The sequence below is a fragment of the Streptomyces sp. NPDC127117 genome, from assembly GCF_042677325.1.
In the GTDB taxonomy this organism is placed as follows: domain Bacteria; phylum Actinomycetota; class Actinomycetes; order Streptomycetales; family Streptomycetaceae; genus Streptomyces.
Genome location: NZ_JBHXTM010000001.1, coordinates 56376 through 112493, shown reverse-complemented (window position 1 = coordinate 112493; position 56118 = coordinate 56376). Strand labels below are relative to the sequence as shown.

Annotated in this window: 52 protein-coding genes and 1 pseudogene (2 of these 53 running past the window's edge); 29 read left to right on the top strand and 24 right to left on the bottom strand. The window is 68.0% G+C overall.

The window, feature by feature from the left end:
• Both ACFVH0_RS00565 and ACFVH0_RS00560 read right to left on the bottom strand, forming a co-directional pair.
• Nucleotides 1–1237 carry the 5' portion of a hypothetical protein gene (locus ACFVH0_RS00565; RefSeq protein ID WP_385817237.1) on the bottom strand. It extends 47 nt beyond the left edge of the window, so the window shows 1237 of its 1284 coding nt (coding positions 1–1237); its start codon is at nt 1235–1237; the stop codon falls past the left edge of the window.
• Between the two features lie 17 nt (nt 1238–1254).
• Entirely contained in the window at nt 1255–2151 is an 897-nt protein-coding gene (locus tag ACFVH0_RS00560) for an aminoglycoside phosphotransferase family protein (protein ID WP_385817236.1), read from the bottom strand.
• 241 nt (nt 2152–2392) lie between these two features.
• Between ACFVH0_RS00560 and ACFVH0_RS00555 the strand changes: the two genes are divergently transcribed.
• Together ACFVH0_RS00555 and ACFVH0_RS00550 are read left to right on the top strand one after the other, a co-directional pair.
• The gene (locus ACFVH0_RS00555) at nt 2393–2929 is read left to right on the top strand and encodes a transposase (RefSeq protein WP_385817235.1); all 537 of its coding nucleotides are present in this window, start codon (nt 2393–2395) and stop codon (nt 2927–2929) included.
• 263 nt (nt 2930–3192) lie between these two features.
• Nucleotides 3193–3645: a hypothetical protein gene (locus ACFVH0_RS00550; protein ID WP_385817234.1), complete on the top strand. Its 453-nt coding sequence runs from the start codon at nt 3193–3195 to the stop codon at nt 3643–3645.
• Here the strand turns inward: ACFVH0_RS00550 and ACFVH0_RS00545 are convergent.
• Complete coding sequence (locus ACFVH0_RS00545; protein ID WP_385817233.1) at nt 3587–4171, bottom strand: GNAT family N-acetyltransferase; 585 nt, start codon at nt 4169–4171, stop codon at nt 3587–3589. The genes ACFVH0_RS00550 and ACFVH0_RS00545 overlap by 59 nt on opposite strands.
• A 364-nt stretch (nt 4172–4535) precedes the next feature.
• On the opposite strand from ACFVH0_RS00545, the gene ACFVH0_RS00540 reads away from it, so the two are divergent.
• Genes ACFVH0_RS00540 through ACFVH0_RS00525 form a run of 4 tightly spaced genes read left to right on the top strand, consistent with a single transcriptional unit; the run spans nt 4536 to nt 9472 of the window.
• Nucleotides 4536–5051, top strand: a complete 516-nt coding sequence (locus ACFVH0_RS00540) for a hypothetical protein (RefSeq protein WP_385817232.1) — start codon at nt 4536–4538, stop codon at nt 5049–5051.
• Nucleotides 5006–5503, top strand: coding sequence for a hypothetical protein (locus ACFVH0_RS00535; RefSeq protein WP_385817231.1), 498 nt, complete (start codon nt 5006–5008; stop codon nt 5501–5503). The genes ACFVH0_RS00540 and ACFVH0_RS00535 overlap by 46 nt, the downstream gene beginning before the upstream one ends.
• 16 nt (nt 5504–5519) lie before the next feature.
• Entirely contained in the window at nt 5520–7631 is a 2112-nt protein-coding gene (locus ACFVH0_RS00530; protein ID WP_385817230.1) for a flavin monoamine oxidase family protein, read from the top strand.
• Complete coding sequence (locus tag ACFVH0_RS00525) at nt 7628–9472, top strand: alpha-keto acid decarboxylase family protein (protein WP_385817229.1); 1845 nt, start codon at nt 7628–7630, stop codon at nt 9470–9472. The genes ACFVH0_RS00530 and ACFVH0_RS00525 overlap by 4 nt, the downstream gene beginning before the upstream one ends.
• 326 nt (nt 9473–9798) lie before the next feature.
• On the opposite strand, the gene ACFVH0_RS00520 is transcribed toward ACFVH0_RS00525, so the two are convergent.
• Nucleotides 9799–10302, bottom strand: a complete 504-nt coding sequence (locus ACFVH0_RS00520; RefSeq protein WP_385817228.1) for an NUDIX hydrolase — start codon at nt 10300–10302, stop codon at nt 9799–9801.
• Nucleotides 10303–10927: 625 nt separating this feature from the next.
• Here ACFVH0_RS00520 and ACFVH0_RS00515 point away from each other — a divergent pair.
• From ACFVH0_RS00515 to ACFVH0_RS00505, 3 genes are all read left to right on the top strand, one after another.
• Nucleotides 10928–12223 (top strand): acyl-CoA dehydrogenase family protein, encoded by a 1296-nt coding sequence (locus ACFVH0_RS00515; RefSeq protein WP_385817227.1) that lies wholly within the window; start codon nt 10928–10930, stop codon nt 12221–12223.
• A gap of 74 nt (nt 12224–12297) precedes the next feature.
• Entirely contained in the window at nt 12298–13515 is a 1218-nt protein-coding gene (locus tag ACFVH0_RS00510; protein WP_385817226.1) for a CaiB/BaiF CoA transferase family protein, read from the top strand.
• A gap of 52 nt (nt 13516–13567) precedes the next feature.
• Nucleotides 13568–14347: a crotonase/enoyl-CoA hydratase family protein gene (locus ACFVH0_RS00505; protein WP_385817225.1), complete on the top strand. Its 780-nt coding sequence runs from the start codon at nt 13568–13570 to the stop codon at nt 14345–14347.
• Between the two features lie 49 nt (nt 14348–14396).
• Here ACFVH0_RS00505 and ACFVH0_RS00500 read toward each other — a convergent pair whose 3' ends face one another.
• On the bottom strand, nt 14397–15623 hold the full coding sequence (locus ACFVH0_RS00500) for an IS256 family transposase (protein WP_385817223.1): 1227 nt from the start codon (nt 15621–15623) through the stop codon (nt 14397–14399).
• Nucleotides 15624–16425: 802 nt separating this feature from the next.
• On the opposite strand from ACFVH0_RS00500, the gene ACFVH0_RS00495 reads away from it, so the two are divergent.
• Nucleotides 16426–16887, top strand: coding sequence for a cupin domain-containing protein (locus tag ACFVH0_RS00495; RefSeq protein WP_385817222.1), 462 nt, complete (start codon nt 16426–16428; stop codon nt 16885–16887).
• 36 nt (nt 16888–16923) lie between these two features.
• A complete protein-coding gene (locus ACFVH0_RS00490; protein ID WP_385817493.1) occupies nt 16924–17208 on the top strand; it encodes a zinc ribbon domain-containing protein in 285 nt (94 codons plus the stop codon).
• On the opposite strand, the gene ACFVH0_RS00485 is transcribed toward ACFVH0_RS00490, so the two are convergent.
• Nucleotides 17186–18112 carry an oxidoreductase gene (locus tag ACFVH0_RS00485; protein WP_385817221.1) on the bottom strand — a complete coding sequence of 309 codons (927 nt, stop codon included), beginning with the start codon at nt 18110–18112 and terminating at the stop codon, nt 17186–17188. The genes ACFVH0_RS00490 and ACFVH0_RS00485 overlap by 23 nt on opposite strands.
• Nucleotides 18113–18246: 134 nt before the next feature.
• Here ACFVH0_RS00485 and ACFVH0_RS00480 point away from each other — a divergent pair, with 134 nt between their 5' ends.
• Entirely contained in the window at nt 18247–19161 is a 915-nt protein-coding gene (locus ACFVH0_RS00480; protein ID WP_385817220.1) for a helix-turn-helix transcriptional regulator, read from the top strand.
• Nucleotides 19162–20124: 963 nt separating this feature from the next.
• Here ACFVH0_RS00480 and ACFVH0_RS00475 read toward each other — a convergent pair.
• The 7 genes from ACFVH0_RS00475 to ACFVH0_RS00445 form a co-directional block, all read right to left on the bottom strand.
• Nucleotides 20125–20709: a hypothetical protein gene (locus ACFVH0_RS00475; protein WP_385817219.1), complete on the bottom strand. Its 585-nt coding sequence runs from the start codon at nt 20707–20709 to the stop codon at nt 20125–20127.
• Nucleotides 20710–21073: 364 nt separating this feature from the next.
• Nucleotides 21074–22309: a cytochrome P450 gene (locus ACFVH0_RS00470; protein ID WP_385817218.1), complete on the bottom strand. Its 1236-nt coding sequence runs from the start codon at nt 22307–22309 to the stop codon at nt 21074–21076.
• A 788-nt stretch (nt 22310–23097) separates the two neighbouring features.
• Nucleotides 23098–23655: a hypothetical protein gene (locus ACFVH0_RS00465; protein ID WP_385817217.1), complete on the bottom strand. Its 558-nt coding sequence runs from the start codon at nt 23653–23655 to the stop codon at nt 23098–23100.
• 528 nt (nt 23656–24183) lie between these two features.
• Complete coding sequence (locus tag ACFVH0_RS00460; protein ID WP_385817216.1) at nt 24184–24447, bottom strand: hypothetical protein; 264 nt, start codon at nt 24445–24447, stop codon at nt 24184–24186.
• A 717-nt stretch (nt 24448–25164) separates the two neighbouring features.
• On the bottom strand, nt 25165–26700 hold the full coding sequence (locus ACFVH0_RS00455) for a bifunctional phosphatase PAP2/diacylglycerol kinase family protein (RefSeq protein WP_385817215.1): 1536 nt from the start codon (nt 26698–26700) through the stop codon (nt 25165–25167).
• A gap of 192 nt (nt 26701–26892) precedes the next feature.
• On the bottom strand, nt 26893–27159 hold the full coding sequence (locus tag ACFVH0_RS00450) for a helicase associated domain-containing protein (protein WP_385817492.1): 267 nt from the start codon (nt 27157–27159) through the stop codon (nt 26893–26895).
• Between the two features lie 351 nt (nt 27160–27510).
• Nucleotides 27511–28122 (bottom strand): L,D-transpeptidase, encoded by a 612-nt coding sequence (locus tag ACFVH0_RS00445; RefSeq protein WP_385817214.1) that lies wholly within the window; start codon nt 28120–28122, stop codon nt 27511–27513.
• A gap of 198 nt (nt 28123–28320) precedes the next feature.
• On the opposite strand from ACFVH0_RS00445, the gene ACFVH0_RS00440 reads away from it, so the two are divergent.
• On the top strand, nt 28321–29463 hold the full coding sequence (locus tag ACFVH0_RS00440; RefSeq protein WP_385817213.1) for a hypothetical protein: 1143 nt from the start codon (nt 28321–28323) through the stop codon (nt 29461–29463).
• A 635-nt stretch (nt 29464–30098) separates the two neighbouring features.
• Nucleotides 30099–30794 (top strand): MerR family transcriptional regulator, encoded by a 696-nt coding sequence (locus ACFVH0_RS00435; protein WP_385817491.1) that lies wholly within the window; start codon nt 30099–30101, stop codon nt 30792–30794.
• A 9-nt stretch (nt 30795–30803) separates the two neighbouring features.
• Here ACFVH0_RS00435 and ACFVH0_RS00430 read toward each other — a convergent pair.
• The 4 genes and pseudogenes from ACFVH0_RS00430 to ACFVH0_RS00415 form a co-directional block, all read right to left on the bottom strand.
• Nucleotides 30804–31028 (bottom strand): annotated as a pseudogene (locus ACFVH0_RS00430) (transposase); the annotation flags it as partial.
• A 98-nt stretch (nt 31029–31126) separates the two neighbouring features.
• Nucleotides 31127–31477, bottom strand: coding sequence for a hypothetical protein (locus tag ACFVH0_RS00425; RefSeq protein ID WP_385817212.1), 351 nt, complete (start codon nt 31475–31477; stop codon nt 31127–31129).
• A gap of 140 nt (nt 31478–31617) precedes the next feature.
• Entirely contained in the window at nt 31618–33420 is a 1803-nt protein-coding gene (locus ACFVH0_RS00420; protein WP_385817211.1) for a caspase domain-containing protein, read from the bottom strand.
• A complete protein-coding gene (locus tag ACFVH0_RS00415; RefSeq protein ID WP_385817210.1) occupies nt 33413–33832 on the bottom strand; it encodes a hypothetical protein in 420 nt (139 codons plus the stop codon). The genes ACFVH0_RS00420 and ACFVH0_RS00415 overlap by 8 nt, the downstream gene beginning before the upstream one ends.
• 900 nt (nt 33833–34732) lie before the next feature.
• Here ACFVH0_RS00415 and ACFVH0_RS00410 point away from each other — a divergent pair.
• From ACFVH0_RS00410 to ACFVH0_RS00390, 5 genes are all read left to right on the top strand, one after another.
• On the top strand, nt 34733–34876 hold the full coding sequence (locus ACFVH0_RS00410) for a hypothetical protein (RefSeq protein ID WP_385817208.1): 144 nt from the start codon (nt 34733–34735) through the stop codon (nt 34874–34876).
• A 167-nt stretch (nt 34877–35043) separates the two neighbouring features.
• Nucleotides 35044–35490, top strand: coding sequence for a hypothetical protein (locus ACFVH0_RS00405; RefSeq protein ID WP_385817207.1), 447 nt, complete (start codon nt 35044–35046; stop codon nt 35488–35490).
• Between the two features lie 331 nt (nt 35491–35821).
• Nucleotides 35822–37087, top strand: coding sequence for an ABC transporter substrate-binding protein (locus ACFVH0_RS00400; RefSeq protein ID WP_385817206.1), 1266 nt, complete (start codon nt 35822–35824; stop codon nt 37085–37087).
• A gap of 32 nt (nt 37088–37119) precedes the next feature.
• Nucleotides 37120–38034: a carbohydrate ABC transporter permease gene (locus ACFVH0_RS00395; protein ID WP_385817490.1), complete on the top strand. Its 915-nt coding sequence runs from the start codon at nt 37120–37122 to the stop codon at nt 38032–38034.
• A gap of 3 nt (nt 38035–38037) precedes the next feature.
• The gene (locus ACFVH0_RS00390; protein WP_385817205.1) at nt 38038–38913 is read left to right on the top strand and encodes a carbohydrate ABC transporter permease; all 876 of its coding nucleotides are present in this window, start codon (nt 38038–38040) and stop codon (nt 38911–38913) included.
• 44 nt (nt 38914–38957) lie between these two features.
• Here the strand turns inward: ACFVH0_RS00390 and ACFVH0_RS00385 are convergent, their stop codons facing one another.
• Entirely contained in the window at nt 38958–39149 is a 192-nt protein-coding gene (locus tag ACFVH0_RS00385) for a hypothetical protein (protein ID WP_266816956.1), read from the bottom strand.
• A 181-nt stretch (nt 39150–39330) separates the two neighbouring features.
• Between ACFVH0_RS00385 and ACFVH0_RS00380 the strand changes: the two genes are divergently transcribed.
• A complete protein-coding gene (locus tag ACFVH0_RS00380) occupies nt 39331–40464 on the top strand; it encodes a glutathione-independent formaldehyde dehydrogenase (RefSeq protein WP_385817204.1) in 1134 nt (377 codons plus the stop codon).
• A gap of 214 nt (nt 40465–40678) precedes the next feature.
• Here ACFVH0_RS00380 and ACFVH0_RS00375 read toward each other — a convergent pair whose 3' ends face one another.
• Nucleotides 40679–41143: an integrase core domain-containing protein gene (locus ACFVH0_RS00375; RefSeq protein ID WP_385817203.1), complete on the bottom strand. Its 465-nt coding sequence runs from the start codon at nt 41141–41143 to the stop codon at nt 40679–40681.
• A 268-nt stretch (nt 41144–41411) separates the two neighbouring features.
• On the opposite strand from ACFVH0_RS00375, the gene ACFVH0_RS00370 reads away from it, so the two are divergent.
• Nucleotides 41412–41612, top strand: coding sequence for a hypothetical protein (locus ACFVH0_RS00370; RefSeq protein ID WP_385817202.1), 201 nt, complete (start codon nt 41412–41414; stop codon nt 41610–41612).
• Between the two features lie 317 nt (nt 41613–41929).
• Here the strand turns inward: ACFVH0_RS00370 and ACFVH0_RS00365 are convergent, their stop codons facing one another.
• From ACFVH0_RS00365 to ACFVH0_RS00355, 3 genes are all read right to left on the bottom strand, one after another.
• Nucleotides 41930–42241, bottom strand: a complete 312-nt coding sequence (locus ACFVH0_RS00365; RefSeq protein ID WP_385817201.1) for a hypothetical protein — start codon at nt 42239–42241, stop codon at nt 41930–41932.
• Nucleotides 42242–42672: 431 nt separating this feature from the next.
• A complete protein-coding gene (locus ACFVH0_RS00360) occupies nt 42673–43296 on the bottom strand; it encodes a TetR family transcriptional regulator (protein ID WP_385817200.1) in 624 nt (207 codons plus the stop codon).
• 52 nt (nt 43297–43348) lie between these two features.
• On the bottom strand, nt 43349–44857 hold the full coding sequence (locus ACFVH0_RS00355; protein ID WP_385817199.1) for an MFS transporter: 1509 nt from the start codon (nt 44855–44857) through the stop codon (nt 43349–43351).
• 553 nt (nt 44858–45410) lie between these two features.
• Between ACFVH0_RS00355 and ACFVH0_RS00350 the strand changes: the two genes are divergently transcribed.
• The 7 genes from ACFVH0_RS00350 to ACFVH0_RS00320 all read left to right on the top strand — a co-directional run bounded on the left by ACFVH0_RS00350 (nt 45411) and on the right by ACFVH0_RS00320 (nt 52324).
• A complete protein-coding gene (locus ACFVH0_RS00350; protein WP_385817198.1) occupies nt 45411–46595 on the top strand; it encodes an FAD-dependent oxidoreductase in 1185 nt (394 codons plus the stop codon).
• Nucleotides 46596–46717: 122 nt separating this feature from the next.
• On the top strand, nt 46718–47554 hold the full coding sequence (locus tag ACFVH0_RS00345) for an alpha/beta fold hydrolase (RefSeq protein WP_385817197.1): 837 nt from the start codon (nt 46718–46720) through the stop codon (nt 47552–47554).
• 10 nt (nt 47555–47564) lie between these two features.
• Nucleotides 47565–48458 carry an alpha/beta hydrolase gene (locus tag ACFVH0_RS00340; RefSeq protein ID WP_385817196.1) on the top strand — a complete coding sequence of 298 codons (894 nt, stop codon included), beginning with the start codon at nt 47565–47567 and terminating at the stop codon, nt 48456–48458.
• Between the two features lie 79 nt (nt 48459–48537).
• Nucleotides 48538–49755 (top strand): nitrate/nitrite transporter, encoded by a 1218-nt coding sequence (locus tag ACFVH0_RS00335; RefSeq protein ID WP_385817195.1) that lies wholly within the window; start codon nt 48538–48540, stop codon nt 49753–49755.
• Between the two features lie 27 nt (nt 49756–49782).
• Nucleotides 49783–50973 (top strand): cytochrome P450, encoded by a 1191-nt coding sequence (locus ACFVH0_RS00330; protein WP_385817194.1) that lies wholly within the window; start codon nt 49783–49785, stop codon nt 50971–50973.
• Nucleotides 50974–51017: 44 nt separating this feature from the next.
• Complete coding sequence (locus ACFVH0_RS00325) at nt 51018–51215, top strand: ferredoxin (RefSeq protein WP_385817193.1); 198 nt, start codon at nt 51018–51020, stop codon at nt 51213–51215.
• On the top strand, nt 51212–52324 hold the full coding sequence (locus ACFVH0_RS00320; RefSeq protein ID WP_385817192.1) for an NAD(P)/FAD-dependent oxidoreductase: 1113 nt from the start codon (nt 51212–51214) through the stop codon (nt 52322–52324). Before ACFVH0_RS00325 ends, ACFVH0_RS00320 begins: the two co-directional genes overlap by 4 nt.
• A 60-nt stretch (nt 52325–52384) precedes the next feature.
• On the opposite strand, the gene ACFVH0_RS00315 is transcribed toward ACFVH0_RS00320, so the two are convergent.
• Complete coding sequence (locus ACFVH0_RS00315) at nt 52385–53830, bottom strand: amidohydrolase family protein (protein WP_385817191.1); 1446 nt, start codon at nt 53828–53830, stop codon at nt 52385–52387.
• A gap of 54 nt (nt 53831–53884) precedes the next feature.
• Nucleotides 53885–55330 carry an amidohydrolase family protein gene (locus tag ACFVH0_RS00310; RefSeq protein WP_385817190.1) on the bottom strand — a complete coding sequence of 482 codons (1446 nt, stop codon included), beginning with the start codon at nt 55328–55330 and terminating at the stop codon, nt 53885–53887.
• A gap of 152 nt (nt 55331–55482) precedes the next feature.
• Here ACFVH0_RS00310 and ACFVH0_RS00305 point away from each other — a divergent pair, with 152 nt between their 5' ends.
• A protein-coding gene (locus ACFVH0_RS00305; protein ID WP_385817189.1) for a LysR substrate-binding domain-containing protein crosses the window boundary here: on the top strand, nt 55483–56118 show its 5' portion. Its footprint extends 333 nt past the window's final position; only the first 636 of its 969 coding nucleotides appear in the window; its start codon is at nt 55483–55485; the stop codon falls past the right edge of the window.

Below are 56118 nucleotides of genomic sequence, written 5' to 3'. Positions count from 1 at the left end.
CGCGGACGTGCACCTGACGCTGAACGTCGACGAGTTCGACGCAGTCGCCCACCGTGATATCGCTGATCAGTCCGCCCCAGCAGGCCAGCAGGGTCGCGATCCGCGTCACGGCGGTCTGGCATCCTTGCGGCCGCAGGCGTGTGTCACAGGACAACGAGTGGCCGTACTCGCGCAGCCACCGCCACAGCGGCTGTCTCCGACCGGTCGGCACCTTCCGGTATACCTCCTGCTGACAGAGCCTCAGCCACACGAAGGCGTCTGCCGACGTCGGCATCTGCTGCATCGCCCGCGAGCCCTTGCGCACCACGCTGATCAACTGCCGGCCTGGATCGACGTCACATTGGCGAATGCCGATCAGCTCCGAAGCCCGCACTCCAGTGGAGATCCAGAACGCGACCAGGGCCCGATCGCGGTTTGAGGGCGGTGTCGCGAAGAGTTCGTTGAACCACTTGTCCGGAATCGAACGCGGGATCCGCTGTGGAAGGCTCGGTCGGTAGCGGACCACCCGCTCGGGCTTCCAGCTGTCCATCGGGTTGTGGTGAGCATGAGCTCGACCGGAACGGCGTGACAGATCCAGCGGGAACGGGTTGAGCAGCGTTCCTGCACCGGCATCGCGATGGACGTCGTAGAACCGGCGCAAGTCCGTCTCGCTGTGAGCAATGGTGGTCGCAGCGTACCCAGGCCCGGTCGACGGCTTCCCCGTCACCGGGTTCGGAGCACCGGCGACCCGCGCCGATCGCTTGCCCGAGGCCTGGACCCTCCTAGGTTTGACGGTCAGCTGAATCCAGCGACCGAAGTCCCTGGCCTCCACCCGGGTCGCACGTTCCCAGGGAATTCGCACTGCCTCCAGGAACCGCCACCACCGCAGCAAGTCCATCCCGTATGAGCGGACCGTCGACGCCGTCTGCTCTCTGAACTGCGGGATCTCCGCGCTTGATTCAGCCAACGGTGCGTCAGATGCTCGCTCCTCAGACCTGACCCTGCCGAACGGGCACGGCTTGCCGAGATCCGTGACAACTTGATCGCCCGAATCGCCGAAACCGAGACGGAAGGCTGGCTCGGCGAGGTCGAAGGTCTCCAGGTCAGCCTGGCCGGCGCCGATGAGAAGCCTCGTCAGCTTGATCGGAGCCACGGGCAGCATACGGCTGTGGACCTTGGCATCCCCCCACCACGCGTGGGTGATCGATGAACCCACGAAGGTGGCTGCCGCACGGCCCTCAAACGGGATCGAGAACAAGTTCAAGGAAGTGTGCACTAAACGCCCTTCAGAACACGATCAAGTGCTGCTCGGCCTGCAGGTCCCCATTTCGGCTTGCCGCCGGGAAGGCCCCGGTCTCCGTTCTGCCCCATGAGCATCAGGAAGAGGCACTTCATAGCGGCCAGCCCGCGGGCGCGCCGGATCGCCGCCTCGTCTGCATGCTCGTACATGTCGAAGAACCGTGAGGCCGTGCCCGCAGGTAGCAGCACCCATGCGGCGGCGAGGTCCCACGCCGGATCGCCGGCGAACACGCAACCGAAGTCGACGATGCCCGAGAGCGTTCCGTCCGAGACGACGACGTTTGCGGGATGAAGGTCGCCGTGCACCCACACCGGCGGGCCCTCCCATGCGGGGGCCGCGACGGCGTCGTCCCAGACGGCCCGGACGTCGGCAGCGATGTCGTCGGGGGCAACGGCCTGGAGGAAGTTCTCGAAGGCGTCCGTGCAGTTTCTGGGATGGGCACCGCGGTCCGTAGAAATTGGCGCCTCGGCGGGCGCCTCCACATGGAGCGCCCGGAGGAAGGCCGCCAGCGTGTCGGCCGCGTGGGCGCCGCGGCTGATCGAGCCGTGGTCCAGCGGCTCGCCGGGAACCCACGTCATCACGGTCCAGTGCTTGGGGAAGCGCTCGGACGGTTCGCCGAGCCGCACCGGGGTCGGCACCGGGAGCGGCAGGCGCGGGGCCAGCACAGGTAGCCACCGCCGCTCGTTGAGCTGGAGCTCCGGGGTGGGGTCCATGCGCTGCATGCGCACGGCCAACTCGTCCCCGAGGCGCCACATCTGGTTGCCCCAGCCGCCCGCCACCTCACGGATGGCCAGCCCCGCAAGGTCTGGATGTTGCTCCTGCAGCAGGTGGCGCACCAGGTCTGCGGTGATCTCGATCTCGGTATCGGTCATGCGAACTCACAGTACCGAGGCGGCAGGCGCCGCGGCTCTCGCTTTAGGATCATCTCGCTGTGATTCGTCTGGCATCATCAGTTCGACCCCAGAGGGTGTTATGTCCATTTCTGGGTGATCTGGTGTCACCTGTTCGTGGGTGCGGAGTCGTTCGGGCTGGCTCGCATATCGTGTGCACGATGGGGTCGGGGCATGGAACGGATGCCGTACTCATCGGACCCTGTCCGACGGACGGTGGGTCTTGATCGAACCGCTGATCACAGCCTGGATGCAGGAGCGGGTGTCGTGCTCGGCGACCGGAGACCCGGGCTCCTGCGATCTGCGCGAGATCGTGAACGCGCTGCTGTACAAGAACCGGACGGGCCGCCAGTGGAGGCTCCTGCCGCACGGGTTCCCGGCGTGGTCGGCGGTGTTCTACTGCTTCACCCTGTGGCGTCAAGACAGTGTTGGCCGGCGGATCCAGGAGATCCTGCGCTGGCAGGTGCGGGAGCGGGCCTGGCGATCGGAGGACCTGTCCCTCGTGATCAGCGACACCCGGTCCGTCCGCGTCGTGGCGGGGAGTGCCGAAGGGGACGGCAGGACTGGATGCGAACAAGAAGACGCCCGGCAGGAAGCGGGGGCTCGCCGTCGACGTGCTGGGCCTGATCATCGGTGTGGAGGTCCTGGCCGCCGGTGCCACGACAACGAGGCCGGCATCGCCCTGCTGGACCAAGCGGCCGAACGGTGCGGGACGCACCTGGAGAAGGTCCTGGTCGACCAGGGCTTCAGGACGCTGTGATCATCCATGGGCGGGTGAAGGACATCACCGTCGAGTGGTCCGGCACAACACCGACGACCAGGGCCGGGCTTCGTTCTGCAACCGAAGCGGTGGGTGGTCGAGCAGGTCAACGGCATCCTCATGCACCACCGGCGCCTCGCCCGCGACTACGACTGCCGGCCCGACAAGGCAGCCGCCCGTGTCTACTGGGCCTAGACCGCGGGCATACTCCGTCGCCTCGGCACCCCCAGCCTCGCCCGGCGCGACGACGTCGAGCTGGCTGCGTGAACGTCACCGAACTTCTGCGGCTGTTGCAGGCCGAACACGACGAGACCGCCGCACGCGCCGACAGCCTGCGCGAACAGATCGGCCAACTCGCCAGTGTCCTGGCCGAGGTGGAGGCCCGCCTCGCCGAGATCGCCACCTCCGACAAGGTCATCGACGGCCTCGCCCCGCCCGAACCCACACAAGCCCCCGCAGGGCCCACCACCGTCGGTCAGCGCGTCGTGACCGCCTTCGACGAGCATCCCGGGCGGATCTTCCGGGTTCGTGACCTGCACGAACCACCCGGGCTGCCCGTCGGCGAGCCCTCTGTCGACGTCACCCGCTTCCGCCTGGGACGACTCGTCCGTCAGGCACTCCTCGACCAACCCGGACACCGCCGGTACCGGAAAAGGACTAGCGCCGCACTTCGGAGGCCGGAATCGGCACAGCCGACGGCCGCCACTCTCGCCTGATCAGCCCGAACACCCACGAGTCGGATACGTCGCCGTTCACGACGCAGTCTTCCCGCAACGTCCCTTCACGCACGAATCCGATCTTCTCCAGGACCCGGGCGGACGCCACGTTGCGCGTATCGGTCTCAGCCTGAACCCGATTCAGGTCCAGTGCGTCGAATGCCCACTGCAGCACGGCGTGCGCGGTCTCCGTCGCGAAGCCGTGGCCCCACATCGCATCGTCGAGGCAGTAGCCCAACGACGCGCTGCGGTACTCCGGGTTCCATCCGGTCAGACCGCACCAGCCGACGAAGGCTCCGTCAGAAGCACGGTCGATGGCCACCCGCGCCCCGGTGCCTTCGTCCGCCATCTTCCGGCACATCGCGATGAAGCGCTCGGCGCGGGCCTGTTCGTGCCACGGCGGGGAGTCCCAATAGCGCATCACGTGGGTGCTGCTGTGCAGCGCGAAGAGGGAGCCCGCGTCGGCGTCGGTGAAGGGGCGCAGTCGCAGGCGAGCGGTGTGCAGTGTGGGGGTGGCCAAAGTCATGCGCACCATCTTGTGTCCTCATGGGCAGGCGGAACACCGAATATCCGAAGTCACCGCCGTCCTCGCGGGGAAGGACTCGCGCCTCGAACCCCGCGAGTAGGTGCCCAGGCGGCCGGCTGTGGCGGCTCGCGACGCCCCCGCAGGTCGCGGCCTCAGCCGGGTACCGGTCCCCGTCCGCGCCTGCGCGGGGCACTCCGCCCGGCGACGCCCGTGACCGCCTGGGGAATGGCCTCCGCTTGACAGAGCTCAGGGCGACGGCATAGTTACTTACAGTGCCGGTAGGTTACGTTGTGTGATCAATGGTGATCGTGTCGTCCCCCTACGAATCTGCCGCCGTCCTCCATTCCATGCGGGGAGCCCCACCGTGACCACGACCCCCACCCGGCCCACCGCCGTCCCGTCCATCGAGCAGCTGCCCCGGCCGGAACTGCGCGGGTCCATCGACATCCAGGGCAACAACCTGGCCGCGTTCAACAAGGACTTCATGGACTTCCACTACCTGCGCTTCCCGGACGCCGCCCAGGGCCGCGGCTGGCTCTCCGCGTTCCTCGACACCGTTGCCGCAACCAACGAGACGGAAGACTTCAACGAGCAGTTCTCGCAGGCCAGCCGGGGCTTCGGTTGCGACCCGTCGATCACCACCGTCCGCTGCGGGGTCTCCCTCACCTTCGAGGGTCTCGTGACGATCGCCAACAAACTCGATCGGATCAAGAAGGACCTCAGCACCTTCACGTCGATCTGCGCGGCGCGGCCGCACGGGCCAAGGACCTCGGGGACACGGGCGAGAGCGACCCCAAGACCTGGTTGTTCGGGGCCGGCACCGGCGACAAGGCCGTGCACTCGGCCCTCATCGTCGCTGCGGACACCGAGGCGCTGCTGAAGGAGAAGCTGAAGAACCGCGACATGGTCGAACAGACCGGCCGGATCACGCGCGTCCATGTGGACGAAGGCCGCAGCCTTAAGGGCGATCTGAAAGGTCACGAGCACTTCGGCTACAAGGACGGCATCTCCCAGCCCGGCGTCAAGGACTTCCACCGCGAGGACGCCGGCCGCGAGGGCTTCCGCGACAACCATGCCGGGACCGAGCTGATCGAACCCGGCGATTTCGTCTTCGGCCACAAGAGCGAACAGGTGGTCACCAACGGCCTCGACAAGGCCACCGGCCTCGCCGGCAAGGCCTCGATCGAGCTCGCGGAGCGGCACCTACGGCACGGTCGACATGAAGCGCTTCGTGCGCACCGCGGGCGCGCTCTACGCCTTCCCCCCTCGATCAGCACGCAGCGGCTGCTCGCCGGGGGCGAGGACCTTCCCAACGAGCCAATCGGCTCCTGAGCGGCGAGGAGAAACCATGAACGAGAGACCCACCGACGAGGGCACGGCCAACGACCGCGCCCGCCGGCAGACCTGCCGGCAGCTGGCCCGCGAGTTGCTGCTGGTCGGTCCGGACGACAAGGACCTGAAGCTGCGCTACCTCGACACTCTGATCAAGGAGGGCATCCCGGAGACCGACGAGCCCAAGGACGTGCTGATCGTCGGCGCCGGGATCGCCGGTCTCGTTGCCGGGAAGCTACTCAAGGACGCCGGGCACAACGTCACCATCCTGGAGGCCAACGCCAACCGGGTCGGCGGGCGGATCAAGACCTTCCGCTCCACCGATGACGAGCAGGACGGCCCGTTCTACGACCCGGTGCAGTACGGGGAGGCCGGAGCGATGCGGCTGCCCAGCTTCCACCCGCTGACCCTGGCCCTGGTCGACAGACTCGGCCTGAAACGGCAGCTGTTCTGCAACGTCGACGTCGATCCCGACACCGGCAACCAGAACACGCCCGTCCCACCGGTGGTCTACGAGTCCTTCGAGGACGGCAAGGTCTGGAAGTACGGCGAGGACAGCCCGGACTTCCGCGAGCCGGTCAAGCGCTTCAACAGCTGGATCCGCACCAACCGGATCCAGGCCCGCCGCAGCGAGTACGCCGCCGACCCGAGCAGCGTCAACGAGGGCTTCCACCTCACCGGCGACGAGGTGCGGATCACAGCCGGCGAGATGGTCAATCAGGCGCTGGAGCCGGTCCGCGACTACTACTCGTACATCGAGAACGGAAAGCGGGTGCGCAAGCCGTTCGCCGAGTGGCTGGACGGCTGGGCCCGGGTGATCCGCGACTTCGACGGCTACTCGATGGGCCGCTTCCTGCGCGAGTACGCGGGTTTCAGCGACGAGGCCATCGAGGCGATCGGCACGATCGAGAACATGACCTCGCGGCTGCACCTGTCTTTCTTCCACACCTTCCTGGGCCGCAGCGACATCAACCCGGACGCCACCTACTGGGAGATCGAGGGCGGTAGCTGGCAGCTGCCCTACGCCCTCGCCGATGAGCTCCAGGACGAACTCGAAATGGGCGAGCGGATGATCCGGATGGAGTACTGGGATCCACGCCGCGAGGGCGGGGCCGGCCAAGACGTCGGGCCGAACGGCCCCCAGGTCGCCGTCCACACCGTGCCCGAGGGCGACCCAGAGGCCGAACCCACGGTCTGGAAGGGCGACTTCGCGATCGTCACCGTCCCGTTCTCCGCGCTGCGGTTCGTCCAGGTCTCACCCCCGTACTCGTACAAGAAGCGCCGGGCGATCATCGAGACACACTACGACCAGGCCACCAAGGTGCTGCTGGAGTTTTCCCGCCGGTGGTGGGAGTTCACCGAGGCGGACTGGAAGGACGAGCTCGACTCCATCGAGCCCGGCCTGTACGAGTACTACCAGCGGGCCGGCGAGGAGGACGCCGAGGCGGCCGTGCTGGCCGCGCACAACGGGCACCGGCCACCGCCCAATCTACCGAGGGTGCTGCTCGGCGCCCACCGGAGCGTGGACTCCAGCCGGATCAGCCAGGAGCAGCTGGAAGTCTTCCGGCACACCCCGCTGCGCCGGGCGAGCGTGCGCCCCGCCACCAACTGTTTCGGCGGCGGATCGACCACCGACAACCCGAACCGCTTCATGTACTACCCCTCGCATCCGGTGCCCGACAGCGACGGCGGCGGCGTGGTACTGGCCAGCTACAGCTGGTCGGATGACGCGGTGCGCTGGGACTCGATGGCCGACGCCGAGCGATACGTGTACGCGCTGCGCAACCTCCAGTCGGTGCACGGCCGACGGATCGAGGTGTTCTACACCGGCTACGGTCAGACCCAGAGCTGGCTGCGCGACCCGTACGCCTTCGGCGAAGCGGCGGTGTACACCCCGCACCAGATGACCAGCTTCCACCTCGACGTGGTCAAGCCGGAGGGCCCGGTGCACTTCGCCGGCGAGCACGTCTCGCTCAAGCACGCCTGGATCGAGGGCGCGGTGGAGACCGCCGTCCGCGCGGCGATCGCCGTGCACGAGGCGCCCACACCACCATCCCGCGCCAAACCGGAGATCTGTCCAGAGGTGTGGGCCGGACGCGCACGCAGGGCGGAGGTGCTGAGCGGATGAGCGGCAACAGCGAATGGACGGTGGGCCGTTACCTGGCCACGAGACTTGAGCAGTTGGGCATCCGGCATCTGTTCGGGGTGCCGGGTGACCACCTCGGCCCGTTCCTGACGATCATGCACGCCACCACCGGGGTGCGCTGGGTCGGCACCCCGACCGAGATCGGTGGCGGCTACGCCGCCGACGCCTACGCCCGGGTGCGGGCCGCTGACGCCGACCTCGCCAAGGGCGAGCAGGGCATCGCCGCAGTCGCGGTCACCTACGGCGTGGGCGCGTTCAGCCTGCTCAACCCGATCGGCGGCGCCTACGTCGAGTACGTGCCGGTGATCGCGATCAACGCGGCGCCGTCGTACGAGCAGTGGCTCAACTACCAGGCGGTCGGTCTGCTCACCTCGCACATGAGCCAGCGCCGGGAGAGCAATCTGGAGGTCTACCGGCAGGTCACGGTGGACGCGCAGGTGATCTCCAACCCCGGGCTCGCGCCCTCGCAGATCGACAGCGCGATCATCGCCGGCCTGACCGAGCGCAGGCCGGTCTACCTGGAGGTGATGGACGACCTCTGGAGTGCCCCGTGTGCCGAGCCTCAGGGCGAACTCCGTGGTCAGGAAAGGCCGTTCACCAAGAAGAACGAAGAAATGCTCGCCAAGGCGGTGGAGGCCTCGGTGAAGCTGGTCGAAAGGCTCGGCACGCCGGTGCTGTGGGCGGGCGAGGAGATCGAGCGCAACCGGCTGGAGCGGGAGCTGGTCTCACTGGTGCAGCTGACCGGCATCCCGTTCTGCACCACCGTCGGCGCGAAGTCCGTGGTCTCCGAGAACACCCCGGGCTTCACAGGCGTCTACAACGGCAAGGCGAGCCTGCCGGAGGTACGCAAGGCCTTCAAGGCCGCCGGTTGCCGGATCGGCCTGGGCACCTGGTCGACGTCGAAGAACCTCGGCGGCGAGAAGTCGATCGGCGACGACTGGATCGTGGCCGCCCACGAGGGCGTAAGCGTCGGCGCGCAGCACTTCCCGGACGTCCAGCTGGCGCGGTTCGTCCCGGCGCTGCGGGACGCGCTGGTCGTCGCTTTCGGCAAGCGGGCGTTCGAAACCGACCTCTTCGCGCTGGCACACGCCAAGGACCGGCAGGTCCCGGCGAACACGAGCGCCTTCCTGACCGGCCTGAGCGGCACGGACTACCCCGAGGAGCTCACGTACGACGGGTTCTTCCAGCACATGAACGCCTTCCTGCTGAGCCAAGCGCAGGGTGACGGCCCGGAAGCCACCTCGCCGTTCACGGTGGTCTCGGACGCGGCATTCGCACTGCTGGGCTCGATGAATCTACAGATGGCGGAGCGGGCGAGCTTCGTGGCGCAGAACAGCTGGCTGTCCATCGGCTACTCGGTCGGCGCGGCCACCGGGGTGGCGCTCGCCCGCCAGCAGCCGCTCAAGCGGCCGCTGGTGTTCGTCGGGGACGGATCGTTCCAGGAGACCTGCCAGGAGCTGTCCACACACGTGCGCCACCACCTGCGGCCGGTGGTCTTCGTCCTGGACAACGAGGGCTTCTACGGTATCGAGCAGATGCTGGTCAGCCCCTGCTACTACAAGGAGAAGCCGTCCGACGGGGCCGACTTCTACAACGTGCTGCACCCGTGGCAGTACGAGAAGCTGGCGGAGGTCTTCGGCTCGGAGAAGGACCGGATGCACGGGCGGGAGCTCACCACCCACACCGAGCTGGAGTCACTGCTGCTCGACATCGCCGATCCGGGCAGTGACATCAACCACGCCCCGATCCTGGTACGGGTCCGGCTCAACCGGCACGACTACCCGCGGGCACTCCAGTACAAGATCGATGAAAAGTGCACATAGCCGCCGTACGGCTCACCGGCCGCGGTCCAAGGATCGGGGCCGGTGAGCGCTGCGTCCGTGCTCAGCGAACCGAAGGTCCGCAGATCCTCGCGCAGGACCGGCACCGCCCGCCGGCTTCACGACGAACCACTCGTGGCACGGCCCGAGTTCGCCAGGGCGAACCTCCCCGAGTGGCTCGACGCCGTCCGCCAAGACGACCTGCCCGGCCTCCGCGCTCTCGCTGCGGGCCACGATCGCGACGTTGCCGTCGCAGACCTGACCCTGCCCTGGAGTATCGGTAATCCAGCTGCAGATCGTGATCTTCATGTGGTGGGCACTGTCCGGAATCACCAGCGGGCGACGAGCGTCTCCTCTTTACCCCGGTTGCGATACAGCGAGGTGGTCCCCGGCGCGATGGCACCGGTCGGACAGCCGACGATGGGTTCCCGCTGTGTTGCGCTGCCCAGTTCGCCGAGCAGCTTCAGGGCGTCGGGCAGGGGGAAGAAGGCGGTTTGTTCGATGTCGTCGTCCTGCGGCATGAGGTCTCCCGCCCATTCGTCGATCTCGAAGGCGGTGGCCAGTGCCGAAGGGCGCCGCCCGGAGTCGATGCGCATGAGGAGCGCGGTCCGCACCGGGTCGCCCACCAGTAGCCCGGTCTCCTCCCGCAGCTCACGGCGGAGAGCTTCGTGCATGAGCTCGCCGTCCTCGGCCACGCCACCGGGGAGGGACCAGAGCATCCCGCCGTCAGTGCCGGGACTCTCTCGCACGAGCAGGATCTCGTTGCCTCGGCGGATGAGGCCGATGACCAGCTGCACCCGGGGTTCGGGGGCCTTCGAATGCTCTGCTGTCATGCCGCAGACCGTACGCGACGGCCAGTTCGCCGGCAGCGCGGTGCCGGTGCGGAGAAGGGTGCGGCCACCGTGGATCATCGTGAGTTGTGTGGACTTATGAAGAGGCGGTGGTCGCGGGGCGCAGCATGGATCCCGGCCGTTGGCCGGAGGCATTCAGCCCCTCTTCGCGAACCGCTCCCTGGCCCGGCGCACGCGACGGTCCATGCCGTCACCACTTGACGCGACGGCACCGTGACAGGTTGCTGACCACCCAGGGCGGAGAACAGCTGTCCGCCGCTACACCACACCAGGGGACATGACCGGTGCCCGAGGCGGCACCTTCCAGCGGATGACGTGGAGCGAGCGGCGGCGGAAGTCTCGGTGTGCGTATCCCGGGCTGTTGGGACGCGCAGGGTGCCGCCTGCCTGGATGGGGGGGAGATCCCAGCCCGTCGAGACGCTACCAGGGGGTCTGCGGCGGAAGGTCGGCCCGTGCATAGCAGGGTAAAACTGGTTATGAGTGCCAATTCTCATCTAATGTTGTGTTCTACGCCGTGTGATGCCCGTTGTTGCCGCCGGCTCCTCACCTTGTCTGCATGGAAGCGATCAGACGTAATCCGATCCCCTCAGACCGGAAGGAACGCAGCATGAGTGCGACACAAAGCACACCACAAGACATGGGCCAGGGCGTCCTGGGTGCAGTGGGCCCGGCCGGGAACGGACAGGTGGTGCAGCCGCCGGTACTGGGCGGCCCCGAGGATTCCGACTACTACCTGCTGGGGGATCTCCTCACGGAGGAGCAGCAGCAACTCCGGCGCAAGGTCCGGGAGTTCATGGACCGGGAGGTCATCCCGGTCATCAACCCCTACTGGGAGCGCGCCGAGTTTCCGCATGAGCTGGTGCCCAAGCTGGCGGAGCTGGGCATTGCCGGATTCCAGATCCCCGGCTATGGCTGCCCGGGGATGAGCAATGTGACGGCCGGGATCGTGATCATGGAGTTGGCCCGCGGCGACCTGAGCATGTCCACGTTCATGGGCGTCCACTCGGCCCTTGCCATGAGCTCCATCGCCCTGCTGGGCTCGGAGGAGCAGAAGCAGCGGTTCCTGCCCCCGATGGCGCGGATGGAGAAGATCGGCGCCTTCGGCCTGACCGAGCCCGCGCACGGCACGGACGTGGTCAAGCTCCAGACGGAAGCCCGCCGGGACGGTGACTCGTACGTGCTGAACGGGTACAAGCGGTGGATCGGTAATGCCACCTTCGCCGACTATGTCATCATCTGGGCCCGTGGTGAGGACGGGCACGTCGGCGGCTATGTGGTCGAGAAGGACACACCCGGTTTCGACGCCCGGGCCATCAAGGGCAAAACGGCTCTGCGCTGCGTGCAGAACGCCCAGATCTCCCTGAAGGACGTCCGGGTGCCGACCGAGAACAAGCTGGCGGGCGGCAAGACGTTCCGTGACACCGAGGAGGTCCTGCTGGCCTCGCGGTACTGCGTGGCCTGGGAGTCGGTCGGCGCGGCCATCGCGGGCTACGAGAACGCCCTGGCGTACGCCAAGGAGCGCAAGCAGTTCGGGATGCCGCTGGCTGCCTTCCAGCTCATCCAGTACCGGCTGGCGCGAATGCTGGCGGACATCACCAACATGGTGTGCATGCAGTTCCGGCTCGCCCAGTTGATGGACGAGGGCAAGTACTCGATGCCGCGGGTGGCCCTGGCCAAGATGCACTACACCGAGCGGGCAAGGGCCATCCTCTCCGACGCCCGCGACATGCTCGGCGGCAACGGGATCATCCTCGACTACCACGTGGCCCGGCACCTGTGCGACATCGAGGCCATCGACACCTACGAGGGCACCGACACCGTACAGGCACTGATCGTCGGCCGTGACATCACCGGCTACAACGCCTTTGCGCCGGTGGCACCGAGCCCGGGCCCGCGTCACTGACCCTCCGGTCGGCGCGCCGGCGCCCCGGCCGGCCACCGCCGCCGCGTGCGGGCCCTGCCGAGAAAGGATCTGTCATGGCGGACACGCCCCTGCTGGAAGGACTCCACGTCGTGGATCTCGCCAGCTTCATCGCCGGCCCCGCCGCGGCCACGATGCTCGGCGACTTCGGCGCCGACGTCGTCAAGGTGGAACCACCCCGCACCGGCGACTCCTATCGTGCGCTCGGCGGCGTCCCGCCCAACCCCGTCGTCGATGGGGTCAACTACCCCTGGCAGCTCGACAACCGGAACAAGCGCAGCATCGCTCTCAACCTCAAGTCGCCCGGCGCCAGAGCCGTACTGGAGCGACTGGTGAAGTGGGCCGACGTGCTCGTGACCAACTTCCCGCCCCGCACCCGGACCAAGCTGGGACTGGACTACGACGGCCTGGCCCCCCTCAACCCCCGGCTGGTCTACGCCGACGTCACCGGCTTCGGCGAGGAGGGTCCGGACGCGCACCTGCCCGGGTTTGACGCGACCGCCTACTGGGCGCGCAGCGGCCTGATGGACTACACGCGCCAGCGCGACGGGGCACCTTCGATGCCAGTGTTCGGCTCGGGCGACCACCCCACTGCCGTCTCCCTGTACGCGGGCATCATGACCGCCCTGTACCGACGGGAGAAGACCGGCGAGGGCGCCCGCGTCACGGCGTCGCTGATCGCCGAGGGCGCGTGGGCGGCGAGCATGTGGCTGCAGGCCGCACTCGTCGGGGGCAAGGCCCCCCGGCCCGCAGACCGGACCGACCCACCGAACGCACTCGCCAGTGCCTACCGCACGGCGGACAACCGCTGGCTTCTGCTGGCTTTTGCCAACGAGGACAAGCAGGTCCCCCTGTTCCTCCGGGCCATCGGCCACCCCGAGGCGGCACAGAACCCGGACTACGCCGACACTCCGAGCCGCCGCGTCCACGCCGCCGAGATCGCCGCCCTGCTCGACAAGACCTTCGCGACCCGGCCCCTCGCCGAATGGCGCGAACTGCTCGACGCCGCCGACGTCACCTACGGAGTCGCCCAGACGATCGACGAGTTCGCCCGTGATCCCCAGCTCGCGGCCAACGGGATCGTCGTCCCCATCGAGGACGGCAGCACCGAGCCGCACCTGACGATCGACAGCCCCGTGCGGCTGGACCAGGAGCGGAAGGTCCCGCCACACCCCGCTCCCGACTTGGGTGAACACACCGATGCGGTGCTGCGCGTCCTGGGATACGACGACTCCGAGATCGCGGAACTGCGCGGGGCGGAGGTGGTCGGCTGAGGGCACGTCCGCCCAGGCACGACGCAGAGGGAGGGAGAAGGGAACTACCACCATGACCGAGGCCACCGACACCCCAGTGGTGCGCACCGAGGAACGCGACGGCGTCTTCGTGATCACCATCGACCGGCCCCAGGCCCGCAACGCCATCGACGGTGCCACAGCGCGTGCGTTGGCTTCCGCGATCGATGAGCTCGAGGCGCGCGACGACCTGTTGGCCGGCATCCTGACCGGAGCGAACGGCGTCTTCAGTGCCGGCATGGACCTCAAGGCCTTCGCGAGAGGCGACACCCCCGTCATCGAAGGACGAGGTTTCGGAGGCATCACCCGCACCGAAATCAAGACCCCGCTCATCGCCGCCGTCGAGGGCTACGCACTGGGCGGCGGCACCGAAATGGCCCTCGCCTGCGACATGATTGTCGCCGCGCAGGACGCCACCTTCGGCCAGACCGAGGTCCACTACGGCATCGTGCCGCCCGAAGGCGGAATGGTACGCCTGCCCGAACGCATCCCCCGCAACATTGCCCTGGAGCTGCTGCTCACCGGCGACCCGCTGCCCGCCCAACGCGCCGAACGGCTCGGCCTCGTCAACCACCTCACCGAGCCCGGTGAGGCGCTCACCCAGGCCCTGGAGCTCGCCAACCGCGTCGCGCACAACGCCCCACTCGCCATCACGGCCGTCAAACGCGTCGTCAACGAACGGACCTCCTTCCGCGACACGGACGCTCTGCGCGATCAGGATCAGTTCGTCACCCCTGTGCTCGCCTCCCTGGACGCGAAGGAAGGCGCCCGCGCCTTCGCGGAGAAACGCTCACCCCACTGGCAGGGCCGCTGACACATCCCCCGGCCCCGGCGGATTCCGGTCGACCGTCGCGGAGATCCTGTCACCACCGGACGAGTTCATCCTCTTCTGCGGTATGCCGATCGGGTTCGGGGACGACACGGTGGGTTACGCCCGTGCGGGCCGGGTTCCGCTCGACGAGATGGTCACGTTCGTCGAGGGGCGGATTCACGACTGCGTCGCGATCACGCGGTGCGCGAGTGACGGACCGTAATGTAGTTGCCCGTGGAGTCGATGCCGAGGTTCTCGCCGCCTGGACCGCCAGCGCTCTGTGCCCTCGGCCCTGAGACAGACCGCGCCGTCGGGTGTGGGCAGGACGAAGCTGTCGGGGGTCGGCACCGGGCCGGGATCGCGGTCCACGCGGCCGACCTCCCCTTGGCCGACGAAGACGTCCTTCCAGGCGCCCTCCAGGCCCTGCTGGTTGCCGGCTGCCGAGGCCTCGACGATGCGGTCCCAGCGGCGGACATGAGGAGTCGTAGAACGCGAGCAGTTCGTCCCGGTCCTCGGTGATCTTCACGACGGCCTTCGGGAACTCTGCCCCGCAGGTCTTCGCGAACTCCTCGATCGCCTCCTCGGCGTGGGTGTGGTCCTCGGCGTCGTAGATCTCCTGCATCGCCTTCGTCGCGCCGGGCTGCACGGACTTGGGCAGGCAGTTGGCGACGTTGCGGGCATTGTGAACCCAGCACCAATGCGGCCTGGCCGCCGGGAACACCTCGGCGAGCGCCCGCCAAAGGCCCATGGCACCGTCGCCGATGACCAGCTCGGGGTCACGCATGCCGCGTCGGCGACAGTCGCACAGCAGGTCGGCCCACGACCCGGTGGCCTCGCCCAGGCTCTCGGCCAGGGCGATCAGCTTCTTCGTGCCGTCCTGACGGACCCCGAGCAGGACCAGGACGCACGAGTGGGCCCGGCCGGGCCGGACCTTCGGGCGCGCGCCGTCCGCCCACACGTAGACGAAGTCGCGGTCGGACAGGTCCCGGTTCTGGAAGGCGGCGTGGTCGTCGCTCCGCTGCTTGGTCAGCCGTGTCACGGTCGCGGCCGACAGGCCGGCCGTGCCGCCCGGAAACTGCTCCAGCGCCGGGACGAAGTCGCCGGAAGACAGGCCGTGCAGGTAGCGCAGCGGCAGCACTTCGGAGATCTTCGGGGACTTGCGGCACCACGCCGGAAGGATCTTCGAGGAGAACCGCTTGCGTTCGCCGGTCTCGTCGTCGACGCGGCGGTCGTTGATCCGCGGGGCCTTGACCTCGATCGGTCCGGCAGCGGTGACCACGGTCCTTGCCTTGCCTGTGGTGGCCGTTGCGGACCACGAGACGTCGGCCGTACTCGTCGGTCTCAGCCGACAACTCGGCTATGTACTGGTCGACTTCCGCTTCCAGCGCGGCGGCCGGCATCCGGCGGGTGCCTTCCCGCACGATCTCGTCGATCGGGGAGCCGGACCGCATGGAGCCGTCGTCGGTGACTACGCTGAGCACGGGCATACCTTCCCGGCCCGCGCTGCAACGCGGACCTACTCGGAGACCTCAAGGACCATTCGGGAAGGTACGTCTTCTGCACGCCCTTCCGGAACCAATCCACAAGTCCTGAGCATTGCTTCCTCCGCGGCCGTTCACGCCGCTTCACTCAACGGCCTTTCGCTCAGCAGACACCCTTCTCCCCACGGACGCGCTCGTTCCCGCCGCCGGCCCAGCCAATCAGGCCGGCCTTCCCGGAAAGGGCACCGGCCGGTCAGTGTTCAGGGGCCGCGAAGCCCACGTGGCGGCCTTCGGCCACGAGTACGAAGTGGGGCCAGCCCTCCGACCCGTCGGAGGGCCGGCCCTGTGCGTATGACGCTCCTCGCCAGTCGTCTTCCACTCATGCGAAAGGCCTGCCCGGACGGCCTGCCGGTGACACCCTTCCGGCGCGTGGCTGGATGTCCTGCGTCATCGCATGCTGAGCGTGTGCCATCGAAGTCCGATCGGATTCCCATGCGCCGGCAGCATTGACTTTGCCGGAACAGCAAGAGTAATTGCCCGTACCGGTAAGGGAGTTGCAGTCTGGTTCGGTCAAGGCAATCGAAACCGAAAGGCTGCACAATGGCGATTCATGAGGGCACCGGGCCCGTATCGGACCCTGGTGACCATGCTCCGATCAACAACCGTGTCCGCCACGTTGCATCCGGCGAACTGGACGGTTACGCCGCTATCAGCGGAGGCACGGTCGGCTCGAAGAAGCTCTGGATGGGGCTGGTGGAGAACCCGCCGCTGAGCTCGACGGACAACCATCATCACGGCGATTCGGAGGCCGGCATCTACGTGGTCAGCGGCCACCCCGTGTTCGTCTACCACGACGGCGCACAGGAGGTACGGCTCGCCGCCGGCCCGGGCGATTTCTTCCTCGTCCCCCCGTTCGTCCCGCACCGAGAGGAGAACCCCGACCCGAACGAGCCCGCAGTCGTCGTGATCGCTCGGACCACCCAAGAGCCGGTCAAGGTCTCCGTGCCCGAGCTGTATCAGCTCAAAGAGACAGACACGCAGCCGAGCCGGTCAACGCCGTAGCGATCGAATCGGCGAGAACAGCCTTGGCCGGCAAGGATCAAGCCCCGACCGGACGGGACACCCGCCGTTTCGAGTGATCGAGGGGGACGCACCCGCGGGTGTGGTGGTGCTGTACCGGCCCACGGACAAAATGACCCGCCTCCTCCCGGTAGGTGGCAGGTACCTGACGCCAAGAGCCGCCGCACCCGTTCACTGTTCACCTGCACCCACTGCGGGCACACCAACCACGCTGACACCGGTGCCGCCGTCAACATCATGAGCCGGGCGACAGCCGCCTTCTCCGGTGAACGGCGGGCCATCAGAGGTAGGCGACCCCGGTGAGCTGTTCGGCCTCTGTCCAGAGTCGATGGCCTGTCTCGGGGTGGGTGGCTTCGGCACCGGGCTGGACTTCCTTCACGTCCCGGCCGCGCATCTCTTTGAGGCCGGAGGGGCCGAAGAATTGACCGCCGCGCACCTCGGGCGCAGTGGCGGCATAGAGCTGGGGCAGTGCTCCCTGCTCGCTGGGGGCCTGGAGGACCCACAGGATGGCCTGGGCCATGAGTTGCTGGAACAGGCTGCGTTCCCGCAGGGCGCGGGGGTTGAGATTGCTGCGGCTCATTCCGGGGTGGGCGAGGACGCTGCGTACGGGCGACCCGGTATCGCGCAGTCGGCGGTCGAGTTCGAGGCCGAAGACGGTCGAGGCAAGTTTGGACCGGTTGTAGGCATGATTTGCGTCGTAGGCGTGGTGCGACATGAGGTCGTCGAAGTCGAGGTGGGCCTTCTTGTGGGTGATCGAGCTGATGTTGATCACCCTCGGGGCGTCGGCGTGGCCGAGCGGGTCGAGCAGCAGGCCGGTGAGGGCGAAGTGGCCGAGCATGTTCGTGCCCATGTGGAGTTCGAAGCCGTCAGCCGTGGTGCGGGCGGCTCCGAGGTTCAGCACGCCGGCGTTATTGATCAGCAGGTCGATCGCCGGGTGTTCAGCGGTCAGCTCCTTGGCGAACGCCTGGACCGACGCGAGTGAGGCGAGGTCCAGGTGACGCACCTCCAGGTCGGCCCCGGTCACCGCGGTGCGGATTCGAGCTCGGGCTCGCTCACCGGCCGTGGTGTCGCGTACGGCTAGTACGACCTTGGCCCTGTGCCGGGCGAGTTGCGTCGCCGTGACCAGACCGAGGCCTGAGTTGGCCCCGGTCACGACCGCGACTCTGCCGTGCTGGTCGGGGATCTGTCGGGTGTTCCACACGGCCATGGCGGTGCTCCTGCGGTGTTTCGGGGATGGTCCGCCAACAACGGTAGGAGCGGATGGAAGCGGTTCCGTCGTACTCGTTTGCCTGGGAATGGCAGACCTACCTTGGCGGGCCGGCACGTGTGCACACTTGCACCATGGCAACCGATCATCTCTACGCACGCGAGTTGGGTGACTTTCTGCGCGCCCGGCGTGCCCGGCTGCGTCCGCAGGACGTCGGCCTGGAGCCAGGAGGCCGACGGAAGGTGACCGGCCTTCGCCGCGAGGAGATCGCCCTGCTGGCCGGGCTCAGCGCGGACTATTACCAGCGGATGGAACAGGGCCGCGACGTCCGGCCCTCCGACGACGCCCTCGATGCACTGGCCACCGCCCTGCGCCTGGACGGTGACGAGCGCCGGCACCTCTTCGATCTGGCCCGCGCTGCCCGGCGTCCCGAGCACGCCCGCCCACGCCGGACAGCGGAACGCGTACCGAAGAGCACCCGGCGTCTGCTGCACGTCATGGGCACGCCCGGGCTGGTGCTCGGTCGGCACCTCGACGTACTGGCCTGGAATTCGCTTGCCGAGGCGTTGCTGGGCGATCCCGCCGATCGGCCCCCGGCGGATCGGAACATGGTCTCGGTCCTGTTCCGGGAACCCGAGGCCCGGAACCTCTGCCAGGGCTGGGAGAGTATGGCCCGCCAGTTCGTCGGCATGCTGCGCGCCGCCGTTGCGGACGACCCGGATCATCCTCGTGCCACGGCGCTCGTCGGCGAGCTCAGCATCCACAGTGCCGACTTCCGGCGGCTGTGGGCCCGGCATGACGTTCGCGAGAACGTCTATGGGGCCACGTTGTTCCAGCACCCCGAGGTCGGCGGGATTACCCTCGACTGGGACACCTACCCTCTGCCCGGCAACCCCGGTCCGGTGCTCCTGGTCTTCACCGCTGAGCCCGGCACTGCGGACGCCGAACGCCTCCAGCTCCTCGCATCTCTGCGGGCGACCCGCGACCGCGGCAGCGAAACAGCCGCCCGGCGCCCGTCCGCCGAACGCAATCGCCCGCGCCCTGCATAAAAATGGGCTCACAGCCGGCCGACCAGTCGCTGGGCCAGAGTGAAATCCTCCGGGAACAGAGCATGATCAAGGCACCGCTGATTCGGTTCCCACAACCACATGCGGCCCTCGGGAGTGCTGAAGCCGAAGAATGACCAGATGGCACATCCCATGTCAGCAGCGGAACCACCGGCGCCGAATGACAGGCACGGTGGGACCTCCAGTTGGTCGGGGCTGATGAACCCTCATAACCGCAGATCAGGCCATCTCCTGGCATCGGGGCATGTGTGCTGGTCGTGGCCCGCAGTGGCAGATGAGCTCACCGCCGGCACCAGGGCAGGCCTTGGCCTCATCGCAGCTGCGCCCGGGGCCGGACCGGTCACGTATGCAGAAGCTCACCGGGCGGTGAAGCACCGCGGCTCGTACGGTGGGACATGAGTGCCCTGACAAGACGTTGCTCCTGGGGCGGCCCAGCTCACCCCGTACGTTCCGCGGGGCCACCCCATCCGTCAGGTCGGAGCGTCCTGACACGACCGCCGGCCAGCTTGGCAGCGGCGGCGCCCGCGAGTGCGGCGAGGACCATCCACGGGATCTTGTTCGGGCTGACGTTGGAACCCGCGGGCCTTGAACTCCACGTCGGGCTGCGGCGCTTCTTCTCTCTTACCGGACTGGTGACGGGGCTGTCATGCGCTTGCTCATGGTGCTGCTCCTGCGCTCGTGCCGCACGGGTTTCGTGCGGCACGTGGCGGCACTCTGGAGCAGAGGAGGGTAAGCCGCACAACTCGGACATGACCCTCAGCTGTTCCAGATCGTGCAAGCGCCTATCACGTGAGGGGGCCAGCGTATGCCCCGAATGTCAGGCCAAGTGGACGCGGGGAGTGACAGGCCCTCAAGTACCGGGGACCTATTTTCGGTCGGTGCGGTCCACGGAGCAGGGCCTTTGCCGGGTGGCCGGGTCACGGCAACGAGACGCGGCCACCCGACTTAGTTGAAGATGTCCAGGAGGTCCAGCCAGGAGCCGTCGTCGGCAGGGCGGAGCCGCATCGGGTGCGGATCCGGGTAGGTCTCCACTGCGGCCCTCGCGCGGACGATGTCCGGCCCGCCGCACGCCGCGACCGCGAAGGCGCCGAAAACCTCGGCGAACGCAGCCGGGTCGCGGAACTCCACACCGAACGCCCGGCCGTCCCGCAGCGGAACCCACACCACGCGATTGAACCGCGGCCATTCCAGCACCGACTGGTCGTCCGCGGTCGACCGCCCCTCCAACCACAGCCGCGCCACGTGCAGCAGGTTCACCCTCTCCATCGGAAGCCGCTTGCGCCGCACCCGCAGTTCACGCGTCGTCAGCGCGACCTGCTGGTCCCTATTCGAGTACCAGACGACGCCGATCCCGAATGGCACCCACAGCAGGATCCCGATCATCGGCCAGACCAGAGCGTCGCCCCACGACCGGAGCAGTCCGCCGTCCAGCAGGTACAGGACTCCGAAGACCAGAACCCACTTCGCCGTCATCCGCCAGAACCCGCTGCCCTGCCGGTACAGGACCCGCCGCTTCCCTGTCATCGCCATGCCCGCACGCTATCCCCCGCCCCGCAGCTCACCGTAGGCGCCCTCGGCGCTGCCGGGGGCGGGTGGCGTCACCGTCGCCACCCGCCGACACGCCGCGCCCTGGTTCGTGGGCGCGCTGATGTCACCTGCCACGGCGGCGGCCGGTAGTGGGCACGCGGCGTCTCGGCCCCGAAGTCCTGCCCCGGATACCAGGAGCCGCATCTCCCCGAACCGCTGCGCGTTTAACCGGCGTCCGAGGTCTCGGCCCTGGACGATGACGTCGCCCGTGGCCGTGGGGGAGTGTTCCGCCGGCCTGGACGTGGTTCCGGACGGGGCGGTGGCAGCGCTGCCGGCCTGCCGCAGAATGCGGGCGGCGGGAGCGTGCTCATCGTGTGTCTCCCTGGGGTAGGGGCTCCAGGACGACGTCCAGGCGAGTGGTGGTGTTGGAGATGAAGCTGGGCAACGGGGTGCGGTTGTCGCTGTCGGCGAGACGTGCGTGGGGGTAGCGGTCGAAGAGCCTGGCCAAGGCGATTTCGCCCTCGGCGCGCGCCAGGGGTGCCCCGAGGCACAGGTGGGCGCCGTGTCCGAAGGCGAGATGTTCCTTCTTCACGCGCAGCAGGAGGAACTGGCCGGCGTCCGGCCCGTACTCTGCGGGGTGTCGGCCGGCCGCGCTGTAGCAGGCGAGGATCGGGTCACCGGTGGTGATGACGGTGCCGTCGGGGAGAGTGATGTCCTCGGTGGGGTAGCGCATCGGCAGGTTCGCGATGGGAGCGTCGCGGCGGAGTGTTTCTTCGACGACATCGTTCCAGGTGGCGCGGCCCGCGCGGATGTGGCCGAGTTCGTCGGGGTGGGTGAGGAGGTTGCGGCCCGCGTTCGTGATGAGCCCGACAGTGGTCTCGAATCCGGCGGTGATCATCAGCAGGAGTGTGTCGACGAGTTCCTGTTCGCTCAGTGTCCCGTTCTCGTCGCCCCGTGCGGCAACGAGGGCACTGGTCAGATCGTTGCCGGGGTTCTCGCGCTTGAGTGCCACGAGATCGCGCAGCAGCGTGTAGAGCTCTGCCTGGCCGGCCTCCTGTTCCTCCCAGCTGTGCGAGGTCGAGAAGATCACGTCGGCGAGGTGCCGGACCCGGTCGTGTTCCTCTTCGGGCAGTCCCATGAGCCGGCAGATGAAAATGATGGGCAGGCGGCGGGCATAGGTGGCGACCAGGTCGACGGGCTCACCGAGGGCGTGCGTGGCGTCGATGCCATCGAGGAGCTGATCGGCGATCGACTCGATGACGGGGATCATGTCGCGCGTGCGGCGGGCGGTGAATGCCGTCTGGGCGAGCTTGCGCAGACGGCGGTGGTCCGTCCCGTGCGCCGTGAACATGTTCTGCACACTGACCCACAGAGCCAGGGGCCACGTGGCCTTCACGCTCTCGAAGGCGGGCCAGTGGGCCCGCGCGTTCTTTGAGACCCGCGGGTCGGTGAGCAACTGCCGCAGCCACTCCGGGTCGGTGACGGCCCAGGCCTCGACGCCGAGAACGTCGACGCGGGTGATCGGGCCGCGGTCCCTGAGCGCTGCGTCCTCGCCAGTACGGTCGGGCGCCTGCGGGTTCAGTGCGAAAACGCTGCTGTCCATGTGGGTTTCCTCCATGCGTGCTCAGTTGGGCAGAGGGGGGGTGGGTGTGAAGGACACGGGCAAGGAAGACAGTGCCCGGTGGAAGGGGCCGGGACGCCACGCACCTGGGTTCGGCCGGATGACGATCTGCAGTCCGGCATCGCCTCCATGACCGCATCGAGGGCGGCCTGCGCGATGACCACGGACAGGTTTGCTGCGGGGCTCGTCCGACGAGCGGTGGGCTTTGGCCGATCCCGTGACGGCTGTCCGAGGTCCTAGCCCTGGACGACAACGTCGCCCGCAGCCTCCGGGAGCGCGCCACCGGCCTGTACGTAGTTGTGGACGAGGCGGAAGCAGCGCTGCCACCCGGCGGTCCCATGCCGGGCACCAGCCCGGGTCGATCGCGTCCAGCCCGTCCCGCCGCGCTTCGGTCATCACCCCGGTCGCCGAGGGAACGGGATGGTCGGCCGCACGCAGCTCCTTCGGGCATCCCCTTGCTTAACAGCCCTCGCAGATCAAGAACCGATCCGCAACCCAGTGCCGGCCGCGGTGGGTGCCCACCGACGACGAGATGCGCCGGGCCGTCGGACAACCAGGTACACACCCATGACTCAGAGACGAGATCCTTCACGTGGCGGCCGACCAGCGCGAATATCTTGGTTCACCGGAATGGGAGGTTGACGACTACGCCACGTTCCACTTTTCCTGTCTCCATGGCGGAAGCGACACCGAGCGTTCTCGACATATTGACGTCGTCGATGGGAGCACTCCCCGTATTCGACATCGCGCACTTCCTGCCGTGCGGGCGTTCATCGGTGCTGGACCGCAGGCGGACGATCCGCGAGGTATTGCAGCCCTTGCTTGAGCACGGCGAGGGCGCCGGGTTCCAGGTGACGAGACCGGAGCGGATCCGTCTCGCCCCGAAGCAGGCAGTAACAGGCCAAGGCGTAGCCGAACTGACGCTCAGTAAGGTAGCCGAGGTGGTGAGTGGGATCGAGGGCAGTTCCAGTGAGCTCCCGCTCGGTGAGGTCCCCCAGCGGCAGGGCTGAGAACCGCTGTGCCGACTTGGTGAAGCGGTAGGCGGCATTGGCGGTGAAGACACCCATGCCGAGGAAGACCGTCACCAGGTCGGTCAGCCTCTCGTGGTCAACCTCGATGCCTTGGATGCGGTCCTCACCGAGCAGACGGACGTGCCCGAGCTCGTGGGCGATGATGGCCGCGAGTACAGCTGGCTTTTCGGCCTCGCGGAGGTCAAACTCGATTACCGCATGGCCATCGACCTTGTGGTACCTGCCGACCGTCCGATGCCTGCCATGGTTGCTCCGCAGGGCGCGGGATTCCTCTTCGGGGCTCTCGAAGTACTCCACGCTGACCGCACCTGGGCCAACCCCATCACTGAGCCGACGTGCCCGACCAGCTCTCCGACCTGGGCCGGGGTGCCGACGAAGTCCGGAGGGAAGAAGTCCAAGGCCGGAAGCGCTGTCTCGCGCTTCACCACCTCAAGCCCGAACTCCTTTACGCACCACCTCATCCATTTCTCGACCCACTCCTGGTCCTTGGGCGGTACCGGGCACTGACCGAGCTGTTCGGAGCGGGCCCAGGGCTTCATGCTCGTGGTCTTCACAGCACCGATTCGTGGGCGACGCTGCCGCCATTTGCGCCATGCCCGTGCCCATCGTGCTGGTGTCATGCTCGTCCTCCCCAAGCGCCCCCGCTCCTTGGGCGCTCCAGAACACGAACTCCAGGGGCCTGGACTGTTGTTCATCGAGAGAAGCGGCTGTGGTCGCTGAGTGCCACTGAGCCGCCGACAGTGGGCACGAAGTCGTGGGCGCTATGTGCTCACGAAGTGCGGCTGGAGTGATACAGCGTGTTGCAGAAGGTCGCGTCCGGGCAGGTCAGGAACGCTTCGGGGGCGAGCTGTCCGCCGCCGCGACTATGGACAGCGTTTCGGCCTTGGACGGCGGTGGCCTGTTGATCAGCCGGGCTGCCCGTATTCGCAGGGACCACGGGGAGTGGACCAGGGCGCGTGCGTGTAGTGGCACATCCGACGACGCCACCAGCAGCCCCGCCCACAGCGCGTGGAGCGCGACGGGAAGGACCTCGATCGGATCACCGACCGCTGCCATCCCCTCGACAAGCGGCTGAGGCTGCGCGAACACGTCAACCACCCTCTCCAGCAGAGATCCGATCGCCCTTGGTTGCGAGGGTTCCGGTAATCGGCCGGCCACTTCAGGTTCCCCGCCAGCGTCTTCTTCAGCGGGCAAGACGCCGATAGACGAACCCCACTGCAATCACGCCTCCGCCACCGCCCATGCGGCCTCCAACGCCCGTTCACTGCCGGCTTCCGGGTGGCTGGGGCAGTCGGTCAGCCACCCAGTGCCATCCACGCACCGGGCGAAGAGCTGTGGCACCCACGACCGCACCCGCCCCGGCTATGACGCCACAGCACCTGTACCGGCCGTCCTGCCATGCCGCCACCCCAGGGTCGCGGTCGAGCACCATCAGCTGCGTAAGCATCACGTTCGACCCTGCGGACACGTGCCACCCGGTGGGGGCCGACCATCACAATCCCGGCCCCCACCGACGGCCCGGCACGACCGGGAACGCCGAGACCGGCTCCAGTTCTTCGAACGCGACCGCGACAGCCGCGTCCACCCACCGCTGCTGCATCACCTGCTCCAAAGGATCGAGAGGGACCACCTCGAACCCGGTCCCGATACGCACGTCCACCTGCCCGGGCCGACGACGGGCCCCGGCCCCTGCACACTTGCCGCTCGCCCGCCCACCCGAACCGGACCTGCTCCCACCCGGAGCCGTTTCGGCATTCCGATCACACAGCACCGCACGATGCGATGTCCGCCGCCCCGGCCTCTCCGTCACAGGGGCATGGGGCAGTAGACCGTGAGCGCTTCTGTAAGCTTATCGATCGTCAACTCCACTCCTGAGTAGGCCACTTCACCGTCATACGCATACGGGGTTCCCGGTGCCAGGCCGGCGATCCGTACTCGGTGCCGACGTACCGCCGCATGGACGGGGGAGCGAGTCAGCGGACCGGCCACCGCTGCTGCCAGCAGCCGCAGCCCAGGAGTCCGGCCGCCGTGGACCGCTCTGATGTCCAGCAGGCCGTCCGCCAGGTTGTGCCGCCGTCCGGGAGCGGGCCCCACTCGCTGGAAGAGCCCGTTGCCCACGAACAGGAGCCACAACGGCCGCCGCCTTCCCTGCAGTTCGGCCACCAGCGGGCGTCGACCACGCAGGACTTCGAAGGCCGCGAGGACCCCGGCGGGCCAGCCGCCGATGCGGGGCGCCCAGCGCTCCCGGGTCCGCACGAGCTCCGGATAGACCCCCAGGCTGAACGCGTTGAGGAAGTAGCCGTCCGCCCCGCCCGGCCCTTCGGGACCGGGCCGGAACCGGCCCAGGTCCACCCGGACCGCGCCCCCCGAGGCGAGGGCGGCCACTGTGTCGTGCACCGTCTCGATGCCCAGATCGTACGCGAAGTGATTGAGCGTTCCGCCCGGAAAGACGGCGAGCGGCATCCCGTGCCTCGCCGCGACGGAAGCCGCCAGATTCACCGTGCCGTCACCCCCGCAGACCCCCAGCGCCTGGCCCCGGCCCGCCGCCTCGGCCAGCGCCCCGGACAGCTCGTCGGGCGCGCACTCCACGACCTCGGCCAGCGGCAGCGCCTCGCGCACCAGCGAAGCGGTCGCGGTGGCGGTGCCGGACTCCTGGTTCACTACGACGACCAGGTCCTTGCCGTCGGGCAACGACGGAGCCGCCGCCGGCGGACGGCCCGGTGCGGGCAGCTGACCCCGCGTCGGTACGACCCCGCGCAACGCGAACGCCGCCCCTATACCGAGTGCCACACCGGCCAGCACATCGCCCGGATAGTGCACACCCGTGTAGACGCGGGAGGCGGCCACGGCCACCGCGACCGGGGCGACGACCGCGCCCCAGCCCTTCGACTCAAGGGCGACACCCGTGGCGAAGGCGGCCGCGGACGCCGCGTGCCCGGACGGGAACGACGTAGTGAACGGCTGCCGTTTGAGCTGCCGCACCACCGGGACCAGGTCCAGTATCGGCCGCTCCCGGCGCACCGCCCGCTTGCCGACGGTGTTGATCGCGGCCGAGGCGACGGCCAGCGACGCGACCCCGCGCAACGCCGCACGGCGTGCCCGGGCGCTGCTGCCCAGTGCCGCCATACCGGCCGCGGCGCCGAACCAGAGAAGTCCGTGATCGGCGCTGCGGCTCAGGCGGGGCAGCACCTGATCGGCGCCCGGCCAGCGTCGGCCGGCGACGCTGCGGAACAGGGCGAGGTCGCGGCTGTGCAGCAGGCCGCGCAACCGGGCGGGGACGGGAAGGGAGACCGAATGGGAGGCGGAGAAGGGAAGGGAGGGGCTGCTGCTTGAAATAGACATGAGTTACCGAATACCCGGCTTGGACCCGATGAAGCGGCAGACGCGCCGAGACGCTGGCGGTGCCATCGTGACCGGGCTCGCCTGGTGGAGCCCGGGACAACCATCGGCCCACCGCCCAAGTGGATGGTGGGCCCCTCTCGCGTCCGTGGTTCAGGCCCACCTGCCAAGCTGTTCGTGCCAAGACCTGCTGTTCTACCAGCGCAGGCCGAGGGCGTCGAGGTCCGCCCGGCGCTGTTCGGTGAGCATGACGGCGCGGTTGCGGACGTTGTCGAGCCATGTGCCGAGTTTGACGCCCATGACCTCGTCAGCGCCGCCCCGACGGCCTCCCGGGCCGTCATTCATCTCAACCTGTGAGGCCTGCTCGCGGGGCACTCTCAGGAGTCCTTCCGGGGTGTGGAACTGCCGTGCTGCCGCGAGATTGACCGCCCTTAGACCGTGTACTACATGGTCAGTTGGCAGTTGTACTGGTCATGGGGAGTGGACGGTGGGGATGGATTGTTCCGGACGGCTTGTGGGAGATAGCGAGGCCGTTGCTGCCGTCGGCTCGCGTGCGTCCGCATGTGGCCGCCACCTGGGACAAACAGGACCACCCGCTGCGCAAGCACGCCCAGGCCGTCGCCCGCTCCCTGCCTCAGCAGCGGAGCGAGGGGCGATAGCCATCGTTACCGCCTTCTGCCGGGTGAACAGGCCGCTTGTCCGTCCTGGACATGTCTGGCTCGGACAACCCGACCGTGACAGCGGCCCGCCCCAGTATCTGGATCCGGGGCGGGCCGTTGCGCGTAGTTGGTAAGGGGCTGGGCTACAGGCGGGTCAGCGCACGGTGAGCAGGACAGCGCGCCCGTGCTTGTTCATGTAGCTGAACAGCTTGGCGATGTGGGTGGGGTGGAGCTTGATGCAGCCGTTGGACTTGTAGTCCTGCACGCCTTCCCAGCGCTGGGGGCTGTCGGTGCCATTGCGGGGGCCCTGCTTCCTGTCCTTGGTCATCTCGCTGTGGATGAACAGGGCGGTGCGGGAAACCCTGCTCGGGTGGCACTTCTTGTTCGGCAGACCGATGGCGTAGCCCTTGATCGTGCTGTTCCGGCCGATCTCGAACGAGGACGGCTTGTACGCGCCATTGGGCAACCACCCGACATTGCTCGCACATTCGTTCCGGTACCTGTTGCCTTCCTTCGTCTGGTAGTTGGCAGCCGTCCCCCGTCCGGAGCCAGCACGGTACTTGGCGATGAGCGTCCTCCCGTTCCAGACCTGCAGGGTTGAGTTGGAAGGATCCTTGGCGTTCTTCACGAACACCAGAGCCACGCGGGATGCAGCAGCGGGGGAGTGCGGAGCCGACGGGGCACCAGCGGCCGGAGCGGCCATCGTTCCAGTGGCGAGTACGGCCGTGCCCGCAACCGCCACAAGAGCACTCTTGATCTTGTTCATGGTGATGGTTCTCCTGTTGCTATCGACCCTGTGAGGAGCGACGGCTGGACATTCCACGCCGCCGGAACTGAATGTGCCGCAGCCGGGTGAGGAGAACACCAGTGCAAGAGAATCGGGGATTTGCAGCGCAACTTGCACCTCCGTAACCTGCTGTTTCTCCGTTGCACTGCAACGAAGAGTCCCTTGGAAGGGGAGCCGATGGCAGGGGATCAGGGGGATGAATTCGCGGACCTCGCGCACAGTCTCGTGCAGGCGCTGGACGCATGGGCAGCGTGTGTGGGGGAGCCGATCTCGAAGGACAAGCCGACACGCAAGGCGTTGGTCAGGGCGCTGGAGCAGGAGCGGGCGACACCAGAATGGGCGTCCCGTGCGCCGATCGATGGGCCGATGCTGTCGTACTGGCTCCGCGGACGCAGGCAACTTCTTCCCGGCACCAAGTACAACCGGCTGCCCAGCGTGGAGGACAGCGACGCCATCGCACGAGCACTGAAACCGCATGTACCCGACAACGCGGAGCGGTTACCGATGATCGGGAGGGAGATCGCCGATCTAGCACGCAGGTTCCAGGCGACGGCTGGACGTGGCTGGCGCCGCCGGGTCACGGAAAGCAGTTATGTACATTCCCCCGGACAGGCCGAACCCGAAGAACCCGCCGCTCTCCGAGCGCACCACGAACCGATTGCAACACCTGAGCCGGAACCCACCGTGATCGTGGAGGCAGAAATCGCCGAGCGGTCATTCCGCCCGCCGAGAAAGATGTGGGTTGAGGCAGGAGCACTCACCATCGCGGCGGCCGTGGCGACCGGCCTGTGGGTGTGGCCGGGCGGCGAGAAGCCGACTACCACAACCGACAAGGGCCCGGACAGGTCAGCGTCACAGAGCGCGCGTGCCATGCGCCTCGGCGGGCCCGAGGCTGTTGCCTCAACCACGCCTGGCGGCCTGAAGGGAAATCACCGCTGCGGAAGACTGCGCAGCGCCGGAGCAGTGTCGTGGAAGCCGTGCATGACTGTCACCGACGAGGCGTTGACAGCCTTCCTCGTGCAGTTCACAAACACCTCGGGCAAGCCGATGAGGGTAAAGACGAAGCTCGCCTACGTCCAAGCCGCGGTGGAGCAGGCCTGTCCCGCTCCCTGGGGAACGTCGGTGACCCTCACCATCCCAGCCAGGTCCACTCGAATCAGCCCGCTCAATGCCTGCGCGGTTTCGCTGACACCTGTTCAGGCATTCCAGACCAAAGCCTGGGTAGTACCGCACGACGCAACCCAGTGGGGATACCGGGAGCACTCGCCGACCCTGCACGTGCAAGAAGCCGGCACTCCGGTGTGGGCCGACCAGGCATAACCGAGGCTGCACGCAACGCAGCCCGCGCCCCCGCCTCGAAGGCAACGCAGATGTCTTCCACCGGTTCGTCGCCGACAACGCGGACGCGTCCGAAACGGCCTTCCCCGACGACGCCTCCGCCTGCCTGGGCGCTGCCGAGATCCTGGGACGGGCGGCCCGACGCGGAGCCTCACAAGCGCACCGATTCGGGCCGCGATCTTGGCATTCCGGCCCCGCCGACCACCGCCCGGCCACCGGGCACGGACGGTGTGAGCCCGGACGGGGCGCCATGGAAGCGGAGGATGCTGCCGCGCCCGATCACGCGCACCCGCTGGGTGTGACCCCTATGCCAACAGCGCCCGGCCATCGACCTCCGAGAACGCATCACGCACGCCCTCGGACAGCCGATCACCACGATGAGTGGTTTCGCTCCTGCGGCCTGGGTCTGGTCGCGTGCGCCCTGGCAGCGCAGGATGACTGGCAGCGGCAGACGACGGAGCTGACACCACTACGTGCCGCAGGTGTGTCCGAAGAACGTCGCGGACGGGGATGACCGCGCAGCCCCGTCGGATTATCCGGCGGGGCACAAGGATGCGCAGGGTGTGCGAAACACTCTCCGGTCCCGTGCCGCCTTCGTAACTCGACATCTGCGTGCCATTTGTGGGCGATGCGGAACAAGAGGCAGCCCAAGATCTGGTAGCCGCTCCGGGGAAGATGCCCGGGGCGGATCTTGGCATCCTGCGTCTTGCAGGGTGGTTCCTATGAGTCTGGCGGTGTTTGCCATGGCCGATGCAGAGCTGGCCCGCCAGCGGGCCCACGTGCGGCGGACGCGGGCCGAGGGCAGCCGGATGGGCCTGCTCTCCGAGGCAGTCACCGGCCGTCTGAAGAATCTTCCCGAGGGCTCGCTGCGCCAGGCGGACCTGGACACCCTGCTCGTCACCGAGCGGATCTTCGGCCCTCTCGGCGCGGCCGTGCAGGCATCCCGGTTCATCGCGCTGGCCACCCATCCCGAACTTCGGGCCGAGTCCGACCGCGTGGACACCGCCGAGGAAGCACTCGACGACACCGTCGCCGTCGACGACCCGCACGTCGCCGAGACGGCCGCCCAGCGCCACGCCTTCGAGAAGACCCTGATGACGATGATCGAAGAGTCAGGGATCGCGGAGGACGAAGCAGCCCTCCTCGACGCCCTGGACACCGCTCACCCCGAGGATCCCGAAGACACACCGGAGCCGGATGCCAAGGATGGTGGCATGAGCGCGTTCGAGGCGGTCACCAAGCTGCCCCACGACTTCTCCCCGGCCCGAGTGCGCTGCGCGGTACTGGCCCAGGAACTCGCCACCCGCGACTGAGCTTGTTCTTCATGGTACGAGTCGGTTTCGTTCAGTGATGCTTTCTGGTCTCTTCACGGTCTTGCCCACGTTGTAGTGCGTGGCGGGTTGCCGGTTCTTCGAGCCGAGCGGCCTCCCAGTTCCTGGAGTCGAAGGTTTGGGCGCATGTGCCGGGCAGAGCAAGTGCGGGCGGAGGTTCCTGAACCCTTGGCGGACATGGGCCGGGGTGAGGCGGCCGGGCTCGGCCGGCTTCTCGATGTCCTCGCTGTCCAGGGCGGTGGCGCACATCGCAGGCCGACGCACCGTCTCGCCTTCGCTGAGGTCTCGGAAACGACGCCGCCGGGTGTGCGTGATCAGTCTCCCTGAGACCAGGCGGCCCTCGGCAGTGACAGGTAGACACCGAAATCGACGAGCCCGGTTGCGGCGCGGATGTCCGCGTGCAGCGCATCCACGCGCTCTTGGCGGTTGGCTTCCCTGCTGGTGGACCACTTCGACTTGATCTCGATCACCACCGTCAGGCCGCTACGGTCCAGCGGGCTCAGCGACCGGAAGCGGACCTCGACATCCCCGGGCTGCAGCTCGCCGTCGTACGGCTCCTCGGGGCACTCCACAGCCAGGGACACCAGGTGCGGCAGCACCGAGCCGAGTTCACGTAGCTGGGGCTCGGGCACCGTGGGCGCATAGGTCACTTCGACAAGCGGCATCCTCGACACCTTAGACGGAGACCAGGCGAAACCGGCAGCCAGAGAAGACCCTGATCACCCAACAAAGGTCGAAAGTTCAAAAAACAAGCTGATCGCCAACCGGGTGCAGCGCCCGTCGTACGCGCAGGATCAGGAGGACCTCATTGGGCCTTGGCACGTGGCCAGAGCATGCCGTTCTCGGTGCGGATGACCACCCAGCGCCCGGGTCTTGGGGTACCGATGACCTGGACGTGTTCAATTCCTGACCTGTCCGACGCATCACACCGCTTGGCGATGTCCCGGCAGTGGAAGGACTGGAGGAGTACGCCGATCGAGAACCAGTCAGCCCATTCCTCCTCCGGTGAGATGTCCCTGAGTTCATTTCCCGCGGGCCGGTTCAAGAGCGAGGTTTCGTACCGCAGCCACACCCATGGTCTCTTCACCTCGACCGCACCGCTGATGCCGCCGGCGACGTCCTCCCTTACCAGCCCGGTCGTCATCACCATCGGGATGGCGTACAGCCCGGAGCTGCGCAGCACACTGCGTATCCTCAGAAACCTCCAGGCGCTCTTGAACTGAAGCAGCGCTAGCACCGGGGAGAAGAGGATCGCCACGCTGCAGCCTCGTCGGCCCACGTCCTCATACCATGTGGGACCAGTCAAGGTGACTTCCGCCACCGCTGCGAGGACGAGGACCGACAGCCACAGCAAGAGCCACCAGGCAGCCTTCCTGAGGCGCCGGTAGCCGCTGTCGGCCATGTACTCGTCGACTGCCGGGCTCTTCGCGAGAGGCGTACCTGGCCAGAGTCCTTGGGACGTGGCCTGGCGGAAGGCGCGCACCTGCGCCTCCTGCCACTCCACGGTGCCCGTGTTGTTGGGCAGGACGAACGACACGGCGCCCCCCGAGGTGTCGGCGCGCAGGTCCGCCACCTTGCGGCCCTTTGTGCGGACATGGGCACCGTGCCAGGAGACGTCTCCACGTGTGTACAACTCGGCCGTGACGGGTGTGCCCTTGCCCGCCGCGGAGATCTCGTCGCGGTGGGTCACCACAGCGGGGTAGGGCAGGCCGACGTGGCCCACGCGCAAGCTGACATACAGGACACCGCTGAAGTCGGTATACGTGGCCAGCAGTGTCCGGTTTCCGTCAGGGGCGGTAAAAAGGGGGCGGACGTCGAGGGGAGCGGCGTCGTCTCCAGCGACGCGGACAATGCCGTCCGCCCTCCCCGGCTCGGCCGACCGCGGCGGGCGCCGTGCAAGGGGGATAGCGCCAACCCCCGCTTCTGTTTTCATGTGCGGAATCTGCCCGGAGGCCCGGAGCCGGCCATAGGCGTACCGGTACACGTCATACGCCGTCACATAACCCTCCCGGCCAAGCGCACCGGATCTCAGCCCAACGACGAGATGACGGGTAAAGGGGCTGGCCACGCCCGGCTCCTCGGCGTCGGCGGAGGTGTCCGCATGGCTGGAGCTGGTCATCACGAACCGTCCCTGCCCGGCCAGTTGGGCTGCGGGGTCCGAACCCTTCACAGTGGCGGCTCCACTGAAGCAGCAGTCCAGAACGACAACGATCGACCGTGCCGCGCAGTCGTCGATCAGCTCGTCGATGAACCTGAGTCCCACGGAACGCGCCCGAAGACGTCCGAGCGTGGTGTCGCGCGCGCACAGGCGCAATCTATTGCGGAGGTCGAGGCGGCCGTGCCCGCTGTAGTAGAGGAACAGCTGCTCTTGCGGCAGCGCACTCTCGAAGAACTCCGTCAGTTCCTCCTCGATACGCTGCGCGGTCTCCTCCAGGACTGTTCGCACGGTGTCGGCCCGGTGCAGGCCGGTGTCGGGGTCTGTCAAAGCGGCGGACAGCATCGACACGTCCGTCGGTGGCCCTAGCAGGGGTCGCAGATTGTCCGCGTCGTCAGGGAACTCGGAATTGCCGATCAGGAGCGCCCGGTACTCCCTCCCCGACTCAGTCACCCGGTGCACCGTTCGGGTCGGCTGGCTCGTCGACGGCCGTAGCATCGCCCGCTGCCGCGCGCAGGCCGTGCTCCAGCGCACTGCGTAGGGTCTCGTTGTCACTGGTGTTGGTGGTTACGGTGAACTCGCTGCGGCGGCCGTCCACGGTCCAGGTGAGACGCACACTGCGCCCTCGATCGCGCTTGAGCCATGCGGTGAGCCCTGCCACTACGCCCGCGATGATCCCAGGGCCGGTGAGGTGGACAACCACATCGGAGAGTGCTCCCTTGGTTCCCGGGACCGGCTCGGAGCGGCGCTCCAAAGGACCGGCAGCCTCTTCCAGCGCCGTATGCAGGAGAATTACCTGGCTTCGCCAGCGCTCGTCATCTTCGTCGAAGCGGTCGCTCCGAGCCTCTAAGTGAACCTCCGGCATGGTTCCGCCCTCCCCGTCTTCCGGTCCCATGCCGTTTGTACACGAGGCGGGCGCCACCAGACAGCCCCATACCGCTTGGTGCCGGCCCAAGGCTCCGGACCGGAGCGGACACCCGACCATCAGAGCCCCGGTCAGCAACGTCAACGCCCGGGACAAGCCGGTGTCATTCACCCGGGGTGACTGCCGAAGCGACCTACTAGACGAAGATTGCGCATTCTCGACCGACATCAGCGCTGCGCATCAAGCTCGGATTCCGACGCTCTCGCAGGAAACAGCGCGCACATAATCACGGAACCTACAGGGGATGTAGGGTCCGCGAGTCGATGCGCGGTGTCGGCTGAGGATGCGCAATGAATGCGCAAATCTGGGGCTCGGTGCGCATTCGCTACGGTCCGTGGCCGTCGTCCTCGATTTCTTGCGGTCTTTCGGATCTGTGCCGCGAAGGGCTCCGTACGGTCCAGAGCATGACAGTACGGAGCTTGGGCAGCGCGCGTCGTACGCGCAAGGTGCCAACGGCATCGATCCGGTACGAGGACACGCAGGTACGTGAAGTGCCGGGACGGCAGTTGCGGATGGCTGACTTCACGGAGTCGAAGCCGTGGCGGGAAGTCCGTTCGGTACACGGGATGGCCCACTGCTCGGGGAAGTACGCGTCCGTGACGACAGGCGGCCACGTGGTCTATGAGAGCCGTCTGGAGCTGGCCCGGCTGCTGCTGGCGGACTTTGATCCCGCGGTACGGGGGATCTGGCTCAGCCGTGCCGGCCGGCAGCTCGGGTCGGTGACCGGGTGTGGCACCATGTCCCGGACTTTCTGCTGGTCATGCGCTCGGGGACGGTGCGGGTGGTCAACGTCAGGCCGGCGGTGCGGCTGCAGGACCCGCAGATCGTGGAAGCCCCGGCATGGCCGGGCGAGTTGTTCCGCCAGCACGGCTCGGAGTACGAGATCTCGTCCGGCGCGGATCGGGTCTGCTGGAGAACGTGTGCTTCCTGGCCGGCTACCTGCGCCCCGGGGTGGTGCCCGAGGCCGAGGTGCAGCAAGCGTGACGGCAGGTCGTGGATGGTGAGGAACTGGCCCTGGCCGAGCATCGGTTGGCAGGGGACCGGCCGCCTGAGGCGGCGAGGCCGGCGCTGATGGCGCTGTTGTGGTCCGGGCGGCTGACAACGGATCTGTCGCGCCCGTTGTCGGGGGCCTCGGTGCTGCGGAGGTGCGCGTGACTGCCTGGACGACGCCCCTGCGGCCGGGGCTTGCGCTCAGCTTCGACGGTGAGCAGTTCACGGTCGCTGAGATCGAGGGCCGCCGGATCCTTCTCCAGCCTGCTGCCGCGGTTGTCGGGGTGCCGAAGTGGCGGCAAGTGGACATCTCCGTGCTGCTGGCGCATCCCACCGCAGAGATCTTGGTCCCGGTGCCGCAGGAGGAGCCGACGGCTGCCGCGGTCTTGGGCGGTCTCGACGACGACGGTGACGACGACCCGACACGGAGGTTCCGCCATGTTCAGGAGGTTGTGACCGGCTACCAGCTTGGCAGCGAGGTGCTGGCTCTTCCCGGCGACCGCGCCAGGATTACGCGCCCGGCACGCCATGGATGCATCGCTACGAGGCCAAGGCCACCGAACTCGACGTTGATCCGGCGACGGTGCACCGGTGGGTCGCCCGCGTGAGGAAGTCCACGGGTACATACCGCATGCCCTGCCTCCAGCAAGGCGGCGGCGCGCCGTGCCGCCCTGGCCGCCGGTCGCGCCCATCACGCCTACGGGCAGCCGTCCGGCGTCCGGCACGGACGGGCGTGGCTCGTCACGCGGACCCGATGCCGTTGTCTCTTCCGGCTCGGCGTTCACAAACCGGGCCGTCGGCCCATGACGGCGACGGCTCGAACATCCCTGGCTGTATTTGACCGTTGAAGACTCCGATCGAACCGCCCCTTCGGCCAAAACAGGCCGTTTCATGGGCGGGCAACAACTCATACACGTATCGGCGCCACACTGATGAACCATGCCCCACTCAAGCACCACAGCCAACAGCATCAGCCGCCGGTATCTGCTGGCCGCCTCGGGCGCACTCGCACTCACCGCCGCCTGCGGTTCCAACACCGGCCGTGCCGGAGGAGCGGGCGATCGCCCCGCTCTCGACCAGTGGTACCACCAGTACGGCGAGGCCGGGACCGAACAGGCGGTGAAACGCTATGCGGCCGCCTACCACAAGGCGGAGGTCACGATCGAATGGCGGCCCGGCAACTATGACCAGCAGACGGCCGCGGCACTGCTCACCAAGAACGCACCGGACGTCTTCGAGGGCAGCCCGACCCTGGACCAGATCCGGGGTGGTCAGGTCGCCGATCTCACCGACCTCCTGGACGGGGTACGTGAGGACTTCAACCCCGCGGTCCTCACCCCCAAGACGTACAAGGGCAAGGTCTACGGGATCCCCCAGGCCATCGACATGCAGATGCTCTACTACCGAAAGAGTCTGCTGGACGAGGCCGGAGTCCGGCCACCGCAGACCCTTGACGAACTGGTCGACGCGGCAAGTGCCCTGACGACCAAGAACGTCAAGGGCCTGTTCCTCGGCAACGACGGGGGAGCCGGCGTGCTCGGCGCCACCCCGCTGCGCGCCGCAGGTCTGGAACTGGTGACGTCCGACGGAGCGGTCGGATTCGACGACCCGCAAGCCGCCAGGACCCTCGGCAAACTGCATCGATTCCACAAGGACGACTCCCTGCTGCTCGGAGCCCCCACCGACTGGTCCGACCCGTCCGCGTTCCTCCAGGGCCTGACCGCCATGCAGTGGACGGGACTGTGGGCCCTCCCACAGATCGAGAAGGCGCTGGGCGACGATTTCGGCGTCCTGCCCTTTCCCCGCGACGGGGCACGGGGCAGGCCTTCGGTACCGGTCGGCGCTTACGGGGCGGCCGTCAGTGCGCACAGCAGCCACATCGACGCGGCGAAGGCATATGTGAAGTGGCTGTGGGCGGAACGGACCGACTACCAGGAAGACTTCGCGCTGTCCTACGGCTTCCACATTCCCGCCCGGATCTCGCTGGCGAAGAAGGCAGCCGCACTCGCCGAGGGCGCGGCGGCCGAAGCCGTCCGCTTCACGACCGAACACGGCTACGCACAGCCACTGTTGTGGACCAGCAGGAGCCAGACCGCCTACCAGGACGCCCTGAGCCGGATCATCACCGAAGGCGCCGACCCGGATGCCCAGATCAGGTCGGTCGTCTCGACGGCGAATTCCGAGCTGAAGCGGGTGCAGTCATAGCCACGCAGACAACCGAAGGCGCCCAAAGGCCGCTGGGGCGGCGACTGCTGGGTCCGCAGAACCGCTACCTGTGGTTCTGGGTCTTCGTCGGCCCCTTCGCCGCCGGGCTCGCCCTCTTCACGTACGTACCGCTGCTGTGGAGCGTGTGGCTCAGCTTCTTCGACGCCCACAACACGGTGACACCGACCGACTTCGTGGGCCTGGACAACTACTCCGAGATCCTCGGCGACCCGTCCTTCACCTCCAGCCTAGCCACCTTTGTCGTCTTCTCGCTCTTCATCGTTCCGGCAACCTACGGGCTCTCGCTCGCCCTCGCTCTGATGGTCGCCAGACTGCGCTTCGCCCAGGCGTTCTTCCGATCGGTCTTCTTCCTGCCGACCGCCTGCTCGTACGTCGTCGCCGCGATGATCTGGAAGCTGTCGATCTTCAACGGGGTACGGTTCGGGCTGGCGAACACGGTCCTGGGATGGTTCGGCGGCTCGGACACCGCCTGGCTGTCGACCACCAGCCCGCCCTGGTACTGGCTGGTCATCGTGACCGTACGCCTGTGGCTCCAGGCAGGCTTCTACATGGTGATCCTGCTGGCCGGACTCCAGCGAATCCCACGCACCCTCTACGAAGCCGCGGCCGTCGACGGTGCCCGCCCCGGCTGGCAGATCTTCAGGTACATCACCTTCCCGCAACTGCGGGCGACCTCCGTCGCCGTCGTCCTGCTCCTGGTGATCAACGCCTTCCAGGCCTTCGACGAGTTCTACAACCTGCTGTCGACGGCACGCGGCTACCCGCCATACGCCAGGCCGCCCCTGGTCTACCTGTACTACGTGGCGCTGGGACAGGGACAGAACCTGGGCCTCGGCAGCGCGGGCGCCGTGATCCTCGCACTGATCATCGCGGTTGTGGCGGTGGTACAGGCACGCTGGTTCGGTCTCGGACGCCGGGAGGACTGACGTATGCGACAGCACTCGACGGATCAACCGACGGGGCTCGCCACGGCCCATGCCTTCCGGCGGCTCGCACGCGGACTGCGGATCGTGCTGCTCATCGCGCTCGCCGTGCTCTTCCTCGTCCCGTTCTACATGCTGGTGCGCAACGGCCTGGCCACCGAAGCGGACATCACCGGGGGGAACTGGACGTTCTTCCCGCACAGTCTCCAGTGGGGCAACCTGCGGGAACTGTTCAGCGACAGCAGCGTCCCCATGCTGCACGCCCTGTGGAATTCGGCGGTGATCGCCGTCCTCACGACCGCCGGCACCCTGCTGCTCGCCTCGATGGCCGGATACGGGCTGGCCCGCATCGAGTATCCCCATGCGAGCCAGGTCTTCTACGCGTTCCTGGTCACCCTGATGATCCCGTCCGCCGTCACTTTCGTCCCGAGCTTCGTCCTCGTCTCGTCGCTCGGCTGGGTCTCCACTCTGCGCGGACTGATCGTCCCCACCCTCTTCAGCGCGTTCGCTGCCTTCCTCTTCCGGCAGTACTTCCTCGGCTTCCCCCGGGAGCTGGAGGACGCGGCCAGGGTGGACGGGCTCGGCTACTGGCGTACGTACTGGCGGATCGTCGTCCCCAACACACGGCCGGTCTTCGCCGCCGTCGGGGCGATCGTCTTCATCGGCTCGTGGAACTCGTTCCTCTGGCCACTGGTGATCGGCCAGCAGCGCGACGCCTGGACCGTGCAGGTCGCTCTGGCAACCTTCACCACGGCTCAGACGGTCAACCTGCACGAGCTGTTCATCGCGGCCGCCGTGTCGATCCTGCCCCTGCTGGTGGTCTTCCTGGTACTCCAGCGCCACATCGTCGCGGGCGCGGAGCGCTCCGGCATCGATGAATGATCAAGAGCCCGGGGCGCCGGTGCGGACCACCGTCCGCACCGGCATCAGCGGTCGGCGATGTCCTCGCGGAGGCCGTCGGAGAATTCCCACCACGACAGCGGAAGCCAGTCGCCGTTGATGAAGGCATCGACAGTTGCGCCGCGACCGCGGACAGTCACCGTCGTTCCCGGCGGGTACGTGGTGCCGGACAGGCCGGGCACTGGGACGAGCAGGATCCCGAGGCGTTGTGCAGCCACTCTGCGCTCTTCCTTTTCGATTTCGGCGCGATGCCAGGAAGTGGATATTCATCCATTTATCCGAGATTACCGGGTTGTCCATCGGTTCAAGCCGGAGAATCATGAGAGATGAGTCACGCAAAACACGGGAGTCGGGGGTGGGTGAAAGAAAGGCGTGCATCGCCGAGCGGAGGTGGCAGCCATGAAGGCCGTCGTATACAAAGAACCGTTCACCGTGGCGGTCGAGGACGTCGAAAAGCCAAGGATCCAGCATCCGAACGACGTGATCGTAAAGATCACATCCACCGCGATATGCGGCTCGGACCTGCACATGTACGAGGGCCGTACCGCCGCCGAACCGGGCATCGTCTTCGGCCACGAGAACATGGGGATAATCGAGGAAACCGGTCAGGGCGTCACCTTGCTCAAGGCGGGCGACCGCGTGGTCATGCCCTTCAACGTCGCCTGCGGGTTCTGCGCCAATTGCGTCGAGGGATTCACCGGATTCTGTCAGACCGTCAATCCTGGCTTTGCGGGAGGTGCATACGGATATGTCGCCATGGGGCCCTGGCCAGGCGGCCAGGCAGAATACCTGCGCGTTCCGTACGCCGACTTCAACTGTCTGAAGTTGCCGCCGGGAAAAGAGCACGAGACCGACTTCATGCTGCTTGCCGACATCTTCCCCACCGGCTACCACGGCTGTGAACTCGCCGGGGTCCGCCCAGGTGAGAGTGTCGCCGTGTACGGCGGCGGGCCGGTCGGGCTCATGGCCGCCTACTCGGCCCTGTTGCGCGGCGCGAAGAAGGTCTTCGTCGTGGACCGGGTTCCCGAGCGGCTGGAAAAGGCCCGGGAGATCGGTGCGATTCCGGTCAACTTCGCCGAGGGCGACCCCGTGGAGCAGATCAAGGAGCAGACCGAAGGCATCGGCACGGACAAGGGCATCGACGCCGTCGGCTATCAGGCGTCGGCGCGCGGCACCGACCACGAGGAACCGGCGACAGTCCTGAACTCGCTCGTCGGCACGGTCCGGGCCACCGGAGCGCTCGGCGTGCCGGGCCTCTACGTTCCGTCCGACCCCGGAGGCCCCGACGAGCAGGCCAAGCACGGCATGCTGCTCGTCTCGATCGGCAAGCTCTTCGAGAAGGGCCTACGCATGGGTACGGGGCAGTGCAACGTGAAGCGCTACAACCGGTACCTGCGCGACATGATCATCGAGGGCCGGGCGCAGCCGAACTTCGTCGTCTCGCACGAACTGCCACTGGACCAGGCGCCGTCGGCGTACGACAAGTTCGACAAGCGGATCGAGGGCTACACGAAGGTCGTGCTGCACCCGTAGCGGGAGATCCGGCGGTCCGCCACCGACCAGCTCCAGCGCCGCAGCACCACACTGGAGCAGGAGCTCGCAGACAAGCAGGGCTCGCAAGCCGCGCAGACAAGCAGGGCACACTCGACGAGCCAACGAGGAACTCGTCGTAGCGCCCCCGGGCAGCCAGCCGCGAACTCACCCGAGCCCTGAACCTGTGGGGCCACCCGAAAGTCGTCGTTGCAGGTCACGCAGCGCATCGATACTCGTTGATGAGGCCGCCGAGGACCTTGGTGCGGAGCAGGCTTCGGTCGTCGAGGGCGTGCACGGTTGCGGGCTGCCCGGTCGCGCCGGGCGGTAGCTGCTGCCGGGATCGGTGTGGCCGGTGTCCGTTGTAGTGGTCCTGGTAGTCGGTCAGGACCTTCCTGGCGTGGCTCTCGCACAGAATCAGGACGTGGTCGAGGGCCTCGCGGCGGATGGTGCCGATCACACGTTCGCAATCCGCGTTCGTGCGCGGTGCCCGGGTCGCGCCGAGCAGCACCTGAGTGTCCTCGGCGGTGAAGACGGCATCGAAGGCGTCGGTGTACTTGTGGTCGCGGTCGTGCAGCAGGAACCGTGGCACGGCGCCCTGCTCACCGAGGTCGGCAGGTCCGGCGACGCCGAGGTCACGCCGGAACCGCAACTCGCGCCGAGCTGGCGCGGGGGTGTCCACTGATGGGTGCCGGAGGCGTTGACCATGACGAGGCGGTCGACGCGGGCCTCCCGCCGTTGAGTTGCGCGGCGCCGAGGCGTGCATGCGATCCGAGTTCCGACGGGCTTCGCACCATTTCTGCCTTTGCGCTTCTCGGGCGCCGGGTCTCCGGACAACCGAGGAGTGAGCATGTGGTTGCTCTGCGTAAGAAGTGAGTACAGGGGGTAGTTCTCACTTGTCGTCCGGAACGGATGACGGATTTCGTTCACAGCCGTCAAAGGAGTCACACATGGTCCACGCCAGCGAGGACGAGGTGGAGTTCAAGAAGTCATTGGCGACGGCGGCTGCGGCCAAGGCCTGGCACCATGGGGTGTACCAGAGTGTGGACGCCGCTGTCGGCTACCTCAACATCGACCCCGTCCAGGGTGCCGGTGAGGCGATCATCATCCCCCGGTCCGACGGCCAGGTGGACCTGGTGTACTTCATCTGAGAGCCGCCGGACCGGCTCACTTGTCGTATCCCTGGATGGTGCACGGCGTCTGCCTGTAGCGGTCGCACCGCTGGAACTTCGTGACCTGGACGGCTGTCACCTCCGGCGATGCTTGGCAGACGCCCGGGGCGAACCCTGGCCACATCGCCTTCACGAAAGCGCGGCTGGCCCGACGTACCCACTGGCGCCAACACGAGCGATGGCCGCGTTGCGGAGCCGGGCCATCAGCGGGTTGCAGCTACTGGGAGCGCACAGCACCGCCAAGACCATCCGAGAGACCCGGAACGGGCCCGAACGCGTCTCCTGGATCTGGGGCATCACTGATCAATACGTGGCCGTGCTGAGGTCCGTTCTCGGCGGGTGACCATGACCATGAAGTACAGAGCTTCTTGTGCGGTCATGGGTTTACGTGCAGGTCCGCCCGGCCTTCGACCGTGCGGCTCAGCGTTCGGGCAGTGCAGCATCTCGTCGATGATGTCCGCGACCGGGAGCCAGGCCGTTGCGCCGACCATTTCCTGAAGTCGGCTGAGGCCGGGCACCCGCCCGGTGACGTCGGTGCGCTCGGAGAAGATCTGGTGGTGTGGGACGTGCGTGACGTGGACCGCGCTGCCGGTGGAGGCGAGGACCATTCCGGCCAGGTAAAGGTCATTGTCGGGCGCCTGCCTGTAAACCGTTCAGGTGGCGGCTGGGTGGACAGGCTCTGTGCGGTCGAATGTCGATCTGGGGTATATGGGGTGGTTCTGTCTCCGGTGATTCACTCTGTGAGACTTGGCCGTTCCTCGGGAACGGGGATGTCCCCCGCGCCTCGTTGCCAAAGGCGGCCGGCCGGGACGCGTCTCCATGACGTCGTCCTGCAGCTCCCGGGCCCGTGAAATCTGCTTGTTCAGCCCTGTGTCCCGGTTGTGCCGCTGCGGGATGGCGGTCGTGGGTGAACCGGGTTGTCCCGTGTACCCCACGACCGCCGGATGGGTTCTCCGCCCGCCGTGGCGCGTCCCGTCGCGCGGAATGCGGACAGTGTGAGGCGAGCGAGATCCCGCGTACCGACTGCCGGGGAATGACATCACTCTCGTGAGCGGTATCCGTGGCCGTCCGAGTCGCCGGCTGCAGGCATGTCAGGGGTGACGTTCTGCGGGGTCAGCAACTGCTGGAGCAGTGGGGCGGACAGCCTGAGGATGTCGTCCAGTTCGGCGGCCGCGAGGTCGGGCATCCGCAGCAGTTCCCGTTGCACAGTGATGCCGAACAGCACCGCACCCACCAATGCCGCACGCAGCCGTGCGTCCGGCCCGTGCAGGGCGGTGGCCAGCGGGGTGATCGACCCCTCCGTCACCTTCTCGCGGAGCAGCTGGGCCGCGTCCTCACTGGTCATCGCCGACCGAAGCAGCGCGATCATGGGCCCGTCGGGATCGTTCTCGAAGTCGCCGAGCATGCTGCGCAGGTACTGCTCGCCCTGACGCTCCGGGTCGTCAGTGGTGAGTGCGTCGAAGTCGACCTGCCAGTCGACCGCCGCGTGGAACAGCTGCTTCTTGGTGCCGAAGTACTGGATGACGGACGACTTGTCGCAGTCGGCCTCGGCCGCGATCGCGCGGATCGTGGCGCGCTCGTAGCCATGGCGGGCGAAGACCGCACGGGATGCCTCCAGGATGTGTCTACGGGTCCGTTCTCCCTTGCGCTCCGTGTCCGGCATGTCAGCTCCCTCTCTTGCGGCGGCCGGGAGTGATCGTACGTGGGAAACGGGTTCAGCCGGTCGTCGCCGGGTCGGCGGTGTCGGCGTGCTGCGGACGCCGCGCGTTCACGGCGGTACCGACGACGACCAGTGCCGCGACCATCAGGATCGCTCCGCCGGCCAGGGCTGCCGTATAGCCATCGGTCAGAGCGCTCGCGGCGCGCTCCAGGAGGGCGAAGTCCTTGGTGGCCAGGCCCTGGTAGAAGGCGCCGTCAGCATTCGCGAGCTGATTGTCAGCGGTGGTCGTGGAGACGGTGGACAGGATAGCGAGACCGAGGGCCCCGCCGATCTGCTGTGCGGTGTTCAGCAACGCGGATGCGATACCCGTGTCCTGGTGCGCGACGCCGGACACCGCACCGAGCGTCATGGGGAGGAACCCCGTGCCCAGACCGGCCGCGGTGATGAACATCGCCGGCATCAGGTCGGTGAGGTAGGAGGAGTCCGGGGAGAGCCGGCTCAGCCACAGCATGCCCGCACCGGCGAGTGCGAGGCCCGGCACGGTGAGCGTCCTGGGGGCGAACCGTGCGACCAGCTTCGAGCCGGCACCTGTGGCAGCGGCCATACCGATGCTGAACGGAATGTAGGCGAGTCCTGTCCTGAGCGGGGTGTAGCCCAGTACCTGCTGCATGTAGAGCGACAAGAAGTAGAACATCGAGAACATGCCCGCGCCGATGAACAGCATGGTGGCGTACGAGCCCGCACGGTTACGGTCTTTGAGCAGTCGCAGCGGCAGCATCGGGGCGCTCACCCTGGCCTGAAGACCGACAAAGACGACCAGCAGGACAATGGCCGCGCCGAAGAACGCGAGCGTTCCGTTGTCCGTCCACCCGTGGTCCCCGCCTCGGGTGATCGCGTATACGAGTGAGACCAGACCGGCGGTCCCGGTGGCCGCGCCGGGCAGGTCGAGCCTGCCCCTGGCCCTGCCGCCGTCCGCGAGGACCTTGGTGCCGAACAGGACGCCGACGCCGATCGGGACGTTCACGAAGAACACCCAGCGCCAGTCGAGGTACTCCGTCAGTACGCCGCCGAGCAACAGGCCAATGGTAGCCCCGATGCCGGACATGCCCGCGTACACACCCATGGCCTTGTTCCTGGGCGGACCCTCCGGAAACGTCGTGGCGATGAGGGAGAGCGCGGTGGGTGCCGCGATGGCCGCGCCCATGCCCTGCAGAACACGAGCCGAGATGAGGATCTCGGAGCCGCTCGCGAAGCCACCCAGGAGCGAGGCAAGGGTGAAGACGGCTATGCCGACGCGGAACATCCGACGTCGGCCGAAGAGGTCGCCGGCCCGCCCGCCCAGGAGCAGCAGGCCGCCGAACGCGAGGACGTAGGAGTTGACCACCCACGCCAGGCCGGATGCGGAAATGCCGAGGTCGGCCTTGAGGCTGGGCAGAGCGATGTTGGTGATGGTGCCGTCCAGCACCACCATGAGCTGCGCCGAAGCGATGACGAGCAGGGCCAGCCCGAGATGGCGGCCCCGCTGAGGGGCGGGATCGGTATGTGGAGTGGTGATGGCGGACATGTGGCTCCAAAAAACTGTACAAGCGTTGAGTTTTTCCTACCGTACAACCCGCGGCTCGGTGCATGCCATTCCGGGGGACTGGTGTGACCCCGCTCACCAGTACGTTCTTTCTGCTCCTGCCAGGCCCGATGAGCCTTGGGGGAGGGGTGCGACGGCCGCGCCCGTACGAGCGTCGCTCCGTGGAGCGAGGGAGAAAAGCGGTTCTGCCACGCCGGTCTTCCTTCCGGCCTGCGGCTGCCTGCTCTGCGCACTTCTCGGTGGTGGGCTCGCGACGTGAGGATGCTCTAGGTCCGGCGGACGTACCGGGCTCCGAGAGAGATCGGAACCCGCGCCACCGCTCCCGGATCCGGCTGGGCCTTCCCGAACCCGGGGCGGGTACGGCGAATATCGGGGCCGCGACATCTTGACCCCACACACGTGCCCGCCGCCCCGGCGCACGCGACACGCCCCACTCTCCCTATAGCCGTTCAGGCATGCCCCACCCCCAAGTCGGCATTCGACATGCATGTGTTGTGGCTCTCATGATGATCCGCATCAGACGAGGGAGGCACGCATGTCCGGCAGGTCGAGCAGGAAGCACGCCGAGATCATCGGTGCGGGGATCAGCGGCCTGACGGCGGCGACCGCGCTGGCACAGCGTGGGTGGTCCGTCCGGCTCCATGAACGCGACAGCTCGATCCGCGCCATTGGCGCCGGGATCTATGTATGGGGCAACGGCTTGCGCGCCCTGACGGCACTGGGTCTCCACGACGAGGCCGTGGCCGGGGCGCACATCGGTCCGGTGATGGAGAGCCGTGACCACCGTGACCGGGTGGTCGAGAGTATCCCGATCAACGGCCCCGGCAGGCCCGAGGTCCGCACGATTATGCGCGACCGGCTGATCGGCACTCTCGTGAGGGGCGCCGAGGCGGCTGGAGTCGAGATCGTCACCGGATCCGAAGTCGTTGCTGCCGAACCCGACGGAACACTCGTCCGCGCCTCCGGCGAGCGTCTGAGCGCCGGCGGTACGGATGTCGTGATCGCCGCGGACGGCGTCAACTCCCGCATTCGCGACAGCATCGGAATGGACACTCGCCGCGAGCGGATGCGACAGGGCGCGGTCCGGCTCACAGTGGAGCGCTCCGACGACTTCGTCGCCGCCCCGGACCGCGACAAGTACATCGAGTACTTCAGCGGGCGCCGCCGGGTTCTGTACACGCCCTCCAGCGTCACCAGCCTCTACGTGGCACTTGTCGCCGACGCGCACGACGGCGCTGCGGGACAGATGCCGGTCGACATCGACACCTGGGTGCGTGCCTTCCCGCACCTGGAGAACATGCTGCGATCACTGGACGGCATCCCGGCACGCTGGGACACCTTTGAGTTTCTCCGGCTGCGCTCCTGGTCTCAGGGCAGGATTGCCCTGATCGGCGACGCCGCGCACGCCCAGCCGCCCTATCTCGGCCAGGGCGGCGGTTGCGCCATGATGAACGCGCTGGGCCTGGCCGACGCACTCTCTGCACCGGGGGCCGCCACTGTCGAAGGGCGCCTCGCCACCTGGGAGAAGACGGAACGTCCGCTCATCGAGCACACCCAGCTCTGGTCCTACCGGCTGCGTCTGCTCAACGTCATCCCGGACGCGCCCCGTGCCCCTTTTCTCAGCCTTGTCGGCCGCTGGAAGTCGTTGGGGGCCTCCCGGATGCGAGCTGCCCTCACCACCCCGACGGGCGCGGACCGCTTCCTGGGCGCCTCTGCCTGAGTCGTGTCCGGAATTTCCGTCGTACGCCCCCAGGGCGTCGCGGGCCAGGCGGTAGGTGCCGGACAGGCCCCGTGAGCGTCGCACCAGCCGCACCTGTATGTGAAGGACGAAAGGACAACCCGGTGAGTACAGTCTCCTCCGACCTGAAGTGCGTCGAGGTCAACGGCCACTCCATCAGCTACGACGACCACGGGGCCGCGAGTGCTCCGGTTGTGGTGATGCTGAGCGGGTGGTGCCAGGACCACCGGCTCTTCGACCCGCTGCTTCCCCACTTCACCGACACCCACCGGGTGATCCGGATCGACTGGCGCGGTCACGGCGTCGACCGTACGCCTGTCGCCGACTTCGGCTACCCGGAGCAGGCCGACGACGTGATCGCGGTCCTCGACCTGCTGGGCGTCGACATCTTCCTGCCCGTCTCGACGTCGCACGGCGGCTGGGCCAACATCGAAGTGGCCGAGCGCCTCGGGGCCCGTCGGGTGCCGCGCAGCATCGTCATCGACTGGATCATGACGACGCCGCCCGCGGACTTCGCCGCCGGCCTCGCGGCCATCCAGGACCACGAGCGATGGACCGAGGGCCGTCAGGACCTTTTCGACACCTGGCTCAACGGCAGCTCGAACGCTGTTGTCGGCCACCACCTCAACAAGGAGATGGCCGGCTTCGACTTCGAGATGTGGGCCCGCTCGTGTCGCGTCATCGCGAACGGGTACGAGCGCTGGGGATCGCCACTTCTGCGCATGAACGCCCTCGCCGAACAGCGTCCCGTTCGTCACCTGTTCTCGCAGCCGACCGCGGACGAGTACGTGCGTGCGCAGCAGGACTTCGCTGCCGAACACCCCTGGTTCTCGTACCACCAGGTCGGTGGTGAGACACACTTCCCCACCCTCGATTCCCCGCAGACGGTGGCCGAGCAGATCCGCAGCTTCGGCTCCGGCGACGACACCACAGCCGGCTGAGCGCGCGGTCATGGGCTCCGACCCGCTCGTCGACGCCGCCTACAACGTCCGGCTCAGCGTCGAGGAGAGCGAATTCCAGCGGAACATCACCGCATACCGCAGCGAGTCCCGAAGGGCCACGCGTGACCTGTCCGGACACCGTGCGATCGCCTTCGACGCACACAGCGGGGAACGGCTCGACGTGTGGGGCGTGGAGGAGGGCAGGCTCCGGCCGGTGTTCCTCGTCGTGCATGGAGGCTACTGGCGGATGCTGTCCCGGCACGATACCGCCTTCATGGCCGCCGCCCTCGATACGGCCGGCATCGCGACCGTCGCTGTCGACTACTCCCTGGCACCAGGAGCGCCGTTGGAGGAAATGGTCCGCCAGGTCAGGGCCGCCGTCGGCTGGACCCACCGGCATGGTGCCGAGCACGGTCTGGACCCCGACCGCATCGTCGTCGGCGGAAGTTCCGCCGGCGGCCATCTTGCCGCGGCCACCATGCCCGGTGGCTGGCAGCGGGAACTGGGGCTGCCAGCGGACGTGGTGAAGGCCGCCCTGCCCATCAGCGGCCTGTTCGACCTGCGTCCTCTGGTGGCTTCCTTCGCCAATGAATGGCTGGGCCTCGACACCGCCCGCGCCGCCGCACTCAGCCCGCTGCTCGCCCTCGACCCGGGCGGCTCCTACCTCCCCGAGTCCGTGATCGCCGTGTCCGAGCACGACGGGAGCGGCTTCCTCGCACAGAGCGCGGCCTTCCACGCAGCGTGCGCGGCGAGGGGCATTGCTGAACTGCTCGTGGTGCCCGGACGCCACCACTACGACGTCTTCCTCGACCTCGCCGACCCGAGCTCCGCGCTCTTCGAGCGGCTGCTGGGGCTCGTGGCCCGGGCCGGGACCGCCGGACGCGCGGCGCACGAAAGGGCCTGAAGGCGCAGCAGGCCTCCGGTACATCCGCCAGCGCTGGTGAGTCGTACGACTCCGGCCCAAGGCACAAGGAGAGCACCACATGAAATGGGGCATGCTCGCACTGGTCTCGCTCGGATTCGTCGCAATGACGGTGAACTGGTTCAACATCGCCGCCGGGTTCGGTCCCCTTGCCGATGAGTTCGGTCTCTCCGTTCCGTCGCTTGCGCCGCTCATCTCCGTCTTCGTGGCGGCTTATGGGCTGCTGCACATCCCGGGCGGCTTCCTCGCCACTCGGTGGGGGCTCCGCCGGGTTCTCGTTCTCGGCCTCGCCGTCGAGGGGGCCGGCGCGCTTCTGTCGGTGACTGCGCAGAATCTCGCCCAGCTGATGGTCTGGCGGGCGCTGTGCGGCGCCGGCGCCTCCGTGTTCGCCGCGGTCGGGATCGCCGCCGTCAGTGTCTGGTTCACAGGACGCCACCACACGCTGGCACTCGGGATTTCCTCGGCCGCCTTCAGCGTCGGCACAGCCCTGGGACTGTACGTGTGGGGAGACATCGGCGCCGCCACCTCCTGGCGGACGGCGCTGTCGACGGGCGGCGCACTCGCGCTGGCCGCCGCCCTCGTCTGCGGCCTGTTCTTCCGTGTCCCTGAAGGGGCTGACGCCCTCGACGGTGTGAGGATCAGCCGGGTCGCGCTGCGCCGGACTCTCACCGACCGGGAGATCTGGCTGTACGGCATCGCGTTCTTCGGCGCGTACGGCGCCTACCTGACCGGTTCCCAGATCATCGCCGGATACGGCGAGGACCGGGGCCTGTCCGGGGGAGCCGTCGGCGCGGCCGCCTTCCTCATCGGCATCGCCGGGGTTCCCGGCAGCATCGCAGCGGGCCGGCTCGCCGAGAGGGTCCGCAGCACCCGCACGCTGTTCGTGGCAGGCGCCGTGCTGGAGAGCCTGTTCCTGCTCATGCTGCCGCTGTGCGGCCCCACGGCCTTCTGGATCGCCGCCTTCGGCATCGGCTTCATGTTCAACTTCACCTTTGCCGTCTGGCAGACCGTGCCCGGCGGCAGCGCGCGCATCGAGCCCGAACACCTGGGCACCGCCGTCGGCCTGATGCTGACGGTCTCCGCGGTCGGCGGGTTCGTCCTTCCCTGGGCGTTCGGGCTGCTGGCCGACGGGCCCGGCTACCCGGTGGCCTGGACGGTTATGGGCATGACAGGCATCGTCACCGCGCTGGTCGCCCTCGCCGCTCGGAGACCGGTCGGCGGGACCACCGACGTGCACAGCCCGGCCCCGATCCCGGTCCGCTCCACCGAGTCCGGCTGAGCCGGCCCGTACCGGAAGGAATTGACCATGACCAGCGCAACCGCTCCTGTACCGGTCGACGAGGTCGACCTCTACGCGGAATCGGCGATCCTCGAACCGTACGGGCACTACCGTCGTCTGCGGGACCTCGGCCCCGTCGTGTACCTGAAGCGGCACGGCGTGTACGCCCTGCCGCGCTACGAGGAGACCAGGGCGGCACTTACCGATGACGACACCTTCCGAAACGCGGGCGGGGTCTCCCTGAACGACCACTACAACAACCTGATCCTGGGCTCGACCTTTGCCAGCGACGGCGACGAGCACGCGCGGCTGCGGGCGATCACGGGAGGTAGGCTGACGCCGCGGGCGCTGCGTCCGATGCGCGGACGAGTGGAGGCAACCGCCGACGCGGTCGTCGAGGCGCTTGTCGAGCAGGGGTCCTTCGACGCCGTCGGTGATCTGGCCCGGGCGATGGTGCTTGCCGTGGTGCCCGACTTCCTCGGCATACCCGACGACGGCCGCGAGCACCTCATCGACTGGGCTGCGGCCAACTTCAACTGTCACGGCCCCCTCAACGACCGGGCCCGCGCGTCCCTCCCGCTGTCCAGCGCGATGGCCGCCTACGCCGAACGTCTCGTCGAGGAGCGTTCCGCCCGCCCCGACGGCGTAGCGCACTGTGTGCTCGACGCTCTCGACCGGGGCGAGGTGGGACGGGACCAGGCTGTCTCCCTCATGATCGACTACCTGGTGCCGTCCCTGGACACCACCGTCACCGGACTCACCGCCGCCATCGACCTGTTCGCCCGTCACCCCGACCAATGGGACCTCATCCGTCAGGACCCCGCGCTGATCCCCGGCGCCTTCCGTGAGGTGCTGCGCCTGGAGACCCCGGTACGGGCCTTCGGCCGGCGTGTGGCCCGCGACACCGAGATCGGCAGGGCGTGCCTGCCGGCCGGTTCGCAGGTCCTCGTCATGTTCGCCTCGGCCAACCGCGACGAACGCGCATGGGACCGGCCCGAGGAATTCGACGTGTGCAGGGAGAGCCTCGGCCACCTCGGCTTCGGTTACGGAGCGCACGGCTGTGCCGGGCAGGGCCTGGCTCGCCTGGAGACCCACGCGGTGCTCGCCGCGCTCGCCCGCCGTGTGGCCCGCTTCGAGGTGCGGGGATCCCGGCGGACCGTCAACAACGTGATGCGCGCCTTCGACTCACTGCCTACGCGGGCCGTCCCCGCGGGCTGACCGCAGACCCGGCGGTCCCGACTGAACGAAACCAAGGAGCAGACATGCGTGTGCTGGTGGAACGCGACCGATGTGAGGGGCACGGCCTGTGCGAGGAACGCGCCGCCGGGCTCTTCCATCTCGACGACGAGGGCGAGCTGCACCTCACCCATGAAGGGCGGGACCTGCCCGCGGCGGCGGAAGCAGACGCCTCCGCCGCCGCGGGCATCTGCCCGGTGGCGGCATTGAAGCTGCTGCCATGAGCCCGGCAGGGCGGCTTCGCTCGGTGGCTGTCGTCGGCGGCTCCCTGGCCGCCGCGACCGCCGCGAGCGCCCTGCGCACCGCGGGCTTCGACGGCCGCATCACCCTCATCTCCGAAGAACTCCACGCTCCTTATGCCCGGCCCCCGCTTTCCAAGGGCATTCTGACGGGCACCGACCACCCTGACTCCGCGGCGCTGCACCTGGCCGACGGAATCGAACTGCGGCTGGGAGCGCGCGCCGGCGGACTGCGGCTCGCCGAACGCCGCGTTACGCTCAGTGACGGAGGCTGGGTGACGTACGACGGACTGGTGATCGCGACCGGAGCGCGCGCCCGTGCGCTGTGTCACGGGCCGGGGGAGCTGCGGCTGCGCTCCGTCGACGATGCCCTCGTACTGCGTGCCTCGCTGCTCGCGTCCCACGAGGTGATCGTCGTGGGAGCGGGCCCTCTCGGTATGGAGATCGCCTCAGCATGCCGGGAGCTGGGGCGTGCGGTGACCGTGATCGACCCCTGTCCGCCGATGCGGAGGCAGGTCGGCGGCTTCCTCGCGGACCTGCTGGTGGAGGCGGCCCGGGACGCGGGCGTGGTCTTCCTGCGGCCTGCCGGGCCCGTGCTGGTCGAGGAGGCAGCCGTTGTGGTGGGTGGGGTGCGGCGAGAGGCCGACACCGTGGTCACGGCGGCGGGCGAACGGCCCAACACGGAATGGCTCGCGGACTCCGGGCTCACGCTCGACGGAGGCCTGTGCGTCGACGAGCGGCTGATCGCCGCTCCCGGCGTAGTAGCCGCCGGCGATGTGGTCTCCCGTCCGGGCGGGCACCGCACCCCGCTCTGGTCCAGTGCACTGGACCAAGCGACGGCGGCCGCTGCGGCGCTGCTGGATCCCGGGGCGGCGCCCGTGTACCGGCCCCGGCCGTACTTCTGGACCGAGCAGTTCGGCCTCGCCGTGAAGGTGTGCGGCCTTGTCCCCGCCGCCGGTGTCCCGGTGGTTGTCGAGGGCAGTCGCGACGAACGCTCGATGATCCTCCAGTGGTACCGGGACGGCCGTCCGGTAGCCGCGGCCACGGTCAACCGTCGTATGCCGCTGCCGAAGCTGCGCCGGCTGGCGGTCTGAACACAGGAGGGAAGCGGGAGGGGCCCGGACCGCGTGCGGTCCGGGCCCCTCCCGCTGTCGTCACTTTCCGTACGCCTGCGAGAAGTTCACCGAGGCCAGCCGCTCGGCCTGGGTGAACCAGCCGTAGATGTCCTGCGCCGACAGGTCAGGAAGCGAGGCCGCAGCCTTCTGCAGGTGGTCGAGCGCCGAGTTGGCCCGCTGCCGCACCGCGGCCAGGTCCTGACCTACCAGCTTGCCGTGGTGCTTGCGGATCAGGCCGTCGACCAGAACCGTGTCCACGTCGGCCGCTGTCGACTGCAGCACCACCGATCCTGCCGGGTAGCTGGAGCGTACGAGGTCCATGCGCGGCCGGACGATGATGACGTCGCCCCGCTTGCCCGGGGTGAGCGAGCCGATCTGGTCGCCGAGGCCGATCGCGTCGGCGCTGTTACGCGTGGCCCAGGTCAGCGCGTCCCTCACGGACAGGTCGACAGTGGCGGGCATTCGGCCGGAGCGGTGGACCGGATCGTGATCGAGGCAGCGCTGGAACTGGAGTCCCAGCCGCATCTGTGAGAACAGGTCGCCGGAGCCGACGCACACGATGTCCGTGGAGATCCCGGGCGCGAGCCCATGGGTCAGGGCGGTGCGGAACGGGGGGTGCCCCATGCCCATCTGCATCTCGGTCTCGGGTGCGATGGTCACCTTGCCGCCGGTGTCGGCGAGCAGCTTCCACTCCTCGTCGTTGAGTGCGGGACAGTGGATGTGCAGATGCTCAGGCAGCAGCAGGTCACGGTCGTTGAGCTCGCGCAATCCGCGCAGCAGGATGGAGCTGGTGGCGGCGCCCGTGTGGGAGGCCGCCTTGATACCCAGCTCACGAGCTGTACGTATCTCCCGTGCTGTGTCCTCGAACGGGACCGTGCCGAAGTCGCTGAAGAGTATGCCCATCCGCGACAGGTCGCTGTCCGAGGCGAAGCACTCCGAGCGCAGTGCCTCGGCGTCCCTCAGGCGCTGTTCGTGGCCGGTGAACGCGGGCGGCCGGTAGTCGTAGACCTGCATGCCGTACGCGTACACGGAGCGGATGCCGGACGCGCGCAGCGCCTCGACGCCGGCGCGGGCGTGGTCGGGGGAGTTGACGCAGTCGCAGCAGTCGAAGATCGTTGTGACACCCGCGTCCAGGGCCTCCAGGGCGCCTACCATCGAGGCGGCCCCCAGATCCTCGGCCCGGACCAGGGAGCCGATTCCGTAGAAGGTTCTGGCGAGGAATTCCATCAGGGACTGGTCGGCGGAGACGGCGCGCAGCAGCGCCATCCAGGTGTGGCGATGGCTGTCCACCATGCCAGGCAGGATGAATCCACCCTGCGCGTCGATCACTTCGGCGTCCACGCCGGTGAAGTCGTCGGCGCCGCGGCCGATCGCCGTGATCCGGCCGTTCTCGATCAGGACGCCTCCCTCGGGCAGCTCGCCGTACTCGTGGTCCATGGTGATGACATGGCCGCCGGTGACCAGGGTGCGCTGGGTACTGCTCATGGGATCGCCACTCCTTCGGGGTCGAACAGAGTTGAAATCGGTGCGGGGGATGGGTCAGTGGGGTGCGTACGCCTGGGCGTAATGCACGGTGGCCCGGCGTTCGGCGCGGGTGAGCCAGCCGTGCAGGTCCTCCCGCGAGTAGGTGGGCAGGGTCGCGGCGGCCCGCTCGATGCGGTCGAGGGCTGCCTCCGCCCGGGCGCGCAGCGCGTCCAGGTCGTGGCCGGCCAGTTTGCCGCCGCGCTTGCGCACCACGCCGTCGACCAGGACCGTGTCCACGTCGGCCGCGGTCGACTGGAGGACGACAGTGGCTGCGGGGTGGCTGGAGCGGACCAGGTCCATGCGGGGACGTACGACGATCAGGTCCGCCTGTTTGCCGGGTGTCAGCGAGCCGATGCGGTTTCCGAGCCCGACGATCTCGGCGCCGTTGCGCGTGGCCCACATCAGGGCATCCCGTACGCCGAGGCCGATGCTGAGGGGCACGGTCCCCGAGGCGTGTGCCGGTGCGCTGTCCATGCACCGCTGGTGCTGGAGTGCGATGCGCATCTGGGAGAAGAGGTCACCGGATCCGCAGATCACGCTGTCCGTACCGATGCCGGGCGCGAGGCCGCGGTCCAGTGCCGGGCGCAGCGGCAACGGGCCCATGCCCATCTGGAGTTCGGTCTCGGGGGAGGTGGTCACGTGCGCGCCGGAGTCGACGAGCAGCTGCCACTCCCGATCATTGAGGCCGTTGCAGTGCGCGTGAAGATGGCCGGGGAGCAGCAGGCTGCGGTCGTTGAGCTCGCGCAGGCCACGCAGGAGATTGGAGCCGGTGGCGGCGCCCGTATGGGAGGCGCCCGCGATGCCGAGATCGCGGACGTGACGGATCTCGGCGGCGGTCGTGTCGAAGGGAACTGTGCCGAAGTCGGAGTAGAGAATGCCCAGACGTGACATCGGGTCGTCCGAGGCGAAGCAGTCGGCACGCAGCCTCGCCACGTCACCCAGGCGCTGTTCGTGGCCGGTGAACGCGGGCGGCCGGTAGTCGTAGACCTGCATGCCGTACGCGTAGACGTGGCGCAGACCCGCCGAGCGCAGCGCCTCCACGTTGGCGCGGGCGTGGTCGGGGGAGTTGACGCAGTCGCAGCAGTCGAAGACCGTCGTGACACCGGCGTCCAGGGCCTCCAGGGCGCCGACCGTCGAGGCGATGGCGAGGTCCGCCGCCTCCATCTTCGAACCGATGCCGTGGAAAGTTGTGGCGAGGAACTCCACAAGTGACTGGTCGCCGGAGATTCCGCGCAGCAGCGCCAGCCAGGTGTGCCGATGCGTGTCGATCAGGCCGGGCAGTACATAGCCGCCGGAAGCGTCCACGAACTGTGCGTCCAGGTGGTCAAAGGTATCGGGTGCGTGGCTGACGGCCGCGATCCGGCCGCCTTCGACCAGGAGCGAGCCCGTCGGCAGGTCACCTAGTTCGTCGTCCATGGTCATCATCCGGCCGCCGCTGATGACGGTCCGCGGTGCGCTCATGAGAGATCCCCTCGGTCGCTCGGATCAGGCCCTGGGTGGCGATGCTGCCGATGCGACGTGGATCACGCCAATACCTCTTCCCCCCTGGGGTATGCCTGAACGGTAATGGAACCCTTCCCCCGGGGAGCGGTGCGGCTATATGGTCGGCCGCCATGGACATTCCACGCCTTCTGGACGGGCGCCTCAAGCTGCGCCATCTCATCCTGGTCGACGCCCTGAGCGAGCAGGGCAGTGTTGTCGGTGCTGCCGCATCCCTGCATGTCACGCAGCCGGTGGTGACCCGTGGACTGCACGACTTGGAGGCCGTCCTCGGCGTGTCCCTGTACGACCGGGGGCCGCGCGGTATCACCCCGACCGTGTTCGGCGACGCCTTCACCGATCACGCCCGCGCCGTCCTGGCCCAGCTCACCCAGGCTGCCCGGCACGTCGCCGAGATCGCGGACGCCGACCGCGGCACCGTCGTCGTCGGCACTCACCTCGCCGGCTCCAACCTGCTGCTGCCGCGCGCCATCGCCGCCCTCAAGGGGCGGCATCCGCTGCTGTCCGTGATCGTGCGGGAGGCAACGCCGGAAGCCCTCCTGGTCGACCTGGAGGCGGGGCGCCTGGATGTGATCGTCGGCCGCCTCACCGCACCCGCGGACGAGGCGGCCGTCCGGCACGCGCTCTACGAGGATTCCGTACGCGTCGTGGTCGGTACCCACCACCCGGCTGTCGGGGAAGCCGAGCTCACCCTGTCCGACCTGCTGGCCCATCCGTGGATCCTGCCGGGTACGGAGACCGTCCTGCGC

Coding starts and splice junctions, on each gene's coding strand:
- ACFVH0_RS00560 (WP_385817236.1), bottom strand. CDS start 2,151: ATGACCGATACCGAGATCGAGATCACCGCAGACCTGGTGCGCCACCTG.
- ACFVH0_RS00545 (WP_385817233.1), bottom strand. CDS start 4,171: ATGACTTTGGCCACCCCCACACTGCACACCGCTCGCCTGCGACTGCGC.
- ACFVH0_RS00530 (WP_385817230.1), top strand. CDS start 5,520: ATGAACGAGAGACCCACCGACGAGGGCACGGCCAACGACCGCGCCCGC.
- ACFVH0_RS00525 (WP_385817229.1), top strand. CDS start 7,628: ATGAGCGGCAACAGCGAATGGACGGTGGGCCGTTACCTGGCCACGAGA.
- ACFVH0_RS00520 (WP_385817228.1), bottom strand. CDS start 10,302: ATGACAGCAGAGCATTCGAAGGCCCCCGAACCCCGGGTGCAGCTGGTC.
- ACFVH0_RS00515 (WP_385817227.1), top strand. CDS start 10,928: ATGAGTGCGACACAAAGCACACCACAAGACATGGGCCAGGGCGTCCTG.
- ACFVH0_RS00510 (WP_385817226.1), top strand. CDS start 12,298: ATGGCGGACACGCCCCTGCTGGAAGGACTCCACGTCGTGGATCTCGCC.
- ACFVH0_RS00505 (WP_385817225.1), top strand. CDS start 13,568: ATGACCGAGGCCACCGACACCCCAGTGGTGCGCACCGAGGAACGCGAC.
- ACFVH0_RS00495 (WP_385817222.1), top strand. CDS start 16,426: ATGGCGATTCATGAGGGCACCGGGCCCGTATCGGACCCTGGTGACCAT.
- ACFVH0_RS00485 (WP_385817221.1), bottom strand. CDS start 18,112: ATGGCCGTGTGGAACACCCGACAGATCCCCGACCAGCACGGCAGAGTC.
- ACFVH0_RS00480 (WP_385817220.1), top strand. CDS start 18,247: ATGGCAACCGATCATCTCTACGCACGCGAGTTGGGTGACTTTCTGCGC.
- ACFVH0_RS00475 (WP_385817219.1), bottom strand. CDS start 20,709: ATGGCGATGACAGGGAAGCGGCGGGTCCTGTACCGGCAGGGCAGCGGG.
- ACFVH0_RS00470 (WP_385817218.1), bottom strand. CDS start 22,309: ATGGACAGCAGCGTTTTCGCACTGAACCCGCAGGCGCCCGACCGTACT.
- ACFVH0_RS00455 (WP_385817215.1), bottom strand. CDS start 26,700: ATGTCTATTTCAAGCAGCAGCCCCTCCCTTCCCTTCTCCGCCTCCCAT.
- ACFVH0_RS00445 (WP_385817214.1), bottom strand. CDS start 28,122: ATGAACAAGATCAAGAGTGCTCTTGTGGCGGTTGCGGGCACGGCCGTA.
- ACFVH0_RS00440 (WP_385817213.1), top strand. CDS start 28,321: ATGGCAGGGGATCAGGGGGATGAATTCGCGGACCTCGCGCACAGTCTC.
- ACFVH0_RS00425 (WP_385817212.1), bottom strand. CDS start 31,477: ATGCCGCTTGTCGAAGTGACCTATGCGCCCACGGTGCCCGAGCCCCAG.
- ACFVH0_RS00415 (WP_385817210.1), bottom strand. CDS start 33,832: ATGCCGGAGGTTCACTTAGAGGCTCGGAGCGACCGCTTCGACGAAGAT.
- ACFVH0_RS00410 (WP_385817208.1), top strand. CDS start 34,733: ATGGCCGGGCGAGTTGTTCCGCCAGCACGGCTCGGAGTACGAGATCTC.
- ACFVH0_RS00400 (WP_385817206.1), top strand. CDS start 35,822: ATGCCCCACTCAAGCACCACAGCCAACAGCATCAGCCGCCGGTATCTG.
- ACFVH0_RS00390 (WP_385817205.1), top strand. CDS start 38,038: ATGCGACAGCACTCGACGGATCAACCGACGGGGCTCGCCACGGCCCAT.
- ACFVH0_RS00380 (WP_385817204.1), top strand. CDS start 39,331: ATGAAGGCCGTCGTATACAAAGAACCGTTCACCGTGGCGGTCGAGGAC.
- ACFVH0_RS00370 (WP_385817202.1), top strand. CDS start 41,412: ATGGTCCACGCCAGCGAGGACGAGGTGGAGTTCAAGAAGTCATTGGCG.
- ACFVH0_RS00365 (WP_385817201.1), bottom strand. CDS start 42,241: ATGGTCCTCGCCTCCACCGGCAGCGCGGTCCACGTCACGCACGTCCCA.
- ACFVH0_RS00360 (WP_385817200.1), bottom strand. CDS start 43,296: ATGCCGGACACGGAGCGCAAGGGAGAACGGACCCGTAGACACATCCTG.
- ACFVH0_RS00355 (WP_385817199.1), bottom strand. CDS start 44,857: ATGTCCGCCATCACCACTCCACATACCGATCCCGCCCCTCAGCGGGGC.
- ACFVH0_RS00350 (WP_385817198.1), top strand. CDS start 45,411: ATGTCCGGCAGGTCGAGCAGGAAGCACGCCGAGATCATCGGTGCGGGG.
- ACFVH0_RS00340 (WP_385817196.1), top strand. CDS start 47,565: ATGGGCTCCGACCCGCTCGTCGACGCCGCCTACAACGTCCGGCTCAGC.
- ACFVH0_RS00335 (WP_385817195.1), top strand. CDS start 48,538: ATGAAATGGGGCATGCTCGCACTGGTCTCGCTCGGATTCGTCGCAATG.
- ACFVH0_RS00330 (WP_385817194.1), top strand. CDS start 49,783: ATGACCAGCGCAACCGCTCCTGTACCGGTCGACGAGGTCGACCTCTAC.
- ACFVH0_RS00325 (WP_385817193.1), top strand. CDS start 51,018: ATGCGTGTGCTGGTGGAACGCGACCGATGTGAGGGGCACGGCCTGTGC.
- ACFVH0_RS00320 (WP_385817192.1), top strand. CDS start 51,212: ATGAGCCCGGCAGGGCGGCTTCGCTCGGTGGCTGTCGTCGGCGGCTCC.
- ACFVH0_RS00315 (WP_385817191.1), bottom strand. CDS start 53,830: ATGAGCAGTACCCAGCGCACCCTGGTCACCGGCGGCCATGTCATCACC.
- ACFVH0_RS00310 (WP_385817190.1), bottom strand. CDS start 55,330: ATGAGCGCACCGCGGACCGTCATCAGCGGCGGCCGGATGATGACCATG.